The organism is Citrobacter sp. RHBSTW-00887, from assembly GCF_013728095.1.
Classification (GTDB): Bacteria; Pseudomonadota; Gammaproteobacteria; order Enterobacterales; family Enterobacteriaceae; genus Citrobacter; species Citrobacter braakii.
The window spans coordinates 686,708-743,053 of the sequence record NZ_CP056267.1; the positions used below are offsets into that span (position 1 = coordinate 686,708).

A 56,346-nucleotide genomic window follows, 5' to 3' on the forward strand; every position below is an offset into this window, starting at 1 on the left:
TTAGTCGCGGCGTAGAGGGCGGGATCCGCGTTTATCGTTAACGTTCTGCCTGATAAGCGAAGCGCCATCAGGCAGTAAATACCTGAGAAGCGCTCCTTGTTACATCTTAGCCCAGCTCACTCTCCGCTAGCGCTTTAAACACCATCGCTACGGCGTGCGCGCCGGGGTCCATGTTTCCGAGCAGGCTTTCGCTGCTCAGATACGATGCGCGACCCGCATTGGCTTTGCTCGACAAACAGGTTCGTTCGGCTCCCGCTTGCGCGGCGTCGAATGCGGCCTGCAGATTTTTCGGCTGTGTGAGCAGCGAAGTCAGGGCCGGTTGCAGCGCATCAATCATCGTGCGATCGCCTTCGTCTGCGCCGCCGTAGAACTTCATCTGCGCCAGCCCCGTATTTAGCGCTTCGACAACGTTAGCGCCCTGTTCCAGTTTCTGCCCGGCGGCGGTAAAGAAGATTGACATCAGCACACCGCTGGAACCGCCCATCACCACGGTCAGACGTTCGCCAATCAGCGCGAACAGCGTGGCAAGGTTATCCAGCGGCAGCTGCTGGCGATGCAGCAGGCTGGCAATTTCACGCGCGCCGGCGGCAAAGGTCGAACCGGTATCGCCATCGCCGACTTTGGCGTCCAGCGCATTCAGATGAGTCTCCAGATCGGAAAGGGTTGCGGTGACCAGCTCCACAATCCCGGCCACCAGGGCGTTTGCCGAAGGCTGGAATTCCACGCGGGCGCTACGCTGAGATGACGCTACGCAGCTGATTTCACGCGGTGGGACCGGCGTCGGCCAGTTGCTGGTTTCCACTTCGGTGAGCAGTGCTTTTTCGATGCTCTCTTCCAGCACGATGGCCGTCAGTGAGAAGCCTTTCATATCCAGCGCGGTGACCAGCGAGGCCGGGCCAATTAGCCAGTCGATACGCGAGTGCAGCGGGCTGCTGGCGAGTTCGCGGGTGATGATGGCCATTTCGGCCACGGAAACGCCGCCAAGATTATTAATCATCACCGCCAGACGACCGGTTTCAGGCAGGGCGGCCAGCAGTTTATCCACCATCAGGTTCACCACTTGCGCACTGTTTTGGGTGTCGATAACCGATGCGCCTGGTTCGCCGTGAATGCCCATACCCAGCTCCGCATGACCCGGATGATGACGAGGGGCTGCGTCGGTTTCTTGCGGCAGATGACAGCTGGAAAGGGCTACGCCCAGGCTAAAGGTGTTGCTGGCTGCGTACTGCGCTTCACGCAGGACGGTGGCGAGGTTATAGCCGCGTTCGGCAAAATAGCCTGCGATTTTATGCACCAGGATAGTTCCCGCAATGCCACGTGGGTGTTTGTTATCCGGCAGGGAGATGTCGTCGCCGACAATCAGCATTTCAACGTTATAGCCAAGGCGACGCGCCTTCTCGGCGGCGAGACCGAAATTAAGACGGTCACCGGTGTAGTTTTTCACAATCAACAAACAGCCAGCCTCACCGGTCACCGCCTGAATCGCGGTCAGTACAGCATCCACGCTCGGGGAGGCGAAAACGTCGCCGCAGACCGCAGCGGTTAGCATGCCTTTACCGATAAACCCAACGTGCGCGGGTTCGTGTCCCGAACCGCCGCCGGAAATGACCGCTACGTTATTTTTATTAAGGTCACGACGGACCACGATGCGAATGGCCGGATCGCTTTCCAGACGCGCCAGGTTATTCCATGGGCTGGCGATAATCGCCCCGTCGATGACGTCGCTCACGAGATGGGTGCGTTGGTTAAAAAAGAATTGAGACATAACGGCTCCTCGAGGTTGAGTGAAAGACAAACCCCCGAATGTAGGATCATGGTGCGGAGGCAATGAAGAGATTCTGGCGAAGTCAGCGTGGAAAAAAACAACGCTAAAATGAGTTTCATTACGGAACGCTGACGCTGTTTTTTGTTCCGAAATGAAACTTAAAAAAGCGGGGAATGATCATAATGCGAGCTCGCTCGACTTTTTTCTCCTGCGATCAGCGCCGCTCATACGGCGCAGCCAGCCTTTTTTTTGCCGGTTTTAATGCAACTGCATGAGTAAAAGAGGAACTGAGCTTCGTGTTTGCCGGAGATTTGGGGGTAAATGAACGGATCGGGATCGCAAACCTTATCATTTTTGTGGATAAGCGTTCCAGAATGGAACGTGCGTCGTTTTTATCTGTTTCATATCAGAACAAAATGACGAAAGATTTTTTTGTTCACACCTCGCCATACAGTTATTGCATCGCTCCGGTACCTCCTGTTTTTGCCGACAGCAACAGGCCAAACAGGTTAACGCCAGGGCTCACCATGTAAAAACATGTACTTATTTGAGGATGAAAGGAATGCTAAAAGTTATTCAATCTCCAGCCAAATATCTCCAGGGCCCTGACGCTTCCACCTTATTTGGTCAATACGCTAAAAATCTGGCGGACAGCTTTTTCGTGATTGCGGATGACTTCGTGATGAAGCTGGCGGGAGAGAAGGTACTCAATGGCCTGCACAGCCACGACATTAGCTGCCACGCGGAACGCTTCAACGGTGAATGCAGCCATATTGAAATTAATCGCCTGATTGCCATTCTGAAACAGCACGGTTGCCGCGGCGTGGTTGGGATTGGCGGCGGGAAAACGTTGGATACCGCCAAAGCGATTGGTTACTACCAGAAGCTACCGGTGGTGGTGATCCCGACTATCGCCTCTACCGATGCGCCAACCAGCGCGCTGTCCGTTATCTATACCGAAGCCGGTGAGTTTGAAGAGTATCTGATCTACCCGAAAAACCCGGATATGGTGGTGATGGACACCGCAATCATTGCCAAAGCGCCGGTACGCCTGCTGGTGGCCGGGATGGGCGATGCGCTCTCAACCTGGTTTGAAGCGAAAGCCTGTTATGACGCCAGAGCGACCAGCATGGCGGGCGGACAGTCCACCGTAGCGGCGTTGAGCCTGGCGCGCCTGTGCTATGATACCCTGCTGGCGGAAGGCGAAAAGGCACGCTTTGCCGCGCAGGCTGGCGTGGTGACTGATGCGCTGGAGCGTATTGTCGAAGCGAACACTTACCTCAGCGGCATCGGCTTTGAAAGCAGCGGTCTTGCAGGGGCGCATGCTATCCACAACGGTTTTACGATTCTGGAAGAGTGTCACCATTTGTACCACGGTGAAAAAGTCGCCTTTGGCACGCTGGCGCAGCTGGTGCTGCAAAACAGCCCGATGGAAGAGATCGAAACCGTGCTGAATTTCTGTCAGAAAGTAGGCCTGCCGGTAACGTTAGCGGAAATGGGCGTGAAAGACGACATTGACGGCAAGATCATGGCCGTGGCCAAAGCGACCTGCGCGGAAGGTGAAACCATCCACAATATGCCGTTCCCGGTGACGCCTGAGAGCGTACATGCCGCGATTCTGACGGCAGACCTGCTGGGACAGCAGTGGCTGGCGCGTTAATCAGTCGTCGGCAAGTTTTTATCCGGCATCTTCTCCCCCCTCTGACAGTCTCTGCCGGAGGGGTTGTCTATGGTAAAACAGCGGAAAGGGATATGACGACGCACACTCAGGACATTGGGAAGGAAGTCTCTTCTGTCATTGCCCAGTCATGGCATCGTTGCAGCAAGTTTATGCAGCGGGAAACCTGGCAGGCGCCGCATCAGGCGCAGGGCCTGACCTTTGAGTCGATCTGTCGTCGCAAAACTGCGCTGCTGACGATTGCTCAGGCCGCGCTGGAAGATGCCTGGGAGTTTATGGACGGCCGTCCGTGCGCGTTGCTAATTCTGGATGAATCAGCCTGTATTCTCAGCCGTTGCGGCGATCCGCAGACGGTGGAGCAACTGGCGGAGCTCGGTTTTCGCGACGGCAGCTACTGTGCAGAAAGCATTATTGGCAGTTGCGCGTTGTCGCTGGCGACGATGCCGGGGCAGCCGACAAAAACCTCTGGCGATCAACACTTTAAACAGGCGTTGCATCCGTGGTCGTTCTGCTCTACGCCAGTATTCGATAACCATGGTCGACTGTTTGGCTCCATCTCGCTGTGCTGTCTGGTAGAGCATGAGTGCGTTTCTGATTTATCCCTGACGCTGGCGATTGCCAGAGAAGTCGGCAACTCATTGCTGACTGACAGCCTGCTGGCTGAATCCAACCGCCATCTGAACCAGATGTACGGGCTGCTGGAGAGTATGGATGATGGCGTGATGGCCTGGAACGAACAGGGCGTATTGCAGTTCCTCAATGCGCGCGCGGCGCTGCTTTTGCATCTCGACGCGCAGGCCAGCCAGGGGAAGAATATTAACGACCTGCTCAATCTCCCCATGCTGCTGCGTCGGGCGATCAAACATGCCCGCGGCCTGAATCATGTCGAAGTCACCTTTGAAAGCCAGCACCAGTTTGTTGATGCCGTCATCACCCTGAAACCGATTGTTGAAGAGCAGGGCAACAGCTTTATCCTGCTGCTGCATCCGGTGGAGCAAATGCGTCAACTGATGACCAGCCAGCTCGGCAAGGTGAGCCACACCTTTGAGCAGATGTCGACAGACGATCCAGAAACCCGACGTTTGATCCACTTTGGTCGTCAGGCGGCGAGGGGAAGTTTCCCGATCCTGCTGTGCGGGGAAGAGGGCGTCGGTAAAGAGCTATTGAGTCAGGCCATTCACAATGAAAGCGAACGCGCCAGCGGGCCGTATATCGCCGTGAACTGCCAGCTGTATGCCAACAGCGTACTGGGGCAGGATTTTATGGGCAGTGCGCCCACTGATGATGAAAACGGGCGGCTGAGCCGTCTTGAACTGGCGAACGGCGGCACGCTGTTTCTGGAAAAAATTGAATATCTGGCGCCGGAGTTACAATCCGCGCTGCTGCAGGTGATCAAGCAGGGCGTTTTAACCCGCCTGGATGCCCGGCGGCTGATTCCGGTGGATGTCAAAGTGATCGCCACCACCACGGTTGATCTCGCGAATCTGGTGGAGCAAAACCGCTTTAGCCGTCAGTTGTATTACGCGCTGCACTCTTTTGAGATCGTTATCCCGCCGCTGAGGGCGCGGCGTAACAGTATTCCATCGCTGATTTATACGCGGTTGAATAGCCTGAAAAAACGCTTTTCATCCAGCCTGAAGATCGACGACGACGCGTTGGCACAACTGGTGGCCTATTCGTGGCCGGGTAATGATTTTGAGCTGAACAGCATTATTGAAAATATCGCCATCAGCAGTGATAACGGCCATATTCGGCTGAGCAATCTGCCGGATTATCTGTTTGCCGAACGCCCTGGTCTGGAGACGGCATCTTCACTGCTGCCCGCCAGCCTGACCTTTACCGCCATCGAGAAAGAGGCGATTATCCATGCCGCCCGCGTGACCAGTGGGCGTGTTCAGGAGATGTCGCAACTGCTGAATATTGGTCGCACCACCCTGTGGCGTAAGATGAAGCAGTACGACATCGATGCCAGCCAGTTTAAGCGCAAACATCTGGAGTAGTTTCTTCGATTCTGGCCATCGAGAACAGCGCATCCGACAGCCGGTTGATATAACGCCTGGCCTCATCGCGTAACGTCAGCGTTCTGCCCATCGCGATGAGGATCCGCTCCAGCCGACGCGTCAGGGTTCGCGCAACGTGCAGTTGTGCCGATGCCTGATTTTTCCCCGGAATAACAAACTCTTTGAGCGGGCCGCTTTGCGCCATATTGCGGTCAATAAGCTGCTCCAGCGCCTGAATATCCTCTTCGCCAATACGCTGTTTTAAGCGTGTGAGTCCTTTCTGATCGCTGGCGAGTTCCGCCCCCAGTACGAACAGCATCTTCTGCATAGCGTGCAATTCCTGGCGTAGCTCGGCCTGGCGCGTGCTGGCATAGCAGACGCCAAGCTGGGAAATCAGTTCATCCACCGTGCCGTAGGCCTCAACGCGGATGTCGTCTTTATCGATACGACTGCCGCCAAACAGCGCGGTCGTGCCGTTATCGCCGGTTCGGGTATAGATGCGGTACATTTATTTTATCTCGCTGAAGGGAAGAACTTTAACCAGTTGACCGGCATTGGCGCCGAGCGTGCGGATCTGTGCTGTCCCGGCGCGGGTATGCCCGCAGACCAGCGCCCGATCCTCGGGCAACTGGGCATGGGTTAAGGCAATATCTCCGGTGGCGTTGAGACCGAGACCCACGCGCAGCGCCGAACTTTTGGCCGCCAGTTTGCCGAGCGCCAGCGCGCAGTCATGATCGTCGCAACAGATTGCCCGGCAGGGAACGCCTTGCTCTTCCAGCCCCCAACACAGCTCATCAAGCACGCGAGTACCCTGCCAGCATGAGTGATAAAACAGGTGTACGCCCGGTGATGAAAGTGACATTGCGCCCCCTGCGTTATCAGAATGCCTGACGGAAGATCTCGGCAATTTCTTTCTCGTTCCCTTTGCGCGGGTTGGAGAAGGCGTTGCCGTCCTTCAGCGCCATTTCCGCCATATACGGGAAATCGGCTTCTTTGACGCCCAGATCGCGCAGATGCTGCGGAATACCGATGTCGGCGGAGAGGCGGGCAATAGCATGAATGGCCAGCTCGGCGGCATCCATGGTAGAGAGTCCGTTAGTGTTTTCGCCCATAAACTCTGCGATGTCGGCAAATTTTTCCGGGTTAGCGATCAGGTTATAGCGCGCTACGTGCGGCAGCAGTACGGCATTCGCCACGCCGTGCGGCATGTCGTAAAGACCGCCAAGCTGATGCGCCATCGCGTGAACGTAGCCGAGGTTGGCGTTGTTGAAGGCCATACCCGCCAGCAGGGAGGCGTAGGCCATGTTCTCGCGAGCTTTCAGGTTGCTGCCCAGCGCCACGGCCTGGCGCAAGTTACGGGCGATCAGGCGGATCGCCTGGATAGCGGCAGCGTCGGTGACCGGGTTGGCATCTTTGGAAATGTAGGCTTCCACGGCGTGGGTCAGGGCGTCCATCCCGGTGGCCGCAGTCAGTGGAGCTGGTTTGCCGAGCATCAGCAGCGGATCGTTAATAGAGACCGACGGCAGGTTGCGCCAGCTGACAATCACAAACTTCACTTTGGTTTTGGTATTGGTCAGCACGCAGTGGCGGGTGACTTCGCTGGCGGTCCCGGCAGTGGTATTCACCGCAACGATCGGCGGCAGCGGGTTGGTCAGGGTTTCAATCCCGGCATAGCTGTAGAGATCCCCTTCGTGAGTCGCGGCGATACCGATGCCTTTACCGCAGTCATGCGGGCTACCGCCGCCAACGGTAACGATGATGTCGCAATGCTCTTTCCGAAAGACCTCCAGGCCGTCGCGCACGTTGGTGTCTTTGGGGTTTGGCTCAACGCCGTCAAAAACCACGACGTCAATACCGGCTTCACGCAGATGTGTGAGGGTTTTATCTACCGCGCCGTCTTTAATCGCCCGCAGACCTTTATCAGTGACCAGCAGCGCTTTTTTACCGCCCAACAGTTTACAGCGTTCGCCGACCACGGAAATAGCATTGGGGCCAAAGAAGTTCACATTTGGCACCAGGTAATCAAACATACGATAGCTCATAATATACCTTCTTAGATTTAAATTATAATTCAGAGAAACAATTCAATGCGGTTTCTGCTAATAATCTGTCTTGTTCGACGGTACCGCCACTTACGCCAACGGCACCGATTAATTTGCCGTTTAATATGACAGGAAAACCGCCGCCAAAAATAACAATTCGTTGTTGATTGGTGAGCTGCAAGCCATATAGAGAGGCACCTGGTTGTACCGCATCGGTAATTTCATGGGTACCCTGTCGCAGGCAGCAGGCGGTATAAGCTTTATTAAGAGAGATATCACAGCTGGTGACAAACGCGTCGTCCATACGTTGCATTAGCAGCGTGTTCCCGCCGTGATCCACCACGGAAAACACCACCGGAACGTTGATTTCAAGCGCTTTAGCCTCGACGGCCTGCGCCATTTTCTTTGCAGCCGCCAGCGTAATGGTGGCGATTTGTTGGCTCTTATTCACAGTCTCTCCTGAAAAGGTTGTAGGGCTGAGGTCACGAAAATATCGCGCAACAGCTATTTTTATCATTGGCTTTATCTTATTTTCTCGCCCCGAGTTATTAAGTCAATAGGGTGGGGATTTCAAAAATATTACCTTCAGTTTCCTGTTGTGGCGTTTATTGATAATGATCATTTAACCTCGTCACAATTCACGGCGAATATTCCTGAGCCGCGTTTCAATATGAAACGATGGTTTTTTATTACGTACCAAATTGGAACGAAATTAATTTTATTTTTTTATTGTCCTGCTCATTTAGAGTTCGGCTATTGCTGATGAAAGGCGAATGCCGGGTGTTGTGTCCCCGGCAATACGGCCCGGCGTCCCTATTTTTTATCTTTTGAGTCCATAAACTATGAGAAGATCAAAACGATTCGAAGTGCTTGCCCAGCGGCCTGTAAATCAGGATGGGCTAATTGGCGAATGGCCTGAAGAGGGGCTGATCGCAATGGAAAGCCCTTACGATCCGGCTTCGTCGGTGAAGGTGGAAAATGGTCGTATTGTTGAGCTGGACGGCAAGAGCCGCGCCGAGTTCGACATGATTGACCGGTTCATTGCCGATTACGCGATTAACGTGCCCGAGGCCGAGCGCGCCATGCAGCTCGACGCGCTGGAGATCGCCAGAATGCTGGTGGATATCCACGTCAGTCGGGAAGAGATCATTGCCATTACGACTGCCATCACCCCGGCGAAAGCGGTGGAGGTGATGGCGCAAATGAACGTGGTGGAGATGATGATGGCGCTGCAAAAAATGCGCGCCAGACGCACCCCCTCCAATCAGTGCCACGTGACCAACCTGAAAGATAACCCGGTACAGATTGCTGCCGACGCTGCTGAAGCGGGGATCCGTGGCTTTTCCGAACAGGAAACAACGGTCGGGATCGCCCGCTATGCGCCGTTTAACGCCCTGGCGCTGCTGGTGGGGTCCCAATGCGGTCGCCCCGGCGTGCTGACGCAATGCTCCGTTGAAGAGGCCACGGAGCTGGAGCTGGGAATGCGCGGGCTAACCAGCTACGCCGAAACGGTGTCGGTATATGGCACGGAGTCGGTGTTTACCGATGGCGATGATACGCCGTGGTCAAAAGCGTTTCTTGCCTCGGCTTATGCTTCTCGTGGCCTGAAGATGCGCTACACCTCCGGCACCGGCTCGGAAGCGCTGATGGGCTATTCCGAAAGTAAATCGATGCTTTATCTGGAGTCGCGTTGCATTTTTATCACCAAAGGCGCGGGCGTACAGGGCTTACAAAACGGTGCGGTCAGCTGTATCGGCATGACCGGCGCTGTGCCGTCGGGGATTCGCGCGGTGCTGGCGGAAAACCTGATTGCCTCGATGCTCGACCTTGAAGTGGCCTCCGCCAATGACCAGACCTTTTCCCACTCCGATATTCGTCGTACTGCTCGCACCCTGATGCAGATGCTGCCGGGCACCGACTTTATCTTCTCCGGCTATAGCGCGGTACCGAACTACGACAACATGTTTGCCGGGTCGAACTTCGACGCTGAAGACTTCGATGATTACAACATTCTGCAACGCGATCTGATGGTTGACGGGGGCCTGCGTCCGGTCACGGAAGAGGAGACAATCGCCATCCGCAATAAGGCCGCGCGCGCCATTCAGGCGGTGTTCCGCGAACTGGGTCTGCCGCTGATTAGCGATGAAGAGGTGGACGCCGCCACTTACGCTCACGGCAGCAAAGATATGCCCGCGCGCAATGTGGTGGAAGATTTGGCTGCCGTGGAAGAGATGATGAAACGCAATATCACCGGGCTGGATATCGTCGGCGCGTTGAGTTCCAGCGGCTTCGAAGACATCGCCAGTAATATCCTCAACATGCTGAGGCAGCGTGTTACTGGTGATTACCTGCAAACGTCGGCCATTCTGGATCGTCAGTTCGACGTCGTCAGCGCCGTTAATGACATCAACGATTATCAGGGACCCGGCACCGGCTATCGCATCTCTGCCGAACGTTGGGCGGAAATTAAAAATATTGCGGGCGTGGTTCAGCCCGGCTCGATCGAATAAGGCGGTACACAGTGGAATGCACAACTGAACGTAAGCCGGTTTTCACCTTGCAGGTGAGCGAAGGCGAGGCGGCTAAAGCGGACGAACGCGTGGATGAAGTCGTGATAGGCGTCGGCCCGGCCTTTGATAAGTATCAGCACAAAACACTGATTGATATGTCGCACAAAGCGATTTTGAAAGAGCTGGTTGCCGGCATTGAAGAAGAGGGGCTGCATGCACGGGTGGTGAGGATTCTGCGCACTTCTGATGTTTCATTTATGGCATGGGATGCGGCAAATCTCAGCGGTTCTGGCATCGGGATTGGTATCCAGTCGAAAGGAACCACGGTGATTCATCAGCGCGATCTGCTGCCTCTGAGCAACCTTGAGCTGTTCTCTCAGGCTCCGCTGCTGACGCTGGAAACCTATCGCCAGATTGGTAAAAACGCCGCGCGCTATGCACGTAAAGAGTCGCCTTCGCCAGTGCCAGTGGTTAATGACCAGATGGTACGCCCCAAATTTATGGCCAAGGCCGCGCTGTTTCATATCAAAGAAACCAAACACGTGGTGCAGGATGCTGCGCCTGTCACGCTGCATATTGCACTTGTAAGGGAATGACCATGAACGACAACATCATGACCGCGCAGGATTATCCATTAGCAACCCGCTGCCCTGAGAAAATCCAGACTCCTACCGGCAAACCGCTAACCGAGATTACCCTTGAGAATGTGCTGGCGGGCCGCGTAGGTCCGCAGGATGTGCGTATTTCTCAGCAAACGCTGGAGTACCAGGCGCAGATTGCCGAACAGATGCAGCGTCACGCCGTGGCGCGTAATTTCCGTCGTGCGGCGGAGCTTATAGCAATCCCGGATGCCCGTATTCTAGAAATTTACAACGCGCTGCGGCCGTTTCGTTCTTCGTTCGCCGAGCTTCAGGCCATTGCCGATGAACTGGAACATACCTGGCATGCCACGGTGAACGCCGGGTTTGTCCGCGAGTCGGCAGAGGTGTATCTGCAGAGAAATAAGCTGCGTAAAGGCAGCCAGTGACGGAGGTTGTATGCCGTTAATTGCAGGGATTGATATCGGCAACGCCACCACCGAAGTGGCGTTGGCGCAGCATGGCCGGTTTATCTCCAGCGGGATTGTCGCTACGACCGGTATGAAAGGCACACGGGACAATATTACCGGGGTGGTGGCCTCCCTGCAGCAGGCGCTGAATAACACCCCGTGGTCGCTTCAGGACGTGGCGAAAATCTGCATCAACGAGGCGGCACCGGTGATTGGCGATGTGGCGATGGAAACCATCACTGAAACCATCATTACCGAATCAACAATGATTGGGCATAACCCGCAAACGCCCGGCGGCGTTGGCGTGGGAATGGGAACCACCATCGCCGTGGAGAAGCTGGCGGCGTTGAGTGAAGATCGGTTTATCCAGGGCTGGATCCCGCTGGTCGGTGAGGAGAGGGATTTCCTCGAGGCGGTTTGGTTTATCAATGAGGCGCTGGATCGCGGTGTCAACGTGGTGGCGGCGATCCTGAAAAAAGATGATGGCGTGCTGGTGAACAATCGCCTGCGTCGAACAATGCCGGTGGTAGATGAAGTCACCCTGCTGGAGAAGGTGCCGGAAGGTGTGCTGGCGGCGGTGGAAGTGGCAGCCCCAGGACAGGTGGTGCGTGTGCTGTCGAATCCTTACGGCATCGCGACCTTTTTTACCCTGACGCCCGAGGAAACGCAAACTATCGTCCCCATCGCCAGAGCGCTAATTGGCAACCGTTCCGCCGTGGTGCTGAAAACCCCGCAGGGTGATGTGCGCTCAAGGGTGATCCCGGCGGGTAAGATCTTTATCCGCGGCGAAAAGCGCGGCGGTGAAGCCGACGTAGCGCAAGGCGCACAGGCCATTATGCAGGCGATGAGCACCTGTGCGCCCGTGTGCGATATTCGTGGTGAAGCAGGTACGCATGCAGGCGGCATGCTGGAGCGGGTGCGTAAGGTTATGGCCTCGCTGACCGGTCACGACATGAACGCGGTGTATATTCAGGATCTGTTGGCGGTGGATACGTTTATTCCGCGCAAGGTGCAGGGCGGTATTGCCGGGGAGTGTTCAATGGAGAACGCCGTTGGCATTGCGGCGATGGTGAAATCCGATCGCTTACAGATGCAGGCCATCGCCAGTGAGCTGAGCGCCCGGTTAAACATCCCGGTTGAAGTCGGCGGCGTGGAGGCCAACATGGCTGTTGCCGGTGCGTTAACAACGCCCGGATGTGCTGCACCGCTGGCGATCCTCGATTTAGGCGCAGGCTCTACCGATGCCGCCATTATCAATAGCGATGGCGTTGTGAAAGCGGTCCATCTGGCTGGCGCGGGGAATATGGTCAGCCTGTTGATTCAAACCGAGCTGGGCTTAAGCGATCCGTTTCTGGCGGAGGAAATTAAAAAATACCCGCTGGCAAAAGTGGAGAGCCTGTTCAGCATTCGCCACGAGAACGGCGCGGTGGAGTTTTTTCGCGAACCGCTCAGTCCGTCAGTGTTTGCCAAAGTCGTTTATCTGAAAAACGGCGAGCTGATCCCCGTAGATAACCAGACCTCGCTGGAAAAAATTCGGTTGGTGCGCCGACAGGCCAAAGAGAAAGTTTTTGTGACCAACTGCCTGCGCGCTTTACGCCAGGTATCACCCGGCGGCTCTATTCGTGATATGACTTTTGTGGTGCTGGTGGGCGGCTCCTCGCTGGATTTCGAAATCCCGCAGATGATCACCGACGCGCTGGCGCATTACGGCGTGGTTGCCGGACAGGGCAACATCCGTGGTACCGAAGGGCCGCGTAATGCGGTAGCGACCGGGCTGGTTTTGGCCGGGATAGCGAATTAATCGTGCAGAAAACAGCCGCCGCAAGCGTTTAGCTGCGGGGTAAATCAAATAAAGGTGATGTTCTCTTTGATATCCCGACGGAGTTGGGTACATAGTATAAATGTGTCTCTCACGTGGTTAATTTTAAGGATAAGAGCATGCCAACAGCAATTGAGAAAGCATTGGATTTTATTGGTGGTATGAACACTTCGGCGTCAGTACCCCATTCAATGGATGAAAGTACCGCTAAGGGAATCTTAAAGTATTTGCATGACTTAGGTGTGCCAGCAAGTCCGGAAGCTGTGATGGCACGGGGTGAGCAGGAGGGATGGAATCCCGAGTTCACGAAAAAAGTGGCCGGATGGGCAGAAAAAGTGGCCTCCGGTAACCGCATCCTTATCAAGAACCCAGAATATTTTTCAACCTATATGCAGGAGCAGCTCAAAGAGCTAGTTTGAGCTGACTATCGAATCAAACTCTAACGGACGTTTCCATCTCTGGATGGCAACGTCCAGAGGGGGACTGTGACCAGCTTGTTGCTGGACAGAGGCATCCCATAATATATCTTCAGGCCCCGCCTGCCGTATTCTTCCCGGCTCTCATTTCACATTTTGGCGCGAACAGATATTGATTTGTTCCAGCAGGAATCCTTTTGGCTCGTGCCAACATCTACGGAAGAGCCCCCAAAAAAAAAGGACCTGCGATTTCTCGCAAGTCCTTGAATCTTGGTGGCCCCTGCTGGACTTGAACCAGCGACCAAGCGATTATGAGTCGCCTGCTCTAACCACTGAGCTAAGGGGCCGTGGCGGTGGATTATAAAGTAACTCCGCGTTGCAATCCAGACATAAGCGTACGGATGCTGTTTTTATAAACAATGTATTTTCAGTCCGTTATACTTGTTCCTCTGATGTATTGATGGGAGTAATTATGGTTAAGGACATACTGGCGCCGGGGCTGCGGGTGGTGTTTTGCGGCATCAATCCGGGGTTGTCTTCCGCAGGTACAGGATTCCCCTTTGCACATCCCGCTAATCGCTTCTGGAAGGTCATCCATCAGGCGGGATTTACCGATCGCCAGCTCAAACCCGAAGAGGCACAACACTTGCTGGACTTCCGTTGCGGCGTGACTAAATTTGTCGACAGACCGACGGTGCAAGCCAATGAAGTGAAGTTACAGGAGATGCGCAACGGCGGTCGTAAGCTCATTGAGAAAATAGAAGAGTATCAGCCCGCCGGACTCGCAATCCTTGGGAAGCAGGCATTTGAGCAGGGCCTCAGCCAGCGTGGGGCGCAGTGGGGAAAACAAACGCTGACTATTGGCGCGACGCAAATATGGGTTTTGCCGAATCCCAGCGGGTTAAGTCGGATTACTCTGGATAAACTGGTGGAGGCGTATCGGGAAGTGAATGACGCCCTGGCCAGGCGGGGACTATAAAGAAAAACGCCACCTTGCGGTGGCGTTTATGCTTATGCGGCGAGATTAATCGTCGAGGAAGCTACGCAGCACTTCAGAGCGGCTCGGGTGGCGCAGTTTACGCAGCGCTTTCGCTTCGATCTGACGGATACGTTCGCGGGTAACGTCGAACTGTTTACCGACTTCTTCCAGCGTGTGGTCGGTATTCATATCGATACCGAAACGCATACGCAGAACTTTCGCTTCACGGGCGGTCAGGCCAGCCAGAACGTCGTGCGTTGCGGCACGCAGGCTCTCGGTAGTAGCAGAATCCAGCGGCAGCTCGAGGGTGGTATCCTCGATGAAATCACCCAGATGCGAATCTTCATCGTCGCCGATCGGCGTTTCCATGGAGATAGGCTCTTTAGCGATCTTCAGCACTTTACGGATCTTGTCTTCCGGCATCAGCATGCGTTCAGCCAGCTCTTCCGGCGTCGGCTCGCGGCCCATCTCTTGCAGCATCTGACGGGAGATACGGTTGAGCTTGTTGATGGTCTCAATCATATGTACCGGGATACGGATGGTACGTGCCTGATCCGCGATCGAGCGGGTGATCGCCTGACGGATCCACCAGGTTGCATAGGTAGAGAACTTGTAACCACGACGGTATTCAAACTTATCAACCGCTTTCATCAGACCGATGTTACCTTCCTGAATCAAATCCAGGAACTGCAGACCACGGTTGGTGTATTTCTTGGCGATAGAGATAACCAGACGCAAGTTCGCTTCAACCATCTCTTTTTTCGCACGGCGGGCTTTCGCTTCACCGATGGACATGCGACGGTTGATGTCTTTAACCTGCTCGATGGTCAGGCCGGTTTCTTCTTCAATCTGCTGCAGTTTCTGCAGTCCGCGGTGAACGTCATCTGCCACGTCGTGCAGTTTTTCAGACCACGGTTTGTTCATCGCGATTGCCGCGTTGAACCAGGTTTCGCTGGTTTCGTTGCCAGTGAACAGGGTGATGAAGTTTTTCTTCGGCATTTTGCACTGCTCAACGCAGAGCTTCATGATCAGACGTTCCTGAGTACGCACGCGGTCCATCATGACGCGCATGCTGTTTACCAGGTAGTCGAACTGCTTCGGCACCAGGCGGAACTGTTTGAACACTTCAGACAGCTTCTGAATTTCTTCCTGCGCGGCAGCATGGCTGCGGCCTTTTGCTTTGATGGTGTCGCGAGTGATTTCGTACTGAGTACGCAGTTCACCGAATTTATCACGCGCTAATTCAGGGTCGATGCTGTTGTCGTCATCGCTGCTGTCGTCGTCATCTTCTTCATCTTCGTCTGCATCGTCATCCATCTCTTCCTGAGAGAGCTCAGAACCGACGTGTGTCGCCGTTGGCGCCATGTCTTCTTCCGCGTTCGGATCGACAAAGCCGGTGATCAGATCGGAAAGACGCGCTTCTTCAGCTTCTACACGATCGTATTGCTCAAGCAGGTAGGTGATGGCTTCCGGGTATTCGGCAACGGAGCATTGAACCTGGTTAATCCCGTCTTCGATGCGTTTAGCGATGTCGATTTCGCCTTCACGGGTTAACAGTTCAACGGTACCCATTTCACGCATGTACATGCGGACCGGGTCAGTTGTACGACCGATTTCAGACTCAACGCTGGACAGAACCTGGGCAGCCGCTTCTTCCGCGTCTTCATCGGTGCTGTTGGAGGTTTCAGCAAGCAGCAGATCATCGGCATCAGGTGCTTCTTCCATCACCTGAATACCCATGTCATTGATCATTTGGATGATGTCTTCGATTTGATCTGAATCGACGATATCTTCCGGCAGATGGTCATTGACCTCGGCATAGGTCAGATAGCCTTGCTCCTTACCACGTTGGACAAGTAGCTTCAGCTGTGACTGCGGGTTTTGCTCCATAAGACGGTATCCACACTTAATTCGTTTGATTGGTGTTGGGCGGTAAAACCGCCAACGGCAAAACGAGGGCATACTTATATTTTGCCGCTGCCTCTCCGTGCGGCTGTCGGGGGCTTCCCGAGCGATATTCGGCAGTTAAGCCGTTAAATACTTTTGTCTTTCTGTTATTTCTTGGCCAGTTCCTGGTTCAGCGTCCAGAGTTCCCGGCGTTCTTCGCTGCTTAAACCGTGTGTGCGCTCACGAGCTATCAACTCTTCCTGGCGCAGCTCAAGCATCGAATCAAACATATGGTTGAGTGAGTCGGTGAAGGTTTTTTCTGCGATATCTTTATCTGCTATATCGTCCCACATCGACAGTTTTTCAAGGGTCGCAGCATCATTTGTGCCACGATAGTGTTCTAAAAGTTGTCCGGTGGTCAGACCTGGCTGAGCCAGACAAGTGTTGACCAGTTCTCTGAATAAGCCAAGTCCAGGCAGCTTATTGCTATCCAGTGCGCCTAACGGCGGAACCAGCGGGGCGAGACCCGGGTTCTGTACCAGCAACCCTATAAGTATACGCATGGTCGTACGTTTTAGCTGTGGAACAGGGCGGGAAGCCCCATTTTCTGCCAGTTTTGGCATTAAACGTTCAAGCTGACTGTCATCCAGAATGCCGAGCTTGTTTCCCAACTCCTGTCGCAGATAAATGCGTAACGTTTCGCCTGGTACCTGAGTAATCAGCGGTAATGCCAGCGTGCTGAGCTGTGCGCGTCCGTCTGGGGTACTCAAATCCACCTGCGGCAACAGGCTGTTAAATAAAAACGCGGAGAGTGGCAGCGCCTTCTCCATCCGGGCTTCAAAGGCCTCTTTCCCTTCTTTACGCACCAGCGTATCGGGGTCTTCGCCGTCAGGTAAAAACATAAAGCGTAGCTGGCGTCCGTCTGTCATATAGGGCAGTGCGGTTTCCAGCGCGCGCCATGCTGCGTCGCGTCCGGCACGGTCACCGTCGTAACAGCAAATTACGTTGTTCGTCGCGCGGAACAACAACTGGATGTGATCGGCGGTGGTTGACGTCCCAAGGGATGCCACAGCGTAGTTAATGCCGTATTGCGCCAGCGCCACCACATCCATATAGCCTTCTACCACTAACAGGCGCTGCGGATCGGCGTTATCCTGCTGGGCTTCATAAAGGCCATACAGCTGGCGACCTTTATGGAAAATATCGGTTTCCGGGGAGTTGAGATACTTCGGCAGGGCATCGCCCAGCACGCGTCCACCAAAACCAATGACTCGACCACGTTTGTCGCGGATGGGGAACATCACCCGTTCGCGGAAGCGATCGTAACTGCGTCCCTGATCGTTGGTGACCAACATTCCCGCATCGACCAGCGATTTACGATTCTCAGCATTGCCGCCAAACCGTTTCAGGACGTTGTCCCAGCCGGGGGGCGCAAAACCAATAGCAAAACGGGTGATCACGTCGCTACTTAATCCTCGCTTTTCCAGGTACTGGCGCGCGGGGGTAGCGGCGGGTTGCATCAAAGACTGTTGATAAAAAGTGTTCAGGCCGTCCATCAATTGATAAAGGCTTTGCCGTTGATGGCGCTCTATCTGACTAGGGCCACTGCCTGCTTCATAGGGCACTTCAAGGTTGTGCATTGCGGCCAGTTCTTCGACGGTTTCCACAAACTCGAGCTTGTCGTAGTTCATGAGAAAGTCGACGGCGTTGCCATGTGCGCCACACCCAAAGCAGTGATAAAACTGTTTCTCACCGTTTACGGTGAAAGAGGGGGTTTTTTCGTTATGGAACGGACAGCACGCGTGATAATTTTTACCCTGCTTCTTCAGCTTTACCCGCGCGTCGATGAGATCGACAATGTCGGTTCTTGCCAGCAGGTCATTTATAAATACGCGTGGAATTCGTCCAGCCATATGCCCCGTTTATTTTTTTATGACTTATATACACAAAATCATTCAAGATGCATCAAGACGGCAAGGGAGCGAATCCTCAGGAGCGTACATCAGTACGTGACTGGAGGGAACGACTGCAGCCAACGCAGAGGCAGCTTGAATGATGACGCGTATAAACGAAAACAAGCCGCGCATTCCTTCCGGAAGCACGGCCTTACAACTACAACTCTGTCTGAATTGAGAGCCTTGGCTCTCAATGGATTAGTACAGACGAGTACGGCGTGCGTTTTCGCGAGCCAGTTTCTTCGCGTGACGTTTCACAGCAGAAGCTTTAGCGCGCTTACGTTCAGTAGTCGGTTTTTCATAGAACTCACGACGACGAACTTCCGCCAGAACACCTGCTTTTTCGCATGAACGCTTGAAGCGACGCAGTGCTACGTCGAACGGCTCGTTTTCACGTACTTTAATTACCGGCATGTAACTCTCACCTTTATAAATTCGGTTTGCCGCTGGCATCAACGCCAGCTTATTTCAAAATGGTGCGGAATTTTACTGCAATTGCTGCTGCTTTGTAAAGCACCGACGCGATTTTGAAAGGGACTTTTATAAGGATAAGGAGTATACACGAGCGGAACTCCTGGGGCGAACAAAGTTTTACATCAACCCGCATTGGTCCTACACTGCGCGGTAATAGAGCGAGGTAAAACAAGTCATGCGTGTACTGGGTATTGAAACATCCTGCGATGAAACCGGCATCGCCATTTACGACGATGAAAAAGGTCTTTTAGCCAACCAATTGTATAGTCAGGTGAAATTACACGCTGACTACGGCGGCGTAGTGCCAGAACTGGCCTCGCGCGATCACGTACGTAAAACCGTACCGCTGATCCAGGCCGCGCTGAAAGAAGCGGGACTGACGGCAAAAGAGATTGATGCGGTGGCGTATACCGCAGGTCCTGGTCTGGTTGGCGCGCTGCTGGTCGGCGCAACCGTAGGACGTTCGCTGGCGTTCGCCTGGGGCGTACCGGCAATTCCTGTGCACCATATGGAAGGGCATCTGCTGGCGCCGATGCTGGAAGATAATCCCCCTGCTTTCCCGTTCGTTGCGCTGCTGGTTTCCGGCGGTCACACGCAACTGATCAGCGTCACCGGTATTGGGCAGTATGAATTGCTGGGTGAATCGATAGATGATGCCGCCGGTGAAGCGTTCGATAAAACGGCCAAGCTGCTGGGGCTGGATTATCCTGGCGGCCCAATGCTGTCAAAGCTTGCATCGCAAGGCGTTGAAAAACGCTTTGTCTTCCCGCGCCCGATGACCGACCGTCCGGGTCTGGATTTCAGTTTCTCCGGCCTGAAAACTTTCGCCGCGAATACCATTCGTAATAACGAAAATGACGATCAGACGCGTGCAGATATCGCCCGTGCGTTTGAAGATGCTGTGGTTGATACGCTGATGATCAAGTGTAAACGCGCGCTGGATCAAACCGGTTTTAAACGTCTGGTGATGGCGGGGGGCGTGAGCGCTAACCGTACGCTGCGTGCAAAACTGGCCGAGATGATGCAAAAGCGTCGTGGCGAAGTGTTTTACGCGCGTCCGGAATTTTGCACCGATAACGGGGCGATGATCGCCTACGCGGGCATGGTGCGTTTTAAAGCGGGTGCAACGGCGGATCTTGGCGTGACCGTGCGTCCTCGCTGGCCGCTGGCGGAATTACCGGCGGCATAAGCACATAATATTGTAGGCCCGGTAAGCGTAGCGCCACCGGGCAATACTCTACTCCCGCAGCATCCCTTTCTCTTCCAGAAACGCGATAATTTTTTCCAGACCCTCTCCGGATTTTAAATTACTAAACGTCCACGGACGCTCGCCGCGCATGCGTAGGGTATCGCGTTCCATCACCTCCAGCGAGGCGCCCACGTAAGGGGCCAGATCGGTTTTATTGATCACCAGAAAATCAGATTTGGTGATCCCCGGGCCACCCTTACGCGGGATCTTCTCACCTTCGGCAACGTCGATCACATAGATCGTCAGATCCGCTAATTCCGGGCTGAAGGTGGCGCTCAGGTTATCGCCGCCGCTTTCCACAAAAATCAGATCCAGATTGCCGAATTTCTCGCTCAGCGCCTCAACGGCGGCCAGATTCATCGACGCATCTTCACGGATAGCGGTGTGCGGGCAACCGCCGGTTTCCACGCCGACGATCCTGTCTGGCTCCAGGGCGCCTGCCTCGGTGAGAATGCGCTGATCTTCTTTGGTATAGATATCGTTGGTCACTACCGCAAGTTGATAGCTGCTGCGCATGGATTTGCATAACGCTTCCAGCAGCGCCGTTTTACCGGAGCCAACCGGGCCGCCAACGCCCACGCGCAGGGGATGCTTGTTATTACTCATTTTTTCTCCTCAGGAGCGGAATAATCGGGAATATTGGGTTTCATGCCGGGCAGATGCGATGGCCGCCAACGGCGTTGCGGAGCCGAGGCTGTCGTCAGGACACGCCAGCGCCTGTGCCAGACCTTGCGCATACCGATTGCAAAGCGCAATGATCAAACGCTGGGCCGCCTGCTGCCCAAATGGAACCAGTTTGACGCCAGCCATCACTGCGCTCTCAATCCAGCTGTAGCCGAGGCTTAACGCCAGCTCCGTCAGGGGGATTTTCCAGCGCACGCCCAGCCAGGCCATACCGCAGAGTTGGCTGTCGACAAAGAGCGCGCGCCACTCCCGCGAGCAATCTGCTTCCCAGTCGGTGACCAGCCGCGTAAACGCCGCGCCCCGACTGCGTTCTTCATCTCGAAGTTCGCGGGTTTCCCGACAGGCCAACAGGTAAGCGCTCCAGCGGTGTGCTGCAGCGAGATCGTCCTGCTCGCAGGCGCGATACAGTCTCGCCAGTAGCGGTAGGTCGACGGTAAAGAAGTTCTGCTCCATCTGCTGGATTTGCCAGTCAGAGAAGTCATCGGCGCTTTTCACCCAGCCGATTTCAACCGCCCACTCCAGACCCTGGGACCAGGTAAACGACCCCACCGGGAGAGCGCTGCTGGCGAGCTGCATCAGACGCAGCTGTTGGATGTTATGCATCAGTGCGCATGGGCGTGATGATGCCCGTGTGATTCACTGGCATAAGCGCCTGCTTCCGGTTCAAACGGTAGTTGAGCGAACGTCACCTCCAGGCTGAACTGGCGCAACATGGCGTCCAGCACATGATCGTGATGGTAGCGCAACTCATCCGGCAGAATTTGCAGCGGAACGTGGCGATTGCCGAGGTGATAACAGGCTTTGGCGAGCAGGAAAGGATCGGCGCAGCGCACCACGGAAACTGACTCCGGCGCGGCGATCACTTCGATCACCTCGCTGCCATCTTCGGTGGTCAGCAGATCACCACTGCGTAACAGCAAACCGCGCGGAAGCATTAGCCCGGCTTCGCGACCGTCGTTCAGCGTCACTCTGGCACGGCTTTTTACTCGAATATCAATGGGTAGCGTGACGCTTGCGGTGACGCGGTGGGCGTGGTCAAGGCGTTGGGTCAGGTAGATCATCGTCACTCCTCAAAACAGGAAATAGCGTTGCGCCATCGGCAAAACGTCTGCCGGTTCGCTGGTGATAAGTTCGCCATCAATGCGCACCTCATAAGTCTGAGCATCGACGGTAATATTGGGTTGCAGGCCGTTGTGGATCATGTCGGCCTTTTTCACCGTCCGACAGCCTTTGACGACGGCGATGGCGCTTTGCAAATTGAGCTGCTGCGGGATGTTTTGCGCGTTAGCGGCCTGCGAAATAAAGGTCAGCCGAGTACGATGCCGCGCCGCGCCAAGTGCACCGAACATCATGCGGTAATGCACCGGCTGCGGGGTGGGGATCGAGGCGTTGATATCGCCCATCGGCGCACACGCGATCATCCCGCCCTTTACGATCGTCGCTGGTTTTACGCCAAAAAAGGCTGGGGACCACAGCACCAGATCGGCCAGCTTGCCAGGCTCAACGGAGCCAACTTCGTGGGCGATGCCGTGGGTTAGCGCCGGGTTGATGGTGTATTTGGCGACGTAGCGTTTAACGCGCTGGTTGTCGTTGTCGCCTGTTTCTTCTGCCAGTGGACCACGCTGAACCTTCATGCGGTGCGCCACCTGCCAGGTGCGCAGGATCACTTCGCCCACGCGCCCCATCGCCTGTGAATCGGACGAGGTCAGGGAAAACGCGCCAATGTCATGCAGCACATCTTCGGCAGCGATCGTTTCCCGGCGAATGCGTGATTCGGCAAAGGCCACGTCTTCGGCGATATCCGGATCGAGGTGGTGGCAAACCATCAGCATGTCGAGATGCTCGTCGATGGTGTTGACGGTATAGGGCAGCGTCGGGTTAGTGGAGGAGGGCAGAATATTCGGATGCGCGCAGGCGGTGATGATATCTGGCGCATGGCCGCCGCCCGCGCCTTCGGTGTGGAAGGTATGAATGGTGCGATCGCCAATCGCCGCCAGCGTATCTTCAACGAAACCGGACTCATTGAGCGTATCGCTGTGCAGCGCCACCTGGATATCCATCTCCTCTGCTACTTCCAGGGAACAGTTGATGGCGGCTGGCGTGGCGCCCCAATCTTCATGGATTTTCAGGCCAATGGCGCCCGCGGTGATTTGCTCGCGCAGGGCGTCAGGGTTTGAGCCGTTGCCTTTACCCAGCAAACCGATGTTAACCGGCAAGGCGTCTGCCGCCTGCAGCATGCGCGCGATGTACCACGGACCCGGCGTGCAGGTGGTGGCGTTAGTTCCTGCTGCCGGGCCGGTGCCGCCGCCGATCATCGTCGTTACGCCGGAAACCAGCGCCTCCTGTGCCTGCTGTGGGCAGATCCAGTGAATATGCGTATCCACGCCGCCCGCGGTGACGATCTTGCCTTCCCCGGCGATGACTTCAGTTCCCACGCCTATCGGGATCGTGACGTCGGGCTGAATATCAGGATTACCTGCTTTGCCGATGGCGAAGATCCTGGCGTCCTTGATGCCGATATCCGCTTTCACGATCCCCCAATGATCGACGATCAGGGCGTTGGTTATCACCAGATCCACACACGCTTGCGCGCGCATTTGTCCCTGACCCATGCCGTCGCGGATCACTTTCCCGCCGCCGAATTTGACCTCTTCGCCGTAGGTGGTGAAGTCTTTTTCCACCTCAATCCACAGGTCGGTATCCGCCAGACGTACCTTATCGCCGGTGGTTGGGCCAAACATGTCGGCGTACGCCTGCCGTGAAATTTCACTCATCATTTGCCTCCAGCGCGCCCATCACTTCGTTGCGAAAACCCACGATCCTTTGTGCGCCAGCGACGCGCACCAGTTCGACTTCGCGTTTTTGTCCCGGCTCAAAACGTACCGCCGTGCCCGCAGGAATGTTTAGACGAAAGCCGCGTGCAGCCCGCCTGTCAAAGCGCAGCGCCGGGTTCACCTCGGAAAAGTGATAGTGCGATCCCACCTGGATGGGTCTGTCGCCATGGTTTTCCACCACGATCGTACAGGTTTCCCGCCCCTGATTGAGCGCGATATTGCCTTTGGCTATCTGATATTCACCAGGGATCATTGCCGCTCCTTAAACGATCGGGTTGTGGACGGTGACCAGCTTTGATCCGTCCGGAAACGTCGCTTCAACCTGAATATCTGGGATCATCTCCGGTACGCCTTCCATCACCTGATCGCGGCGCAGGATGTGACGCCCATCTTCCATCAGCGAGGCCACAGTTTGACCATCGCGTGCCCCTTCCATGATGAAAGCGCTAATTAGCGCCACCGATTCCGGATAGTTCAGCTTCAGCCCGCGGGCCAGGCGACGTTCTGCCACCAGCGCGGCGGTAAACAGCAACAGCTTGTCTTTTTCTCTGGGAGTCAGTTCCATACGGGGTCTCTTAGGTTTGCCAGATTCGCGGTAGTACGGGCGGTTTGTGTGTCAAAAGCGGGCGCAGAAATTGCCAGATGTTACGCATAACGCGCTGAACAATCAGGTTGTCGTCGGCAAGAAAGCGGATCGTCAGCAGTGAGTCGTTAAGCGTTGCCCCGGCGTAATCGCCAAGCGGCGTCAGCCGCTCGCGCGTGCCTTCCAGCATGTTTTCAGTGGCCGGATAACACAGCAACGTGCCGACCCAGGGATGGTGCGCGACGCCGCTCAGCTCCCCCTTCTGCAACTGCAAGCGCTCTATCAGCAGCGGCTGCCCATTTCGCCACACTTCCAGACGGTTTTGCAGCGAGCCGTGGCTGAAGGACTCCTGCATAACTGGTCGCCCGAGGCACAGCAGATCCCAGGCCAGCAGTCGACTCTCCGACGCCATGTGAAAGACGGACTGGATAGTGGCGTTGGCGCCAGGAAAGAGGATCGTATCCTGGGGGAGCCACTCCAGCGTGGCGTGCGGGGCGAGCGTGAAATGTTGGCGCAGCAACGCCTGCGGCCCACCGCTGCGATAAAACTTTCCCGCGCCGGGCTGGGTGATTAACGCATGACTGTTTTCGTTGAGAGTTACGGCAATGTGTAGTTCATCCCCGCCGACGATCCCCGCGGGTGGATGAAGCAAATAGAGGTGGCAGACGTCCTCTTCCGGGTAAAACGGGCGCTGAACCGTCAATGGACCATGATGACGCGCCGAGGCGAGCACCGTGTTGTGCCCAGTGCGGGTGAAATGCAGATCCAGTTCGGCCTGCCAGCCCCGTGTGAGTGTCTCGTGCGCAACCGTGTCCAGAGCGTTTCCCTTATCAGTATGAGGGTGTTTGCATACAAAAAAGTATGCCTCAGCACATCGGGAAATCGATCATATGAGAAGCTTATGGATGAAGGGGCGACAATATGCCGCCCCAATGGGGTTTTACAGTAAAACGAGGGGCATCCAGATCAGACCGGTAATCACCAGCAGCACAAGGAAAATCAGGCCAAAAATAGCACCGAGTCGCCAGTAATCTACCGTCGGCAAATAGCCGCTGCCGTAGTAGATAGGGCTAGGACCGGTGGCATACGGGGTCAGAATGCTGCCGAGACCAATGGCTGCGCCGACCATCAGGCAGAAGACCGGGAGTGGGATTTCCGGCATCGCCAGCGCGGCGGCAATCATCATCGGTGCCAGGGCGGAGGTATACGCCGTGGCGCTGGCAAAGAAGTAGCGCAGCAGATAGAACACCACAATGAGCGCCACCATCACCATCATCGGCGAATAGCCGCTCAACCCGTTTGCCAGCAGCTTGCCGAACCAGGTAATAAAACCGGTGTTATTGAGCCCGGTCGCCAGCGTTATCAGCGAGGCCAGCCAGAAAAAGACGTTCCACGCGGCTTTATTACTGACGATGTCATCCCAGCTAATGATGCGCAGTACCAGCATCAACGCCACTACGCTGTATCCGACCATCGCAGCGTCAATGTAATCGCCGCCGAAGATCCACAGCACCAGTGCGCCGACCATCAGCACCAACATTTTTTTCTCGCGTGCGCAGAGCGGTCCCATTGCTTTTAGCTCTGTATCCGCCCAGCGCGGAACCTGATCGCCGGATTTCAGTACCGGTGGATACAACACGTACGCCAGCCAGGGCACAATCAGCACCAGTAAAATACTCAGCGGCAGCATGCCTAAGAACCAGTCGCCCCAGCTCAGCGCCGTGTGGGACGCGCCTTTCATCAGGCCGATTAACAGCAGGTTCGGCGCCATCGCCGTTAAGAAAATGGCGCTGGTGACGCAGTCGGCGACAATGCCCATCCACATAATGTACGAGCCAATGGAGCGAGAACTGGCGCTATTGGGCTGCGAGTTATACAGCGGCGGCAGGTTGCGGATAATCGGGTAGATTATTCCGGCCCCGCGCGCGGAGTTGGACGGCGTGACGGGAGCGAGGATAAGTTCAGAGAACATCACCGCATAGCCGAGAAACAGCGTCCGGTGCCCCATCTTTTTCACCAGCATCAGCGCGATACGTCGACCGAGCCCGGTTTTCTCATAGCCGGTACCAAACATAAAGGCCGCGAAGATAAGCCAGATTACCGAGTTTGAAAAACCAGAGACCGCCCATGACAGCGATTTGGCGGTAAATTTAAAACCGTCCTGCGCGAGTTGCTCCGGGCTGAACAGCAGCCACGGTGAAAGGACGGCGATGATCGAAATGCCAATCATCGCCACCACCGCGCCCGGTACAGGTTCCAGAATAAGCCCCACAATCACACCGGTAAAAACGGCAAAATAGAGCCAGGTGTGGCTCTCAAGGCCGTTGGGGACGGGCAGTACAGCAATAATGGCGATGACCACCAGCGGAGCCAGGTATCGCCACCAACCAGCTAAAGGTGCCATTGTTGTATCCCTACGAAAAGGGAGAGGCGCAGCGCCTCTCCGGGAGGGTTATTTGATGTAGTGCACGTGCTCGCAGATTTCATCGACGATAGGATCGCGACGTTCAGCGAACAGCTTTTTGTTTTCGGCGATCAGGTTATTGCCGTGGGTGTCGATGGAAACGATCAGCGGGCCGAACTCTTTAACCCGACATACCCACAGGGACTCCGGCATGCCAAGTTCGGTCCAGTGTACCTCTTCGATCTCTTCAACCTGGGTTGCCGCCACGACCGCACAACCTGCCGGGAAGATTACGTGCAGCGCTTTAAACTGTTTGCAGCCTGCTTCCGTTAGCGGTCCCATGCCTCCCTTGCCGACCACCAGTTTGACGCCCGTCTGCTCGATAAAGTCTTTCTCAAACGCTTCCATACGCATGCTGGTGGTTGGGCCAACGGAGACCATCTCCCATTTTTCACCGTTCTTACGTACGATGGGCCCCGCGTGGAAAATGGCTTTGCCGTTCAGGTCATAAGGAATCGGGCGCTTCAGTTCGATCAGGCGGCGGTGACACACGTCACGGCAGGTCACCAGCGTACCGGTCAGGTAGATGACATCGCCAACGCGAATGTCGGCCAGATCTTCGGCTTTGATCGGGGTTGTGAGGATCTTTTTCATAACGCGCTCCGGGTGTGAGACAGGTTTTCGAAGGAGAGGTCAGCATGAACTAACAGTGTGCCGCGACGGTGTGCCCAGCAGCCGGTAGAAACGGCAACGCCGATAGTCGACGGATGGCGTGCGGCGGATTCGATATGCACGCCCATCACCGAGCTATTCCCGGTCAACCCTTGCGGGCCGATGCCCAGACGGTTCAGCCCTTCTTCCAGACGCAGTTCCAGTTCGGCCGCTTTTGGATTCGGATGACGTGATCCGATAGGACGTAGCACCGCTTTACGAGAAAGTACGGCGGCGGTTTCCACGGAGGTGGCAATACCTACGCCCACCAGCACCGGCGGGCAAGCGTTGACTGCTAACGTGGAGATATTTTCGAAGACAAATTTCACCACGCCCTCGTAGCCTTCAGAGGGCATTAACACTTTCGAACGTCCCGGCAGCGTACAACCGCCGCCTGCCATGTAGACTTCGATTTCCGCGTCGTCGTTATCAGGGATGATGTCCCAGGTGACCCACGGCACACCGGTACCGGTATTTTTGCCGGTATTCACTTCGTCAAAAATCTCGACCGCGTTATGGCGCAGCGGCGCTTTTACCGTGGCGTCTTCAACGGCCTGTTTCAGGATGCTTTGCAGTTCGCCCAGCAGCGGAAAACGGGAGCCGACCTTCACAAAGAACATAATCTCGCCGGTGTCCTGACAGGCCGGACGGTTCAGGTCGATAGCTTTCTGCATGTTGTCAAACATGGTGTGGTAGATGATTTTACCCATCGGCGAAGTTTCGCCTTCACGCAGCTGTTTTAATTTATCTACGACGTCGTCAGGCATGCGGGTAGAAATCATGGCGGTAAAATCGGCGACAATGTTTGTCAGCGTAGTTATCGCATTTTGGTTATTTTGATTGCTCATCTTGTTAACTCCAGTTCTTTTATTTATCTGGAAATAAATTCTCCGCCACAAACTATCACTAAAAATGTGGTTTTATATTATTTGCCACTGTGAATATCCAATTAACAGATCGTGAATGATGTTCAGATAAGCAATAAAAATTGCGCAAAGGCAGGGTTTAATACGCATGAGGGAATTACACTGCGGTTAACAACTTTACGGATATACCGATCATGCTGAACACGTATCCCCTCGCGAAAGACCTGCAGGTCCTGGTTGAAATTGTTCATAGCGGCAGCTTCAGTGCCGCCGCCGCGGCGCTCGGACAAACGCCCGCGTTTGTGACGAAACGCATTCAGATCCTTGAGTCCACGCTGGGGACGACGCTGCTAAGCCGCTCCGCGCGCGGCGTGATACTCACGGAGAGTGGTCAACGTTGTTATGAACATGCGCAGGCTATTCTTGCGGGCTATCAGCATCTGGTCGATGACGTCACGCAACTCAAAACGCGCCCGGCAGGGATGATTCGTATCGGCTGTAGCTTTGGCTTTGGGCGCAGTTATATTGCACCGGCTATTACCGAACTGATGCATAGCTATCCTGAATTACAGGTGCATTTTGAACTTTATGATCGGCAAATTGATTTGGCGCAGGATAATATCGATTTGGATATTCGTATTAATGACGAGATTCCGGATTATTATATTGCGCATTTGTTAACGAAAAATAGAAGAATATTATGTGCAGCGCCGACGTATTTACAAAAATACGGTGAGCCGACAACGCTGCAGGAATTAAGTCGTCATGATTGCCTGGTCACTAAAGAACGCGATATGACCCACGGGGTGTGGGAGCTGGATAACGGCCAGGAGAAAAAGTCGGTCAAGGTGGCGGGACATCTTTCCTCTAACAGCGGCGAGATTGTGTTGCAGTGGGCGCTACAGGGAAAAGGGATTATGCTGCGTTCCGAATGGGACCTGCAGCCGTTTCTGGCAAGCGGTGAACTGGTGCGCGTGCTGCCGGACTATGCGCAAAGCGCCAATATCTGGGCGGTTTATCAGGAGCCGCTGTACCGCAGCGTGAAGCTTCGGGTGTGCGTGGAGTTTCTGGCGACGTGGTGCCAGCACCGATTAGGCAAAACGGTAGAGGGGTATCACATTCCCCACGCCGGATAAGACGCTGTTGCGTCGCTATCCGACATTAAAATCACTCTGGGTCTCTTTCGCGTTTTTTCTTCAGCTTGGTCCAGATCTTTGGCTCCTGACGACGCCACAGACGCTGAATGTTGTCATGGTGGCGTAACAGAATTAAGCACGACAGCATGGACACCGGGAAAGTGAACTGGGGATTGAACCACCAGACGTAAAAGGGGGCGATCAGCGCGCTGACGATAGCGCCTAATGATGAATAGCCGCTTAATAAGACGGTCAGCAGCCAGGTTCCGGCCATCACACCGGTTAAATCCCAACCAATCGGCGCAATTGCGCCAAAGGCGGTGGCAACGCCTTTCCCACCTTTAAAGCCGAAGAAGACCGGCCAAATGTGACCCAGACAGGCGGCGATCGCGATCAATCCCAGCCAGAAGGGGCTAATGCCTAGCGCATAGGCACCCCAGACGGGTAACATACCTTTCAGGACGTCGAAAATCAGCACCGCGACGGCGGCTCCTTTGCCACCGATGCGCAATACGTTTGTCGCGCCCGGATTCCCAGATCCGCTGTCACGCGGGTCCGGTAATCCAGCAAGGCGGCATACCAGAATAGCACTGGAAATTGAGCCACAGAGGTACGCGAAGATAATCATTCCAGGCGCGATTGCACTCATAAGCTGTTCCGTTTTGAAAATGTCGTGTAAAACGCTACTTCTGTGGATAATACGCATATTTCGCCGGAAGTGGTATCCGGGTTAGCCAAAAAGCAGGCAGGTCGTGATGGATATTGTATTTATAGAGCAACTTTCTGTAATCACCACTATTGGTGTTTACGACTGGGAACAAACGATCGAACAACAGTTGGTGTTCGATATCGAAATGGCGTGGGACAACCGTAAATCGGCTAAAAGCGATGATGTGGCTGATTGCCTGAGCTATGCTGATATTGCTCAAACGGTTGTTAATCATGTGGAAGGCGGGCGCTTTGCGCTGGTCGAACGCGTGGCGGAAGAAGTGGCGGATCTGCTGCTTAGCCGTTTTAATTCTCCATGGGTGCGGATCAAACTCAGTAAACCTGGCGCGGTTGCCCGTGCGGCGAACGTCGGGGTTATCATTGAGCGTGGCAATAATCTGAAAGAAAATAATTAACTTAATAATATCTAAACCAAACGGGTATAAAAGGGTCTTTATGTCGGCTCGTTTTCGCCGTGGTTTCTCTATCTAGAGGTTCATTAATGAGTGATATGCACTCGCTGCTGGTGGCGGCAATTTTGGGTGTGGTCGAAGGATTGACGGAGTTTTTACCCGTTTCCAGTACCGGCCATATGATTATTGTTGGCCACTTGTTGGGTTTTGAGGGTGACACCGCAAAAACATTTGAGGTGGTAATCCAGTTGGGCTCTATCCTGGCGGTCGTGGTGATGTTCTGGCGACGCCTGTTTGGCCTGATTGGCATTCACTTCGGTAAGGTCCCACATGAAGGCACTGGCAAAGGTCGGCTGACGCTGGGCCATATCCTGTTGGGGATGGTTCCTGCCGTCGTACTGGGACTGATTTTCCACGACATCATCAAATCGCTGTTTAACCCGATCAACGTCATGTATGCGCTGGTGGTAGGGGGCGTGCTGCTGATTGCCGCAGAATGCCTGAAGCCGAAAGAGCCGCGAGCGCCGGGTCTGGATGATATGACCTATCGCCAGGCGTTTATGATTGGCTGTTTCCAGTGTCTGGCGCTGTGGCCGGGTTTTTCTCGTTCCGGGGCGACGATTTCTGGCGGTATGCTGATGGGAGTAAGCCGTTACGCGGCCTCCGAATTCTCCTTCCTGCTGGCCGTGCCGATGATGATGGGCGCAACGGCGCTGGATCTCTACAAAAGCTGGACGTTCCTCAGCGCATCAGATATTCCGATGTTTGCAGTTGGTTTCGTGACGGCGTTTATCGTGGCGTTGGTGGCGATCAAAACCTTCCTACAGCTGATTAAGCGCATCTCGTTTATTCCGTTTGCGATTTACCGCTTTATTGTGGCGGCTGCCGTTTACGTCGTGTTCTTCTGATTTTGCTAGCTTGCCGGATAGCGGCGTTAACGCTTATCCGGCAATGCACTGTCTATGCTTTTGGGCAACGTTGTTCTTTCCAGGCGGCCACCGCCGCGATCCGACGCCGGGTCAGTTCCTCGCGAATAGCCTGACCTTTGAATCCCGCCTCAACGACGTCTTTCGTTGGTACCGCCTGCGCAACCTGCCAGGCTTCACGCAACAGCCTGCCTTGCGGATAATCCGCCGCTTCAAAACCGGTTCGCCCACGCACGTCGGCCTCGCTGGTCAGGGCGATTTGCTCCACGCGCTGCGGTTTGCGCCAGGCATCGATGGAATCAAACAGCTTAACGATGGTTTTCGGCTGCAGGATCGGGAAGGTATGAATGAGGTCGTGGAACTCGGCTACCAGTTTGGCTAAATCACGGATGTCATTCGGCACGCGCAGGCGTTGGCACAGTTGCTCGACCAGCTTCACGCCAGCCGGACCGTGACCGTGGTGGCGTGGCCACAGCGCTTTTGGCGTCAATGCCTTGCCAAGATCGTGGCACAGCGTGGCGAAACGCACGTCGACCTCCGGACTTAACATGGCCGCCATCGACAGCGTCATCAGCGTGTGAATACCTGTATCAATTTCCGGATGCCATTGCGCGGGCGCGGGAACGCCAAACAGAGCATCTACTTCCGGAAACAGGACGTGCAGTGCGCCGCAGTCGCGCAGGACCTGAAAAAATACCTGTGGGTTGCGGGTGGTTAAAGCACCTTCTGTTTCTTTCCACACCCGCTCTGGCGTCAGGTGCTCCAGTTCCCCTGCGGCGTTCATATCGCGCATCAGCGTCATGGTTTCTTCAGCGATACGAAAACCGAGGTGCGCATAGCGGGCAGCAAAGCGCGCCACGCGCAGCACGCGCAATGGGTCTTCGCTAAAGGCGGGGGACACATGGCGTAGCAGACGGTTTTCCAGATCGTCGCGTCCGTTATACGGATCGATAATCTCGCCGTCGTCATCGCGGGCCATTGCGTTGATGGTCAGATCGCGACGCTGAAGATCGGCCTCCAGCGTCACATCCGGCGCGGCGTAACAGGTGAATCCGGTATACCCCGAGCCTGATTTGCGTTCGGTACGCGCCAGCGCATACTCTTCCCGGGTTTGCGGATGCAGAAACACGGGAAAATCGCGGCCTACCTGCTGGTAGCCCGCGTCGAGCATCTCTTGCGGCGTGGCGCCGACAACAACCCAATCTTTATCTTTAATCGGTAGCCCTAATAACGCATCCCGAACAGCACCACCGACCAGATAAATCTTCACGCCACTTTCCTTTTGAAATTATGATCCCTTAATCATATGTCAGTGCGGCGGAGAAGGCGATTCAGTTCATCCAGCGATCTTTACGTTTACGGCTGGGGATCATGTGTGGCAGAACCAGGCCGAGCAACAAACCAAGACCAAGCACGCCGCCGCCATACATAAACCACTGCATGATGATGGTGCGCTGTTTGTCATCAAGCTGAAGGTTGGCTGCGCTGACCTTCTTTTGCGCCACGATAAGCTCGTTCCTCAGCTTCTGGTTTTCTTGTTTCAGCCCGTCGATTACGCTGTCGCTTTGCGACACCTTTTGCTGCATATCGGCGGTGCGCTGATTCCACGTGGTGTCGATATTATTGAGCTTATCGGTCAAGGTCTTAACCTGGTTTTCCAGATCGGGAACGCGGGTACGCAGGCTCGGCGTACTGTTCAGCTCTTTCAGTGGGATCCAGGCGGTACGTCCGGTGCTGTCTTTCACCTGGGCGTAGTTAGTGTTGGCATCGGTCTGTAATAGCGTGACTTCCTCGCCGGCGTTAACCGTACCCACGAGGCGATAATTATCTCCCGGACCGCTGCGGACCCAGGTGTTCAGTTCGTCAGAAACATAGCGCTTTTCTTCGGCATGAGAGACTGCAGTGGCGCTAAGTGCGAGTAAAGTTAATCCAATCAGGCGTAATTTTGGCATCAGGCTGTCGTTATTGTCATAGAAAGTGGAACGATAGTAGTGGCATCAGTGTCTCTACGCAAAGCATTCGACATCAATCGGAATCATCTGTGTCCTTTTTGCCACCACTCGAAACTTTTACGCCCGTCAAATTGCTCGTTGCATGGCAATTTGGCGCAAAATACTATCTACTGACCATAAAGAACGAGCTTAGTTCGCAGTCAGTTTTCTCAACTGTGACATAACCCATAAGTACAAGACCATGGCCCAGGAAATCGAATTAAAATTTATCGTCAATAGTGACGCTGTAGATGCGCTACGTGAACGTCTGAATACGCTGGGGGGAGAGCATCATGCGCCCAGCCAGTTGCTGAATATCTACTACGAAACGCCCGATGCGTGGCTGCGTGGTCACGATATGGGGCTGCGTATTCGCGGTGAAAACGGTCATTACGAAATGACCATGAAAATTGCCGGACGAGTGACGGGTGGCCTGCATCAGCGGCCGGAGTTTAACGTTGCGCTGAACGCGCCAGAGTTGGATCTCTCCCTGTTCCCAACGGAAGTCTGGCCTGATGGCAAACTGCCCGCTGAACTTGCCTCTCAGGTACAGCCGCTCTTCAGCACCGATTTTTACCGTGAGAAATGGCACCTTGATATCGACGGTAGCCGCATTGAAATGGCCCTCGATCTCGGGGAAGTGAAAGCGGGCGAGTTGGCTGAACCTATCTGTGAGCTTGAACTGGAGCTGTTAAGCGGCGATACCCGTGCGGTATTGAAGCTGGCAAACCAGCTGGTATCGCAAACCGGTTTACGCCAGGGCAGCCTGAGTAAAGCGGCGCGCGGCTATCATCTGGCTCAGGGGAATGCACCGCGTGAACTCAAACCGACGCGCATTTTGAAGGTTCCGGCAAAAGCAAGTATTGAGCAAGGGCTGGAAGCGGCGCTGGAGCTGGCATTATCACAGTGGCAGTACCATGAAGAGCTGTGGGTGCGCGGCGTCAAAGGGGCGAAAGCCGAGGTGCTGGCTGCGATGGGCCTGGTGCGTCACATTCTGATGCTGTTTGGCGGTAATGTGCCGCGAAAAGCGAGTGCTCACTTACGTGATTTGCTGACCCAGTCGGAAGCGATCATTGCGTCTGACGTTTCTGCCGTTTCCGCGGTTTACAGCACGCAAACGGCGATGGCCAAGCTGGCGTTGACCGAATGGCTGGTGACCAAAGGGTGGCAGCCGTTCCTTGATGCGAAGGCGCAGGGTAAAATAGCCGACTCCTTTAAGCGTTTCTCAGATACCCATCTCTCGCGCCATGCCGCTGAACTGAAAACAGCTTTTGCTCAGCCGCTGGGCGATCAGTACGCCGCTCAACTTCCGCGCCTGACGCGCAATATTGATAGCATGCTGATGCTGGCGGGATACTACGACGAAAAGGTCGCATCGGAATGGATCGCCACCTGGCAGGGTTTACGTCACGCCATTGCGGCCAACCAATACATTGAAATTGAACACTTCCGCAACGAGGCGATTGCTTTGGAACCGTTCTGGCTGCACAGCGGAAAACGATAATCAGGGTGAGGCCGGGATGCCTGATGGCGCTGCGCTTATCAGGCCTACGCGATGGGCGGAAGCGGCATGCAGGCTGGATAAGGCAACATGCCGCTGCCCGGTACTATTCAAAGGATAATCCATAAATGAAGCAGCTCTCTTCACCGTTACAGCAGTACTGGCCGACCGTTGTTGAGCGGCTGCCAGCAGCAATATCTGAGTCCTCGCTTAGTATTCAGGCGAAGTCAGTGCTTACATTCAGTGATTTTTTTCGCGACAGCATTATTGCCCATCCCGAATGGCTGGTCGAACTGGAAAGCACGCCACCCGGGGCGGATGAATGGCAACACTATGCTGATTGGTTACAGCAAGCATTGGTCGACGTTAGCGATGAAAACACGCTGATGCGTGAGCTGCGCCTGTTTCGCCGTCGCATCATGGTGCGTATCGCCTGGGCGCAGACGCTGTCGCTGGTGACGGAAGAGAGTATCTTGCAGCAGCTAAGCCATTTGGCTGAAACGTTGATCGTCGCCGCGCGTGACTGGTTATACGCCGCCTGCTGTCGTGAATGGGGGACGCCCTGTAATCCACAAGGTGTTGCGCAACCGCTGCTGATTTTAGGCATGGGGAAACTGGGCGGCGGTGAACTGAATTTTTCCTCTGATATCGATCTGATTTTTGCCTGGCCGGAGCACGGCAGCACGCAGGGTGGACGTCGCGAGCTGGATAACGCGCAGTTCTTTACCCGTATGGGCCAGCGGCTCATCAAAGTGCTGGATCAGCCCACAATGGATGGATTTGTCTATCGGGTGGATATGCGTTTACGCCCGTTTGGCGACAGCGGCCCGCTGGTGCTGAGCTTCTCCGCGCTGGAGGATTATTACCAGGAACAAGGGCGCGACTGGGAACGCTATGCGATGGTCAAAGCCCGCATTATGGGCGATTGCGACGGTACTTACGTCAGTGAGCTTCGCGCTATGCTGCGGCCTTTTGTCTTCCGCCGCTATATTGATTTCAGCGTGATCCAGTCTCTGCGTAACATGAAAGGAATGATTGCCCGCGAAGTGCGCCGCCGTGGCCTGAAAGAAAACATTAAGTTGGGCGCGGGTGGTATTCGTGAAATCGAATTTATCGTGCAGGTCTTCCAGCTTATTCGCGGTGGGCGCGAGCCGTCATTGCAATCCCGCTCGCTGTTACCCACGCTCAGCGCCATCAATGCGTTGCACCTGCTGTCAGACACCGACGCGGAACAACTGCGCGCAGCCTATCTCTATTTACGTCGTCTGGAGAACCTGCTGCAAAGTATCAATGATGAGCAGACCCAGACGTTGCCAGGCGATGAACTGAACCGCGCGCGGCTGGCGTGGGGGATGAACGTCGATGACTGGCAGCAGCTAACCGATGTGCTGGCCAGTCATATGGACAACGTGCGCCGGGTGTTTAACGAGTTGATTGGCGATGACGAAGCAGAAACCCAGGAAGAGTCGCTCTCAGAACAGTGGCGTGAACTGTGGCAGGACGCATTACAGGAAGATGACACCACGCCGGTGCTGACGCATCTGGCGGATGACGATCGCCGGCGCGTGCTGTCTCTGATTGCCGATTTTCGCAAAGAGCTGGATAAACGCACCATTGGCCCACGCGGACGCCAGGTGCTGGATCACTTAATGCCACATCTGCTGAGCGATGTCTGTTCGCGTGACGACGCCTCAGTCCCACTGTCGCGCATCACACCGCTGCTGGTAGGCATTGTGACCCGTACGACCTATCTGGAGCTGCTGAGCGAATTCCCCGGAGCGCTTAAGCATCTGATTTCGTTATGTGCCGCTTCGCCGATGATCGCCAGCCAGCTGGCGCGGTATCCGCTGTTGCTCGATGAACTGCTGGATCCGAACACCCTGTATCAACCCACCGCCACGGATGCCTACCGTGATGAACTGCGCCAGTATTTGCTGCGCGTACCGGAAGATGACGAAGAGCAGCAGTTGGAAGCGCTGCGTCAGTTTAAGCAAACGCAGTTGCTGCGCATTGCCGCGGCAGATATCGCTGGTACGCTGCCGGTGATGAAGGTGAGCGACCACTTAACCTGGCTGGCGGAAGCTATTATTGATGCGGTAGTCCAGCAGGCGTGGATGCAGATGGTCGCTCGCTACGGGCAACCCACTCATCTTGACGAGCGCGAGGGGCGCGGTTTTGCCGTCGTCGGGTATGGCAAACTGGGCGGCTGGGAGCTGGGCTACAGTTCGGATCTTGATTTGATCTTCCTGCATGACTGTCCTATGGACGTGATGACGGATGGTGAGCGTGAGATTGACGGGCGACAGTTCTATTTGCGTCTGTCGCAGCGCATTATGCACCTTTTCAGCACCCGCACCTCATCCGGTATTTTGTATGAAGTGGATGCGCGGTTGCGTCCGTCCGGCGCGGCGGGAATGCTGGTGACATCAACCGAGGCTTTCGCTGATTACCAGCGCAACGAAGCCTGGACGTGGGAGCATCAGGCGCTGGTGCGCGCTCGAGTGGTGTACGGCGACCCGCGGTTGACCTCTCAGTTTGATGCGATTCGTCGCGATATCATGACCCTCGTCCGCGATGCGAAAACCTTGCAGACCGATGTGCGCGAAATGCGTGAGAAAATGCGGGCCCATTTGGGCAATAAGCATCGCGATCGTTTTGATATCAAAGCGGATGAAGGCGGCATCACCGACATTGAGTTTATTACGCAATACCTGGTGCTGCGCTATGCGCATGAAAAACCGAAGCTGACGCGCTGGTCGGATAACGTGCGCATTCTGGAGTTACTGGCGCAAAACGACATTATGGATGAGCAGGAAGCGCTGGCGCTTACCCGTGCTTATACGACGCTGCGTGATGAACTTCACCATCTTGCATTGCAGGAACTTCCGGGCCATGTGGCGCCGGAGCACTTCGACGCTGAACGTACGCTGGTGCGTGACAGCTGGCAGAAGTGGCTGGTTGCCGAGTGAAGTGTGCTATTATCGCGCGCAAATTTTAAGACCCTCAGAGAATCTCTCAGGAGACAGGAATGAAAGTAACGCTGCCAGAGTTTGAACGTGCAGGAGTCATGGTTGTCGGTGATGTGATGCTAGATCGCTACTGGTACGGTCCTACCAGCCGTATTTCACCTGAAGCGCCGGTTCCGGTGGTGAAGGTTGATACCATTGAAGAACGTCCCGGTGGCGCAGCAAACGTGGCGATGAACATTGCCTCTCTGGGAGCGAATTCGCGTCTGGTGGGCCTGACTGGGATTGACGACGCGGCGCGTGCGCTGAGCAAAACGCTGGCGGATGTGAACGTAAAATGTGACTTCGTTTCTGTGCCAACTCATCCGACGATCACCAAACTGCGCGTGCTTTCCCGCAACCAGCAGCTGATTCGCCTGGATTTCGAAGAAGGTTTTGAAGGCGTGGATCCGCAGCCGCTGCATGAGCGTATTAACCAGGCTCTGGGCTCCATTGGCGCTTTGGTGCTCTCCGATTATGCCAAAGGCGCGCTGGCAAGCGTGCAGCAGATGATTGCTCTGGCGCGTAAGGCTGGGGTGCCGGTGCTTATCGATCCGAAAGGGACCGATTTTGAACGCTATCGGGGCGCAACGCTGCTGACGCCGAATTTGTCTGAATTTGAAGCGGTGGCCGGTAAGTGCAAAAGCGAAGATGAACTGGTTGAGCGCGGCATGAAAGTAATTGCAGATTTCGACCTTTCTGCGCTGCTGATCACGCGTTCCGAACAGGGTATGACGCTGCTGCAACCGGGCAAATCGCCACTGCATATGCCGACGCAGGCGCAGGAAGTGTATGACGTGACGGGTGCGGGTGATACGGTGATCGGCGTGCTGGCTGCGACGCTGGCGGCGGGGAACACTCTGGAAGAGGCGTGTTATTTTGCTAATGCCGCAGCGGGTGTTGTCGTCGGTAAACTGGGGACTTCCACCGTTTCCCCGATTGAACTGGAAAACGCCGTGCGCGGTCGGGCCGACACTGGCTTTGGCGTGATGAGCGAGTCTGAGCTGAAACAGGCCGTAGCCAGCGCCCGCAAGCGCGGTGAGAAAGTGGTGATGACCAACGGCGTGTTCGACATCCTCCATGCGGGCCACGTTTCCTATCTGGCGAATGCGCGCAAGCTGGGCGATCGTCTGATCGTGGCGGTAAACAGCGATGCTTCGACCAAACGTCTGAAAGGCGAAACGCGTCCGGTCAACCCGCTGGAACAGCGCATGATCGTGCTGGGCGCGCTGGAAGCCGTCGACTGGGTGGTCTCTTTTGAAGAAGACACACCACAGCGTCTGATTGCCGGCATCCTGCCGGATCTGCTGGTAAAAGGCGGCGACTATAAGCCGGAAGATATTGCGGGCAGCAAAGAAGTGTGGGCGAACGGCGGTGAAGTGCTGGTGCTGAACTTTGAAGATGGCTGCTCAACGACCAATATCATCAAGAAGATCCAAAAAGACAGCGATAAATAACAAATGCTGGAAACGTATCGAACTTTTGGATGCGATACGTTTCTTGCTGTTGATGCTGCTGTTTTCTTCAACTTAAAGTAAAGGAATAAGGGGAGAAGGGATTTCTCCCCCTGATTTACTTTTACATGACGTTACAATCCAGCGTGCGTCACGCTGACCTTAAATCCGACCCCTCTTAGATTTCGTGGGAAACTGTGAACCAGCGCAGTGGGTTTGCGCACAATATGTACAGAATAACTTCGCATCCAGGGAAATACTGAAATTAGAAAAAGCATATGGCCTTAACAGATATTCAATAACTGGAGGGTATGCTCATGAACAGCAATATGTATTCAATGAACAATTTCGATTTCCTGGCCCGTAGTTTTGCCAGGATGCAAGCTGAGGGCCATCCCGTAGATATCCAGGCGATAACTGGGAATATGGATGAAGAACATCGTAGCTGGTTTTGCAAACGCTATGCGCTGTACTGCCAGCAAGCGACGGAGGCCAGGAAGCTAGAACTGGAACACTAACAGAAAAAACGGGCCTTGCGGCCCGTTGTCGTTTTTACTCTTGCGGATCGACTGACGGGATCGCGGGAGCAGGTTTAACTTCCGCCGTTTTTTCACGCGATTCCAGCTCCGTCAGACGTTGCTCAAGCAGCGCCAGCTTTTCACGGGTACGCAGCAAAACCTGAGTCTGTACATCAAACTCTTCACGGCTTACCAGATCCAGACGGGTCAGCTGTGACTGCAGCGTTTGACGAATTTTCTTCTCGACGTCTTCGCCAAACTCGCGGATCCCTTTCGGCATCGACTCGTGAACCTGACGAGCAATCTGCTCAATTTTTTTCGGGTCAATCATTGTGGTTTCCCTGAACTGGTACGTGTTGTTGCCTATTGTAGTGCGAACTGGCACAGGCATAAACCAGAATTGTGTGAAGCTAAGACGAGCAAAGGCGTTGATGAAGGTAATCAATAGCGTTATAGTTAACCCGCTTATTCTCAGGGCGGGGCGAAATTCCCCACCGGCGGTAAATCAACTCAGGTTGAAAGCCCGCGAGCGCTTTGGGTGCAAACTCAAAGGTCAGCAGATCCGGTGTAATTCCGGGGCCGACGGTTAGAGTCCGGATGGGAGAGAGTAACGATCCAGTCGGGCATGGACCCGCTCACGTTATTTTTTTGCCGCTTAGACGGTACTCCTAAGACTGCCCTGATTCTGGTAACCATAATTTTAGTGAGGTTTTTTTACCATGAATCAGACGCTACTTTCCTCTTTTGGTACGCCTTTCGAACGTGTTGAACTTGCGCTGTCTGCGCTGCGTGAAGGACGCGGTGTGATGGTGCTTGACGACGAAGATCGTGAAAACGAAGGCGATATGATTTTCCCGGCAGAAACCATGACCGTTGAACAGATGGCTCTGACCATCCGTCACGGCAGCGGTATTGTATGCCTGTGCATCACTGAAGACCGACGCAAACAGCTCGATCTGCCAATGATGGTGGAAAATAACACCAGCGCTTACGGTACCGGTTTTACCGTGACCATTGAAGCCGCAGAAGGCGTGACCACCGGCGTTTCCGCTGCGGACCGTGTTACTACGGTGCGTGCGGCAATTCAGGATTGCGCTAAACCTTCCGATCTTAACCGTCCGGGGCACGTTTTCCCGCTGCGTGCTCAGGCAGGTGGCGTGTTGACCCGCGGTGGTCACACTGAAGCAACCATCGACCTGATGACGCTGGCAGGGTTTAAACCGGCAGGCGTGCTGTGCGAACTGACCAATGACGATGGCACCATGGCGCGTGCGCCAGAATGTATCGAATTTGCCGGCAAGCATAATATGGCGGTAGTTACTATCGAAGACCTGGTGGCTTACCGTCAGGCGCATGAGCGCAAAGCCAGCTAATCGCAAATTACCACGTTAGTCGCGGTAAGCATAAAAAACCGAAGCCATCTTCCAGGCTTCGGTTTTTTTGTTTCTTGCTCTGATTATTTGGTTCTCACCCGCTTTAATGCCCATGCGCCGCTCATAATGACGAGCAACAGTAAGCACAAACTAAAGGCCAACAAACAGGCCTGCGCCATGTTCATAAAATGCCAAGGCGGGATCAGATACCAGCCTTCTGACTGCTGGTACAGATCGACAAACCACTTTTGCGTACTGCTGAGCGCCACGCCGTCGGGAACAATGGGAGCGTCATAGCCGCAATCTCCTGTGGGTTTAAACCACTCCGGTGCCCAGTTGGCCAGAGGCAAATTGAAAGGGAATGTCGGATCGGTGGAACATCCCTGTACGCCAAACAGCGAATCCGGGTCCGGATTATGTACAGCATAATGAATGCTGTTAAGTTTGATGGAGAACTTAATGCCCAGGATGCTGCCGTAAAATGCCGCGATACAACCGATGAGCTTCAGAACAACATTTTTGGGGTTGATTGCCGCAATCAATCCGCCAAAAACCATCACCAGCATGGCAAAACGAATGTAGACACATTGCTCGCAGGGTGCCATGTAGAGATAGATTTGGAAGAACGAGTGCGCCAGAATAATCAATCCACCCATTGCGCAAGCCATCAACAGCCACAGAAAGCGCTGTTCCTGCCATCTCACCAGGGTATCAACCGGTGTATTACATAAGTCTCGCCACGATCCTTTTATGAAAGCCATAGCCGGGTCCCTGTTTATTTTTTCGCGAGCTCTCTGACAAGCTCAGCCATGGAATCAATAGATTTGATATTTTTGGTGTAGATCAGGTATTTACCATTGACGACGTAAGCCGGAACGCCCTGAATTTTGGCGACATCATATGCTGCTTTCCATTTCTCCAGCGTTTGCTGGACGGCAGGATCCTTCAATGCCGCGTCAAAATCAGCCTGGCTCATGCCCGCTGCATCCAACCCTGTTTTGATGAATGAGGCGGGATCTTTACCCTCTGACCAGCGCTCTTTCTTATCGTGGTAGGCGGCGTAATAAGCGAACTTGGCTTTTTTAAACTGTGATTTGGCGTCAAACAATGAAATACCTGCAGCCATGTCCCTGGCAATCATTACGGCAAAGATTTCACTGGCCTGCTTACCGTATTCCCCTTTGGTTTCCAGATGAAACGGAGTGAAAGTAACGACATCGGCGACTTTGTCTGACACGGGCCCTGTCACGGCTTTATCATATTTGTAGCAAAATGGGCAGGCGTAACTGAATACTTTGATCAACGTCTTATCAGCATTGGGAATTGGTTTTTCCAGAACCATATAATCAGTGCCTTCAGTAAACGCTGATGCTGCAAACGGTGAGGCAAGCGCGGCGGTTAATACCACACTTTTAAATAATGAAGTGATCCATTTAGATGACATAATTAATCCTTAATCTAACGTAATTATTTAAACATTTGGCGTGGATGAACCAGCAATGCACGGTAGTGAGTTTGATTTGGCTTATCGGACAGGACATTAATTTCGACTTTGACTTCTTTTGTTTTGTAGTCAATTTCGTTGATTTTGCCGATGGTTGGTTGTCCAACGTCAAATAAATTAATCGAACCACCAAAGCCAAACATGGTGTCGCGATCCTTTTGATATTCGATAACCGAGGTGATAGGGCTATAAAAATCGTAACCGCGCTCTTTTCCGTACTCCCAAATTTGCTGAACGGTCCCTTTTTTCTCGTCAATTTTATATTCGACGAAACGGGAGTATTTCATCGTTGGTAACGCTGGTTGTTCGAGTCCGCGGCCATCGCCGTTGTCAAAAATGGTAAGCGTTCCTTTGCTGGAGAGCCATGCGGTGTGTTGAGTGTAGGTAAAATCGAAATCGGTATTCTCGCACTTGCCATTTTCATCACATTTCAGTGCGGTGCCTTTATCATCAACCGGTTTTAACAGCTTGCTTGCCAGCGCCTTATTCCAGCCTTTAGACGGTGCAAGGATCCACTTCACCTGTTTATCGCGACCGATTTTGACAACCCCCTGATGGCGGGAAGAGATAATGATGGCGTCGTCTTTGGCGTCAAAGGCGATGGAGTTAACGTGCGCCCAGTTACGACCAGCACCCACGCCGAGGGCGTCACCGTAGGGGGTATCTGGCTCCAGTTTTGCCTGCTGACCGGCATGAGCGAGGTCCACGTTGACGCATACCGCGCCCGCATCCAACGCACCCAGCAGTGCATCACGCATCGGATCGAGAATTTTTGTCAGATCCCACACGTCAACAACACGACCGGATTTGTCGACTTCAATAATCTGGTCGCGGATAGTTTGTACGTGAATGCCATCTTCCTTGCGATAATCACGTTTACCCACGCGAAGCAGTACGGTGCCGTTCACCGTTTCGACGGACTCATGCGATGCGTCGAGGAATCCGCGCGGCAGCTTATGGTCGGCCAGAATCTGGCCCATCATATCGAACTCATACCAGTGCTGGCCCTGTACGGCGGTGAAGGTGCCGCGCGGTGTCTCCCGTATGCCCATCAGGTAACCGCGCTTATTGATATCCATGTCATGGCCGTCATAGAAAGTGTCCTGATCCAGCCACCAACGATATTCGCCTTCCGTATCAACGACAAAGGTAAAGGGTGCGATATCAAAGGGTAATGCGCCACCGGCCGGACCAGCATCCAGGATACCGGCATTTTTATCTTTTTCACCATGCCAGTGGAATTCTGCGCCCTGCGCGGTAAAGGTGTGGGTATTCACCAGATAGAGACGGTCTTCAAAGCCAGGTGCGACCTTTATAACGTTTGTTTGCTGTAAATCGGAAATAGAACGGTTATCCATGTAGTGATTAACGATGGCAGATGTTTGCACCACGTAATCTTCCTTGATGGCCTTGCCATTTTCTTTATATTCAACGGTGACCTTATTAGCGAACTTTTGATAAAGGCCAAAAATAGGAACCCCATCGTAGGTGGCGAGGGATTCTTTGCCGACGGTATAGGTAATTGGGACTCCTTTTTCACCTTTACCATGAACGGTGACTTTAACATCCGAAATAACGTGACTATCTAATTCAACCAGTGCGGTAAGAGGGGCGTTTCCGTATGGGTCAACGACTATCGCACCCAATTTTCCTGCGGGCTGGGCTGGTTGGAAACCTGCGGCAAATGAATTCCCTGCGGCAAAGCCAAACGTCAGTGCAAGCGTTCCGGCTAGAAGTGTTTTTCGGTACTGTGTAAACATGGATATATCTCCTTATATTATCTTTAAATATAACAGTGCTGAATATATTATGTTTTTACGATGTGAATATAATAAAATATGGTATTGCTGATGCTACTTTTATGGTGAATATATTAATATTGATGAAATGTATTATTTTGCAGGTGCTAATTTTTATTATTTTTGGGATGGTATGAGTGCGTTATTTTAAGGGCAATATTTATTATTGCGCAGTGTGATCTTGTCGACATTGTTTTATTTTTTATAACGGTGTTAACTATTTGCATAGCTGCTGGTTTATATGATCGAAATCATATATTTGTTTCTGGAATATGCCACTATATGAGTATGTCAGAATAAGGTTGTGTAAAATTTTAACGTTAAATGTTTAATGATGTTAAATTTTAAGGGTAAAAGAATGTTTATCGCCTGGTACTGGATTGTATTAATTGCACTCGTTGCAGTTGGTTATTATTGCCATATGAAGCGTTATTGTCGGGCATTTCGGCAAGACCGGGATGCATTACTCGAGGCGCGAAACAAACTCTTTCGTCGTTCTGGCGAAGATAACAGCGCGGTTAAGGAACAGGAATAGTCCTTCACGTTCTGCTATGGATGAGCGGATGCTGTAAATTAGCAGGGTGGCATCCGCCCTCTGAATTAGCCGATCCCCATGGACTGGAGGATGACAAGGCTTAACCCCATCACCGACATTCCACAAAGTACCCCATAGCTGGGATTATTATTCGGGTCGATCTCTTTTGCCAACGGCATTAGCTCATCGACGGACAGCGCCACCATAATTCCTGCGACTGCTGCCATTATTGCCGCCATCACTACCGGTGAGATCAGGCTCCCCAGAATTAACCACGCCAGTACGCCGCCCAGGATTTCCGCCATGCCCGAGATCCCGGCCCAGAATATCGCCGTCCGTTTGGAGCCCGTGGCTGCATAGACTGGACCCGCAACGGCTAATCCTTCAGGAATATTGTGTAATGCGACGGCAAGGGCAATACCAAAGCCCAGCTCGAGGTTGCTGCTGGCGGTAACAAACGTCGCTATCCCTTCCGGGAAGTTGTGCAGGCTAATGCCGAGCGTTAATAAAATCGCGGTACGTTTAATGGATCCGGGCAGAGGCCGCGTGGTTTTCTGTACCAGATCCTGAGGGTGCGCGTGCGGCAATAGGCGGTCCAGGCCAAAGTATCCCAGTAAGCCAACGATAAACATTCCGTAGCCCAATACCGGCGACATACCTTCAGCAGCCAGTGCGGCTGGGAGCATCTCCATCAGTGAGATCAGTAACATAATCCCTGCGGCGAAGCCTAACGAAAAGGCGAGCACGCGGTTGGAGGGTTTTTGCCCTAACACGCCGAGAAATGCGCCGATAAACGTGGCGGCGCCTGCCAGTAAAGTCAGAAGTAAAGGTACTGACATCGACAAATAAAACTCCTTATCAATCTGCTGTCCGGGTTGGATCGTCAAAATAACTGATGATCTTCATCATGGTTATCTGAGTTCTTCATCAGCCGAATAAGCGTATTGTGGTGGTATCAAAATGACTCCCTCAGTAAGGATATCATCATGTCTTCAACTCGTATGCCAGCATTGTTTTTGGGTCACGGTAGCCCGATGAATGTTCTGGAAGATAACGTTTATACCCGCGCCTGGCAGCAACTGGGGGAAACGTTGCCGCGCCCGAAAGCCATTGTGGTGGTCTCGGCGCATTGGTTCACTCGTGGCACGGGCGTGACGGCGATGGAAGCGCCTAAAACAATCCACGATTTTGGCGGTTTTCCGCAGGCGCTGTATGACACCCATTACCCGGCTCCTGGATCACCGGAACTGGCGCAGCATCTGGTTGACTTGCTGGCCCCAGTGCCCGTTACCTTAGACAAAGAGGCGTGGGGTTTTGACCACGGTTCATGGGGCGTGCTGATCAAGATGTACCCGCATGCGGATATTCCGATGGTGCAGCTGAGCATTGACAGTACCAAACCTGCGGCCTGGCATTTTGAAATTGGCCGCAAGCTGGCGGCACTGCGTGATGAGGGCATTATGCTGGTAGCCAGCGGTAACGTGGTGCATAACCTGCGCACTGCGCGTTGGCACGGTGAGAACACGCCATATCCGTGGGCGACCTCATTCAACGATTATGTTAAAACAAACCTGACATGGCAGGGACCGGTTGAACAGCACCCGCTGGTGAACTATCTCGATCATGAAGGGGGATCGTTATCGAACCCGACACCGGATCACTATCTGCCGCTGCTGTATGTATTAGGTGCCTGGGATGGCAAAGAGCCGGTGACTATTCCTGTTGACGGGATTGAGATGGGAAGTTTGAGTATGTTGTCGGTGCAGGTCGGATGATAAATGCCCGATGGCACTGCGCTTATCGAGCCTACAGTTCGTGCTGTAGGCCGGGTAAGACGCAGCTACCACCCGGCACTCTCAGTCATTCGACAAAAATATGCGGATAGAAACGCGAGAGATCCTGCGTGATTAACGCACGGTCTTCGCGAATGCCAATGCCAGCTGGTTGATCGTTGATTAGCCAGCTGCCGATCAACATATAGCTGTCGCCAAACTTCGGTAGCTGATGGAATTGCTGCACGATCATACCTTCTTCGCCGTACGGCCCTTCCACTGCTTCGATCGTTTTACCGTTTTCGATAATTGAAACGTTCGCGCCTTCACGTGAGAAGATCGGCTTTACGACGAATTTATCCATCTGAGGATAGTCATCTTCGGCGAAATACGCAGGCAGCAGATTCGGATGATCCGGGAACATTTCCCACAACAGCGGTAATAACGCTTTGTTGGAGATGATGCTCTTCCAGGCTGGTTCCAGCCAGCGAACGCCAGCGTCTTCCAGCTTAGTGGAGAACATTTCGCGCAGCATGAATTCCCACGGATAGAGCTTGAACAGGTTAGCAATGACCTGATCCTGCATATCCGTGAACTGACCCTTTTCACCAAGACCAATATCTTCGACATAGAGGAATTCAGTGGCGATTTCAGCTTCGGCAGCGCAATCCTGCAGATACTGGATCGTTCCGCGATCTTCCACCGTATCGCGACAACAGGTCAGATGTAGCAACTGAAAACCATACTGCTCACGCAGCTCGGCGAAACGCTCGATCAGCTTTTCCTGCAGACTGTTGAATTGATCGCTGCCTTCCGGCAGGTTGCCTGCATTGAGTTGGTCTTCCAGCCAGATCCACTGGAAAAACGCAGCTTCGTACAGAGAGGTTGGCGTATCGGCGTTGTTTTCTAACAGCTTAGGCTCGCCCGTGCCGTCCCACGCCAGATCGAGACGCGAATAGAGCGACGGCTGCTGTGTCAGCCAGGACTGGCGGACAAAGCCCCAGGTATGCTTCGGAATGCGAAACTTGGTCATCAGCTCATCGCTGGCGATGACCCTTTCCACCACTTTGAGACACATTTGATGCAGCTCTGCGGTGACCTCTTCCAGCTTTTCGACCTGAGCAAGCGTGAGCTTATAATACGCATCCTCACACCAGTACGGCTCGCCGTACATAGTGTGAAAGTTGAAACCGTATTCGGTGGCTTTATCGCGCCAGTCCGGGCGCTCAACAATACTGACTCTTTCCATGACGATCAGCCGCCCATTGAACGAGTGGTAGTACCGCTTGCGCTACGCTGCATGGTGCTCTGTTTAGCCACAGATTCGCCAAATCCACCGCGGGTTACGGTAGAGGTGGTAGCCGGTTTCGGCGCCATGGCGGTTTTCGGTACGGTCATGGTGCGACCTGGCGTTGCGGCGCCGTAGTTTTTACCGCCGGCATCCGTATATTTGCCGTATGCCGGGCTGGCCGGATTTTTCGAGCTGAACAGCGGCTGCTGAGCGCCCATACCGCCACCCATCATGCGGCCCATCATATAGCCTGCCATCAGCGGCATCCAGAAGCTGCCGCTGCTTTGATTCTGCGCCTGAGCCTGGCCTTCACCGGTCGGCGCCATGCCCGCTTGTGCAGGTGCCTGTTGGCACTGGCCTTCGCCGAATTCAGCGATACAGTCTTCGCGAGTGGCGTATTTTGGCGCGGTGCGTTCAGCTTCTTTCAGCGCATTGTTAAACGCGGTGGTACATTCGGCGCTTTTACCCGGATTAGCTGCAGAGCAGTCGTCCGCGTTCTGATAAAGCGAAACCGTTTCGTCACTCTTTTCACAGCCCGCGAGCATAAAAACAGCGGTAACTGCCAGAGCGACAGGAGTCAGGTGGCGCGCGCTCCAGCTTTTGCGGAACGAGGCGTGATGTATAGATTTTGTCCGTTTCATTTATGTCTTCCAGGACCCAGTGGTAACTCTGCTCAGAATAGAGGATGACTGGTCGAAATTGAAGCGGGAAGAGGCGAGAATGCGGAAGAAGGGGTGGATCTTTACGTTGCCTTACGTTCAGACGGGGCCGAAGCCCCGTCATCAGCATCAGTTACGGAACGGGTTGTTACCGTTGCTGCTGGTTGAACGTGCAGCCGTTGGTTGAGCCGCAGGCATATTGCCGTTGCTGTTAAAGTCATTCACAGCGGCATCTTGCTGCGGATTTTGCGGCGCTACATTATCCGGAGAAGTCGGGATCGGTTTACCCAGCGTATTGTTCAGCGCCACCAGATCCTGCTCGTTCAGCGTACCGAGCGCAGATTTGACGTTAAGCTGGTTGATAAGATAGGTATAACGCGCATTCGCCAGTTGCTGCTTGGCGTTGTACAGCGTGGTGGTGGCATCCAACACATCCACGATGGTACGGGTACCTACGGAATAGCCTGCTTCCATCGCATCTAAAGAGCTTTGGGCAGAGACAACCGCTTGTTTGTACGCGTTAATGCTACTGATGGAAGCATTAATGTTGTTGAACGAAGAACGCACGGTTTGCACCACGCTGCGGTGCGCGCTTTCCAGTTGTTCGCTCGCGCCAACAAAGTTGTACTGCGCTTGTTTCACCTGCGAGTTAACCATCCCGCCCTGGTACAGCGGCAACGAGAAGTTCAGACCGATTTTGTTCTGGCCCATGTTGCTGTCGTCATACTGGGAGGTGTTGGTTTTCGACCCGTTGTAGGAGGTGTCAGAAACGCCGGTAGAGGCGGTCAAACCCAGCGTCGGTAAGTAACCATCCTGCGCCAGACGAATCTGTTCACGCGCCAGATCCTGGCTCAAACGCGCCTGCAATAATGAGAGGTTGCGGTTTTCTGCTTCTTTCAGCAGCGCGTTCACCGCTTGCGGTTTGTTGGTTTTAAAGCCATCAACGTTCAGCGAAGCCAGTTCCGGGTAGTAGTTACCGGTCACCTGGCGCAGCTGTTCTACCGCGTTGTCCAGATTGTTACGCGCGGTCACTTCGTTCGCCAGCACGGTATCGTATTGTGAACGGGCGTTCTGTACGTCAGTGATGGCGACCAGGCCCACGTTAAAACGCTGTGTGGTCTGATCTAACTGACGATAGACCGCATCTTTCTGTGCCTGAGTGTAAGACAGCACGTCAATCGCGTTCAGTACGTTAAAATAAGCGGTAGCGGTATTCAGGATCAGCGTTTGCTGATCGGTCTGATACGTTACGTCCTGGATGCCTGCTGCTTTTTCTTGCAGCGTCAGGGCACGCCATTTAGACATGTCGAACAGCGTCTGAGTCAATTGTAATGACGCGCTGGTTGCGTTGGAGTTGACGCCATTTGCATCACGGTAGCCATTGCTGTAGGTGTAATCGGCACCTAAACCTAGTTGCGGCAGTAATGGGCTACGCGCTTCGTTAATTTTTTCGAATGCAGTATCGCGATCGGCGGCGGATTTACGCAATTCCGGGTTGCTCAGGCGTGCTTGCTGATAAACCTGCATCAGGTTTTCTGCCTGGCTCAAAGTAGTGAACCCCGACAGGCTCAGGCCGATAAGGATGGGGAGCAATTTCTTCATTTGCATTCCTTGTTGTGAAGCAGTATTTAGCGCTGATCAAATTGTAAAAATATTTGCTGATTCTAGCAGAATCCGCCACTTCAAAAAGTTGGCGTTACGTGCCATACGGCGTTAATTTGCATCAATTTAACACAAGGGCGTTCAAACATCAGTCAAACGACCTTGAAATTCACATTTTAATCACTATTGGTTTCAGGACAGCACAATGCGTAAACCAGACAACTTGCCAATGACTTTCACTAAAAATGATGTAGAAATTATTGCACGAGAAACGCTATACCGCGGTTTTTTTTCACTGGATCTTTATCGGTTCCGTCATCGCCTGTTTAACGGCGGTATGAGCGGTGAGGTAAAGCGCGAAATTTTTGAGCGCGGACACGCGGCAGTCTTGCTACCCTTTGACCCTGAGCGGGACGAAGTGGTTCTGGTCGAGCAGATCCGTATCGCAGCGTTTGATACCAGCGAAAGCCCGTGGCTCCTGGAAATGGTGGCCGGAATGATTGAAGAGGGCGAAACCGTTGAGGAAGTGGCTCGTCGTGAAGCGATGGAAGAGGCCGGGCTGGAAGTTAAACGTACCAAGCCCGTTCTGAGCTATCTGGCAAGCCCTGGCGGCACCAGTGAGCGCCTGTCTATTTTAGTTGGCGAAGTGGACGCCACGACCGCGAGCGGGATCCACGGTCTGGCTGATGAAAACGAAGATATTCGTGTTCATGTGGTGAGCCGGGAGCAGGCTTATCAATGGGTTGAAGAGGGGAAAATCGACAACGCGGCTTCTGTCATCGCCTTGCAATGGTTACAGCTGCACTATCAAGAGTTAAAAACTGAGTGGAAAAAATGAAGCGTTACACACCTGACTTCCCTGAAATGATGCGCCTGTGCGAAACCAACTATTCGCAATTGCGCCGTCTGCTGCCGCGTAATGACGCAGCCGATGAAACAGTGAGCTATCAGGTCGCAAACGCACAATATCGGTTAACGATCGTTGAATCGACCCTATACACTACGCTTGTCGCGATCGAACAAACGGCACCCGCGGTCACTTACTGGAGCCTGCCGTCATTGACAGTCCGCCTGTATCATGACGCGAGGGTGGCCGAAGTGTGTTCGAGTCAGCAGATCTTTCGCTTCAAAGCGCGGTATGATTATCCAAATAAAAAGTTGCATCAACGCGACGAAAAGCATCAAATTAATCAGTTTCTGGCCGACTGGTTACGGTACTGTTTAGCACATGGAGCGATGGCGATTCCGGTTTATTAGCGTCGTGAAACCTAAGGACACCATTTGGAAAGCCTGTTAACCCTTCCTTTGGCTGGTGAGGCCAGAGTCAGGATCTTACAAATTACAGACACTCACCTGTTTGCCGAAAAGCATGAAACGCTGCTGGGTGTAAACACCTGGGACAGCTATCAATCCGTACTGGATGCAATACATGCAGAGTCGCCTGAATACGATCTGATCGTCGCGACTGGTGATTTGGCGCAGGACCAATCCGCTGCGGCCTATCAGCATTTTGCTGAGGGCATCGCAAGCTTTCGTGCGCCCTGCGTTTGGCTACCGGGCAATCACGATTTTCAGCCGGCAATGTACAGCGCGCTACAGGACGCGGGGATCTCACCCGCTAAACGCGTCTTTATTGGTGAACAGTGGCAAATCCTGTTGCTGGACAGCCAGGTGTTCGGCGTTCCCCACGGTGAATTAAGCGAATTTCAGCTCGAATGGCTGGAACGTAAACTTGCCGATGCGCCTGAGCGCAATACTTTGCTGCTTCTGCATCATCATCCTCTGCCAGCAGGCTGTAGCTGGCTCGATCAGCATAGCCTGCGTAATGCCGCAGAGCTGGATAACGTGCTGGTGAATTATCCTCGTGCCAAGTATTTGTTGTGTGGGCATATTCATCAGGAACTGGATTTGGACTGGAACGGACGCCGCCTGCTGGCGACGCCGTCGACCTGTGTGCAGTTTAAGCCACACTGTTCCAACTTCACGTTAGATACCATCAGCCCAGGCTGGCGGACGCTGGAGCTTTTTGCTGACGGGACGTTGCAGACGCAGGTACGCCGTCTGCAGGGTAATCGGTTCCACCCTGATACCGCTTCAGAAGGCTACTGATGTCTACGCTTCTTTATCTTCACGGATTTAATAGTTCTCCTCGTTCGGCGAAGGCATGTTTGCTGAAAAACTGGCTGGCGGAGCATCATCCGCACATTGAGATGATCGTACCCCAGTTGCCACCGTATCCGGCCCAGGCCGCAGAGATGCTGGAATCGATCATTCTTGAACATGGCGGAGAGTCGCTGGGAATTGTCGGTTCCTCGCTAGGAGGCTATTACGCCACCTGGCTGTCGCAATGTTTTATGCTGCCCGCGGTGGTGGTGAACCCTGCTGTCCGACCTTATGAACTGCTGGTCGACTATCTCGGTCAAAACGAGAACCCCTACACGGGGCAGCAATATGTGCTAGAGTCACGCCATATTTACGATCTTAAAGTCATGCAGATTGACCCGCTGGAAGCGCCGGATTTGATCTGGCTGCTTCAACAAACGGGCGATGAAGTGTTGGACTACCGCCAGGCGGTGGCGTATTACGCCTCCTGCCGCCAGACAGTTATTGAGGGCGGAAACCACGCATTCACGGGCTTCGAAGATTATTTCAACCCGATTGTCGATTTCCTTGGACTGCACAGTTTCTGACGATCAATTCGAATTGCTTATTTAAACCATGACGCAAACTTATAACGCTGATGCCATTGAGGTACTCACTGGGCTTGAGCCGGTACGCCGTCGCCCGGGGATGTACACCGATACAACCCGTCCGAACCATCTTGGACAGGAAGTGATTGATAACAGTGTGGATGAAGCACTGGCGGGCCACGCAAAACGCGTGGACGTGATTTTACATGCCGACCAGTCTCTGGAAGTTATTGATGATGGCCGCGGCATGCCGGTAGACATTCACCCTGAAGAGGGTGTTCCGGCGGTAGAGCTGATCCTCTGTCGTCTGCACGCGGGCGGTAAGTTCTCCAACAAAAACTATCAGTTCTCTGGTGGTTTACATGGGGTAGGGATCTCCGTGGTCAACGCCCTGTCGAAGCGTGTGGAAGTGAACGTGCGCCGCGACGGGCAGGTGTACAACATCGCGTTTGAGAACGGCGATAAGGTGCAGGATTTACAGGTTGTCGGTACCTGCGGTAAACGCAATACCGGAACCAGCGTGCACTTCTGGCCGGATGAAAGCTTCTTTGACAGCCCGCGTTTTTCCGTTTCGCGCTTAACGCACGTACTGAAAGCCAAAGCGGTGCTGTGCCCAGGCGTTGAGATCACCTTTAAGGATGAGGTCAATAACAGTGAACAGCGCTGGTGCTACCAGGATGGCCTGAATGACTATCTGAGCGAAGCGGTGAATGGCCTGCCGACGCTGCCGGAAAAACCGTTTATCGGTAATTTCAGCGGTGAAACAGAAACCGTGGACTGGGCGCTGCTCTGGCTGCCGGAAGGCGGCGAGCTGCTGACTGAAAGCTATGTGAACCTGATCCCAACTATGCAGGGCGGTACGCACGTTAACGGCCTGCGTCAGGGTCTGCTGGATGCAATGCGCGAGTTCTGTGAATACCGCAATATTCTGCCGCGCGGCGTGAAGCTGTCGGCGGAAGATATCTGGGATCGCTGTGCTTACGTGCTGTCGGTAAAAATGCAGGATCCGCAGTTTGCCGGACAAACCAAAGAGCGCCTCTCTTCGCGGCAGTGCGCGGCATTCGTCTCTGGCGTGGTGAAAGATGCTTTCAGCCTGTGGCTGAACCAGAACGTGCAATCAGCCGAACTGCTGGCTGAGATGGCGATTTCCAGCGCCCAGCGTCGTCTGCGTGCGGCGAAAAAAGTGGTGCGTAAAAAGTTGACCAGCGGTCCGGCGTTGCCGGGGAAACTGGCGGACTGTACCGCGCAGGATCTTAATCGCACCGAACTGTTCCTCGTCGAAGGTGACTCGGCGGGCGGATCGGCTAAACAGGCGCGCGATCGTGAATATCAGGCGATCATGCCGCTGAAAGGTAAGATCCTCAACACCTGGGAAGTCTCTTCCGATGAAGTGTTGGCCTCGCAGGAAGTTCACGATATTTCGGTGGCGATCGGCATCGATCCGGACAGTGATGATCTGAGCCAGCTGCGCTACGGTAAGATCTGTATTCTGGCGGATGCGGATTCCGATGGTTTGCACATCGCCACGCTGCTGTGCGCGCTGTTTGTGAAACACTTCCGTACGCTGGTGAAACACGGTCACGTCTATGTGGCGCTGCCGCCGTTATACCGTATCGACCTCGGTAAAGAGGTGTATTACGCGCTGACGGAAGAAGAGAAAGCGGGCGTGCTGGAGCAGTTAAAACGCAAGAAAGGCAAGCCGAACGTGCAGCGCTTTAAAGGTCTGGGTGAAATGAACCCGATGCAGCTGCGTGAAACCACGCTGGATCCGAACACCCGCCGCCTGGTGCAGCTCATCATCGATGACGAAGACGATCAGCGTACCAACGCAATGATGGATATGCTGCTGGCCAAGAAGCGTTCTGAAGATCGCCGTAACTGGTTGCAGGAGAAAGGCGACCTGGCGGATCTCGAAGGGTAATTGACCGTGAATGCCTGGTGGCGCTGGGCTTACCAGGCCTGAGGATTGCAATATAAGCCGGATACGTCTGTTTATGGCGTTATCCGGCAAATCGACAATCTTAAATGCCAGACTCCAGAATACGAATACTCATGTCCAGCACGTCGCCTTTCACGGCTTCGCTATAGGCTTTCATATGCGGTGTCTGCAAATGCGCTTCAAGATGCGCAATGCTTTCCCACTGTTCAACCATCACGATTGAGTCCGGGGCTGTGGTCTGAAAACTGACGCCAGCAGCATGATCGACCATCGGCGCGTAGCCGTGGCAGCCTTCCTCTTTCAGTACGGTTGGAACGATTTTAGCGAATTGATCCAGTACCGCCTGGCGGTGATGTTGACCTGGACGTGTACGGATTTCTGCAATAACGGTAAGCATGGTTAACTCCTTCTAATTCCAGGTTACCAGTTAACCAAAAATTTCGCTCAGATGCTTGCGATATTCTGCGATATAACGCGGGACGTCCGGCATTTTAATCACGTCATTGGTGATAAAGGTCGGCAGCGCTTCCATTCCCAGGAACTGGTTTGCTTTATGGAACGGGAGATAAACGCCATCAACGCCAACGCCATGGAAGAACTGATCTTTTTCAGTGAAAGCTTCCATCGGTGCGTTCCAGGTCAGTGACAGCATGTATTTTTTGCCCTGAATCAGCCCACCGGAGCCGTATTTTTTAGACGCATCTGAACGCGTGCGACCATCGCTGGCGTACAGCGTACCGTGACCTTCGGTAAACACGTCATCAATGTATTTTTTCACGGTCCACGGCGCACCCATCCACCAGCCAGGCATTTGCCAGATAACCACATCGGCCCAGACGAAGTTCTGTACTTCATCAGAAATGTCATAGTCGCTGTCGGCGCGCACGATTTTAACATCATGCCCGAGGTCGCGCAGAAGGCCATCCGCGACCTCGGTCAGGGTGTCGTTTAACTGACCGTTGGAGTGGGCGAATTTTTTCGCACCATTGATAATCAGAATGTTGCTCATTTTGTGTCCTCAGGGAAATACGTTTGAAGACGATTTTACCCCTACCAGCGACGCGGTGAAATTAGCAAAATGTGCAAAGTCTTTTGCTATTTGAGCAATAATAACGCAATTACCAACTGACCTTCGCTTCAAAGCCACCTTGCGGAGCGTTGCCAAACGAGGCTGACATTCCATGCAATATTGCGATACGGCGGACAATCGATAGGCCAAGACCGCTGCCGGTCACGCTTTGTCCCGGTGGACGATAAAAGCGTTCCCCGATGTGCGTCAGGACCTCTGGCGCAACGCCAGAACCATTATCCTTGACGCTAAAATTCCGGGCGTTGAGCGTCACTTCCACAATGCTACCCCGGGGGCTGTAGCGGATCGCATTATCCAGTAGATTTCGTACCATCAGGCTCAGCAACAGCGGCTGTCCTGTGCGCATGATGTTGTGCGCGTTAATCTGCAAACGCACGTCGATGTGCGCCTGCTGGGCTGGATGGTAGATATCCATCACCGCGGATTGCAAAAGCTCCTCCAGCGAGATTTCCGCCACATCCTGAAGATTGTCGAGGGAGTCGAGGCGTGAAAGCGTCAATAACTGATCGACCAGCCGGGTGGCGCGTTCAATTCCC

57 protein-coding genes, 1 tRNA gene and 1 riboswitch (2 of these 59 only partly in view) are annotated in these 56,346 nt (G+C 53.9%); of the genes, 25 read left to right on the forward strand and 33 right to left on the reverse strand.

The genetic code is table 11. The features are described from left to right. Nucleotides 1–41 carry the 3' portion of a cyclopropane fatty acyl phospholipid synthase gene (cfa, locus tag HV314_RS03290; RefSeq protein WP_019077741.1) on the forward strand. Its footprint begins 1,114 nt before the window's first position, so only the last 41 of its 1,155 coding nucleotides appear in the window; the start codon falls outside the window, past its left edge; the stop codon is at nt 39–41. Between the two features lie 65 nt (nt 42–106). Here cfa and HV314_RS03295 read toward each other — a convergent pair whose 3' ends face one another. Next, nucleotides 107–1,765: a glycerone kinase gene (locus HV314_RS03295; RefSeq protein ID WP_153689993.1), complete on the reverse strand. Its 1,659-nt coding sequence runs from the start codon at nt 1,763–1,765 to the stop codon at nt 107–109. A gap of 562 nt (nt 1,766–2,327) precedes the next feature. Here HV314_RS03295 and HV314_RS03300 point away from each other — a divergent pair. Together HV314_RS03300 and dhaR are read left to right on the forward strand one after the other, a co-directional pair. Continuing rightward, entirely contained in the window at nt 2,328–3,425 is a 1,098-nt protein-coding gene (locus tag HV314_RS03300; RefSeq protein ID WP_016154586.1) for a glycerol dehydrogenase, read from the forward strand. Nucleotides 3,426–3,517: 92 nt separating this feature from the next. Continuing rightward, nucleotides 3,518–5,443, forward strand: coding sequence for a dihydroxyacetone kinase operon transcriptional regulator DhaR (gene dhaR / locus HV314_RS03305; protein ID WP_016154585.1), 1,926 nt, complete (start codon nt 3,518–3,520; stop codon nt 5,441–5,443). On the opposite strand, the gene HV314_RS03310 is transcribed toward dhaR, so the two are convergent. From HV314_RS03310 to HV314_RS03325, 4 genes are read right to left on the reverse strand one after another with little or no spacing between them, the layout of a single operon-like run. Next, nucleotides 5,421–5,951 carry a cob(I)yrinic acid a,c-diamide adenosyltransferase gene (locus HV314_RS03310; protein WP_049268728.1) on the reverse strand — a complete coding sequence of 177 codons (531 nt, stop codon included), beginning with the start codon at nt 5,949–5,951 and terminating at the stop codon, nt 5,421–5,423. The two genes, dhaR and HV314_RS03310, sit on opposite strands and share 23 nt — an antisense overlap. After that, entirely contained in the window at nt 5,952–6,305 is a 354-nt protein-coding gene (locus HV314_RS03315) for a glycerol dehydratase reactivase beta/small subunit family protein (RefSeq protein WP_181547317.1), read from the reverse strand. Nucleotides 6,306–6,321: 16 nt separating this feature from the next. Next, nucleotides 6,322–7,485: a 1,3-propanediol dehydrogenase gene (gene dhaT / locus HV314_RS03320; RefSeq protein WP_181547319.1), complete on the reverse strand. Its 1,164-nt coding sequence runs from the start codon at nt 7,483–7,485 to the stop codon at nt 6,322–6,324. 22 nt (nt 7,486–7,507) lie between these two features. Beyond that, nucleotides 7,508–7,936, reverse strand: a complete 429-nt coding sequence (locus tag HV314_RS03325; RefSeq protein WP_181547321.1) for a GlcG/HbpS family heme-binding protein — start codon at nt 7,934–7,936, stop codon at nt 7,508–7,510. A gap of 391 nt (nt 7,937–8,327) precedes the next feature. Here HV314_RS03325 and HV314_RS03330 point away from each other — a divergent pair, with 391 nt between their 5' ends. The 5 genes from HV314_RS03330 (at nt 8,328) to HV314_RS03350 (ending at nt 13,281) form a co-directional block, all read left to right on the forward strand. Then, nucleotides 8,328–9,995, forward strand: coding sequence for a propanediol/glycerol family dehydratase large subunit (locus HV314_RS03330; RefSeq protein ID WP_095715260.1), 1,668 nt, complete (start codon nt 8,328–8,330; stop codon nt 9,993–9,995). 11 nt (nt 9,996–10,006) lie between these two features. Further along, entirely contained in the window at nt 10,007–10,591 is a 585-nt protein-coding gene (locus tag HV314_RS03335) for a propanediol/glycerol family dehydratase medium subunit (protein WP_181547323.1), read from the forward strand. Nucleotides 10,592–10,593: 2 nt separating this feature from the next. Next, nucleotides 10,594–11,022: a diol dehydratase small subunit gene (locus HV314_RS03340; protein WP_047358662.1), complete on the forward strand. Its 429-nt coding sequence runs from the start codon at nt 10,594–10,596 to the stop codon at nt 11,020–11,022. Between the two features lie 10 nt (nt 11,023–11,032). Then, nucleotides 11,033–12,844 carry a diol dehydratase reactivase subunit alpha gene (locus HV314_RS03345; protein ID WP_181547325.1) on the forward strand — a complete coding sequence of 604 codons (1,812 nt, stop codon included), beginning with the start codon at nt 11,033–11,035 and terminating at the stop codon, nt 12,842–12,844. Nucleotides 12,845–12,957: 113 nt separating this feature from the next. Beyond that, nucleotides 12,958–13,281, forward strand: coding sequence for a DUF1889 family protein (locus HV314_RS03350; protein WP_071524484.1), 324 nt, complete (start codon nt 12,958–12,960; stop codon nt 13,279–13,281). 268 nt (nt 13,282–13,549) lie between these two features. Here HV314_RS03350 and HV314_RS03355 read toward each other — a convergent pair. Further along, a tRNA-Ile gene (locus tag HV314_RS03355) sits at nt 13,550–13,625 on the reverse strand. Nucleotides 13,626–13,750: 125 nt separating this feature from the next. Between HV314_RS03355 and mug the strand changes: the two genes are divergently transcribed. Then, the gene (gene mug / locus HV314_RS03360; protein WP_053388745.1) at nt 13,751–14,257 is read left to right on the forward strand and encodes a G/U mismatch-specific DNA glycosylase; all 507 of its coding nucleotides are present in this window, start codon (nt 13,751–13,753) and stop codon (nt 14,255–14,257) included. Nucleotides 14,258–14,302: 45 nt separating this feature from the next. Here mug and rpoD read toward each other — a convergent pair whose 3' ends face one another. From rpoD to rpsU, 3 genes are all read right to left on the reverse strand, one after another. After that, nucleotides 14,303–16,147, reverse strand: a complete 1,845-nt coding sequence (gene rpoD / locus HV314_RS03365; RefSeq protein ID WP_181547327.1) for an RNA polymerase sigma factor RpoD — start codon at nt 16,145–16,147, stop codon at nt 14,303–14,305. A gap of 164 nt (nt 16,148–16,311) precedes the next feature. Then, complete coding sequence (dnaG, locus tag HV314_RS03370; RefSeq protein WP_046276250.1) at nt 16,312–18,057, reverse strand: DNA primase; 1,746 nt, start codon at nt 18,055–18,057, stop codon at nt 16,312–16,314. A gap of 240 nt (nt 18,058–18,297) precedes the next feature. Next, a complete protein-coding gene (gene rpsU, locus HV314_RS03375) occupies nt 18,298–18,513 on the reverse strand; it encodes a 30S ribosomal protein S21 (protein ID WP_001144069.1) in 216 nt (71 codons plus the stop codon). Between the two features lie 235 nt (nt 18,514–18,748). Between rpsU and tsaD the strand changes: the two genes are divergently transcribed. Continuing rightward, a complete protein-coding gene (tsaD, locus tag HV314_RS03380; protein ID WP_003024694.1) occupies nt 18,749–19,762 on the forward strand; it encodes a tRNA (adenosine(37)-N6)-threonylcarbamoyltransferase complex transferase subunit TsaD in 1,014 nt (337 codons plus the stop codon). Nucleotides 19,763–19,810: 48 nt separating this feature from the next. Here the strand turns inward: tsaD and ureG are convergent, their stop codons facing one another. The 10 genes from ureG to ttdA all read right to left on the reverse strand — a co-directional run bounded on the left by ureG (nt 19,811) and on the right by ttdA (nt 27,886). Next, nucleotides 19,811–20,428, reverse strand: coding sequence for an urease accessory protein UreG (gene ureG, locus HV314_RS03385; RefSeq protein ID WP_016154547.1), 618 nt, complete (start codon nt 20,426–20,428; stop codon nt 19,811–19,813). Between the two features lie 9 nt (nt 20,429–20,437). Next, the gene (locus HV314_RS03390; RefSeq protein ID WP_181547329.1) at nt 20,438–21,109 is read right to left on the reverse strand and encodes an urease accessory protein UreF; all 672 of its coding nucleotides are present in this window, start codon (nt 21,107–21,109) and stop codon (nt 20,438–20,440) included. Beyond that, nucleotides 21,109–21,567 carry an urease accessory protein UreE gene (gene ureE / locus HV314_RS03395; RefSeq protein WP_016157501.1) on the reverse strand — a complete coding sequence of 153 codons (459 nt, stop codon included), beginning with the start codon at nt 21,565–21,567 and terminating at the stop codon, nt 21,109–21,111. Before ureE ends, HV314_RS03390 begins: the two co-directional genes overlap by 1 nt. Nucleotides 21,568–21,576: 9 nt before the next feature. Then, nucleotides 21,577–23,280, reverse strand: coding sequence for an urease subunit alpha (gene ureC / locus HV314_RS03400; RefSeq protein ID WP_019077710.1), 1,704 nt, complete (start codon nt 23,278–23,280; stop codon nt 21,577–21,579). Then, nucleotides 23,273–23,593 (reverse strand): urease subunit beta, encoded by a 321-nt coding sequence (locus tag HV314_RS03405; protein ID WP_080859507.1) that lies wholly within the window; start codon nt 23,591–23,593, stop codon nt 23,273–23,275. Before HV314_RS03405 ends, ureC begins: the two co-directional genes overlap by 8 nt. 9 nt (nt 23,594–23,602) lie before the next feature. Beyond that, nucleotides 23,603–23,905, reverse strand: a complete 303-nt coding sequence (locus HV314_RS03410) for an urease subunit gamma (RefSeq protein ID WP_019077709.1) — start codon at nt 23,903–23,905, stop codon at nt 23,603–23,605. Between the two features lie 10 nt (nt 23,906–23,915). Beyond that, complete coding sequence (locus HV314_RS03415) at nt 23,916–24,740, reverse strand: urease accessory protein UreD (RefSeq protein WP_203457716.1); 825 nt, start codon at nt 24,738–24,740, stop codon at nt 23,916–23,918. Between the two features lie 123 nt (nt 24,741–24,863). Then, entirely contained in the window at nt 24,864–26,327 is a 1,464-nt protein-coding gene (locus HV314_RS03420) for an anion permease (RefSeq protein WP_181547333.1), read from the reverse strand. A gap of 48 nt (nt 26,328–26,375) precedes the next feature. Beyond that, complete coding sequence (gene ttdB, locus HV314_RS03425) at nt 26,376–26,981, reverse strand: L(+)-tartrate dehydratase subunit beta (protein ID WP_016154539.1); 606 nt, start codon at nt 26,979–26,981, stop codon at nt 26,376–26,378. Then, nucleotides 26,978–27,886, reverse strand: coding sequence for a L(+)-tartrate dehydratase subunit alpha (gene ttdA / locus HV314_RS03430; protein ID WP_016154538.1), 909 nt, complete (start codon nt 27,884–27,886; stop codon nt 26,978–26,980). Before ttdA ends, ttdB begins: the two co-directional genes overlap by 4 nt. A 212-nt stretch (nt 27,887–28,098) precedes the next feature. Here ttdA and ttdR point away from each other — a divergent pair, with 212 nt between their 5' ends. Then, nucleotides 28,099–29,040, forward strand: a complete 942-nt coding sequence (gene ttdR, locus HV314_RS03435) for an L-tartrate utilization transcriptional activator TtdR (protein WP_181547335.1) — start codon at nt 28,099–28,101, stop codon at nt 29,038–29,040. Between the two features lie 31 nt (nt 29,041–29,071). Here the strand turns inward: ttdR and plsY are convergent, their stop codons facing one another. Then, entirely contained in the window at nt 29,072–29,689 is a 618-nt protein-coding gene (gene plsY, locus HV314_RS03440) for a glycerol-3-phosphate 1-O-acyltransferase PlsY (protein WP_016154536.1), read from the reverse strand. A 106-nt stretch (nt 29,690–29,795) separates the two neighbouring features. Here plsY and folB point away from each other — a divergent pair, with 106 nt between their 5' ends. Beyond that, nucleotides 29,796–30,164 carry a bifunctional dihydroneopterin aldolase/7,8-dihydroneopterin epimerase gene (gene folB / locus HV314_RS03445; protein ID WP_003828442.1) on the forward strand — a complete coding sequence of 123 codons (369 nt, stop codon included), beginning with the start codon at nt 29,796–29,798 and terminating at the stop codon, nt 30,162–30,164. A gap of 86 nt (nt 30,165–30,250) precedes the next feature. Continuing rightward, entirely contained in the window at nt 30,251–31,069 is an 819-nt protein-coding gene (gene bacA, locus HV314_RS03450) for an undecaprenyl-diphosphate phosphatase (RefSeq protein WP_016154535.1), read from the forward strand. 52 nt (nt 31,070–31,121) lie between these two features. Here bacA and HV314_RS03455 read toward each other — a convergent pair whose 3' ends face one another. Together HV314_RS03455 and HV314_RS03460 are read right to left on the reverse strand one after the other, a co-directional pair. Further along, entirely contained in the window at nt 31,122–32,357 is a 1,236-nt protein-coding gene (locus tag HV314_RS03455; protein WP_047414044.1) for a multifunctional CCA addition/repair protein, read from the reverse strand. 61 nt (nt 32,358–32,418) lie between these two features. Next, nucleotides 32,419–33,039 carry a TIGR04211 family SH3 domain-containing protein gene (locus HV314_RS03460; protein WP_016154533.1) on the reverse strand — a complete coding sequence of 207 codons (621 nt, stop codon included), beginning with the start codon at nt 33,037–33,039 and terminating at the stop codon, nt 32,419–32,421. 241 nt (nt 33,040–33,280) lie between these two features. Between HV314_RS03460 and HV314_RS03465 the strand changes: the two genes are divergently transcribed. From HV314_RS03465 to glgS, 4 genes are all read left to right on the forward strand, one after another. Then, entirely contained in the window at nt 33,281–34,582 is a 1,302-nt protein-coding gene (locus tag HV314_RS03465) for a CYTH domain-containing protein (protein WP_181547336.1), read from the forward strand. 125 nt (nt 34,583–34,707) lie between these two features. After that, the gene (gene glnE / locus HV314_RS03470) at nt 34,708–37,548 is read left to right on the forward strand and encodes a bifunctional [glutamate--ammonia ligase]-adenylyl-L-tyrosine phosphorylase/[glutamate--ammonia-ligase] adenylyltransferase (protein ID WP_181547338.1); all 2,841 of its coding nucleotides are present in this window, start codon (nt 34,708–34,710) and stop codon (nt 37,546–37,548) included. 59 nt (nt 37,549–37,607) lie between these two features. Next, nucleotides 37,608–39,041 carry a bifunctional D-glycero-beta-D-manno-heptose-7-phosphate kinase/D-glycero-beta-D-manno-heptose 1-phosphate adenylyltransferase HldE gene (hldE, locus tag HV314_RS03475; protein ID WP_016154530.1) on the forward strand — a complete coding sequence of 478 codons (1,434 nt, stop codon included), beginning with the start codon at nt 37,608–37,610 and terminating at the stop codon, nt 39,039–39,041. A 308-nt stretch (nt 39,042–39,349) separates the two neighbouring features. After that, nucleotides 39,350–39,556 (forward strand): cell surface composition regulator GlgS, encoded by a 207-nt coding sequence (gene glgS / locus HV314_RS03480; RefSeq protein WP_019077704.1) that lies wholly within the window; start codon nt 39,350–39,352, stop codon nt 39,554–39,556. A 34-nt stretch (nt 39,557–39,590) separates the two neighbouring features. Here glgS and ubiK read toward each other — a convergent pair whose 3' ends face one another. Continuing rightward, entirely contained in the window at nt 39,591–39,887 is a 297-nt protein-coding gene (gene ubiK / locus HV314_RS03485) for a ubiquinone biosynthesis accessory factor UbiK (protein WP_003024618.1), read from the reverse strand. Nucleotides 39,888–40,019: 132 nt separating this feature from the next. Further along, nucleotides 40,020–40,169, forward strand: a riboswitch (FMN riboswitch). 106 nt (nt 40,170–40,275) lie between these two features. Here ubiK and ribB point away from each other — a divergent pair. Continuing rightward, complete coding sequence (gene ribB, locus HV314_RS03490; RefSeq protein WP_181547340.1) at nt 40,276–40,929, forward strand: 3,4-dihydroxy-2-butanone-4-phosphate synthase; 654 nt, start codon at nt 40,276–40,278, stop codon at nt 40,927–40,929. Nucleotides 40,930–41,012: 83 nt separating this feature from the next. On the opposite strand, the gene dsbI is transcribed toward ribB, so the two are convergent. From dsbI to HV314_RS03505, 3 genes are read right to left on the reverse strand one after another with little or no spacing between them, the layout of a single operon-like run. Beyond that, on the reverse strand, nt 41,013–41,690 hold the full coding sequence (gene dsbI, locus HV314_RS03495) for a protein-disulfide oxidoreductase DsbI (protein WP_047414041.1): 678 nt from the start codon (nt 41,688–41,690) through the stop codon (nt 41,013–41,015). Between the two features lie 14 nt (nt 41,691–41,704). Next, entirely contained in the window at nt 41,705–42,373 is a 669-nt protein-coding gene (locus HV314_RS03500) for a thiol:disulfide interchange protein DsbA/DsbL (RefSeq protein WP_019077701.1), read from the reverse strand. A gap of 23 nt (nt 42,374–42,396) precedes the next feature. Continuing rightward, complete coding sequence (locus HV314_RS03505; protein WP_181547342.1) at nt 42,397–44,193, reverse strand: aryl-sulfate sulfotransferase; 1,797 nt, start codon at nt 44,191–44,193, stop codon at nt 42,397–42,399. Nucleotides 44,194–44,590: 397 nt separating this feature from the next. Here HV314_RS03505 and HV314_RS03510 point away from each other — a divergent pair, with 397 nt between their 5' ends. Further along, nucleotides 44,591–44,767 carry a hypothetical protein gene (locus HV314_RS03510; protein ID WP_016154525.1) on the forward strand — a complete coding sequence of 59 codons (177 nt, stop codon included), beginning with the start codon at nt 44,591–44,593 and terminating at the stop codon, nt 44,765–44,767. Between the two features lie 65 nt (nt 44,768–44,832). Here HV314_RS03510 and zupT read toward each other — a convergent pair whose 3' ends face one another. After that, nucleotides 44,833–45,606 carry a zinc transporter ZupT gene (gene zupT / locus HV314_RS03515; protein ID WP_016157488.1) on the reverse strand — a complete coding sequence of 258 codons (774 nt, stop codon included), beginning with the start codon at nt 45,604–45,606 and terminating at the stop codon, nt 44,833–44,835. 147 nt (nt 45,607–45,753) lie between these two features. Here zupT and ygiD point away from each other — a divergent pair, with 147 nt between their 5' ends. After that, a complete protein-coding gene (gene ygiD, locus HV314_RS03520; protein WP_181547344.1) occupies nt 45,754–46,542 on the forward strand; it encodes a 4,5-DOPA dioxygenase extradiol in 789 nt (262 codons plus the stop codon). Between the two features lie 85 nt (nt 46,543–46,627). Here ygiD and HV314_RS03525 read toward each other — a convergent pair whose 3' ends face one another. From HV314_RS03525 to tolC, 3 genes are all read right to left on the reverse strand, one after another. After that, a complete protein-coding gene (locus HV314_RS03525) occupies nt 46,628–47,788 on the reverse strand; it encodes a glutathionylspermidine synthase family protein (RefSeq protein WP_019077698.1) in 1,161 nt (386 codons plus the stop codon). Between the two features lie 5 nt (nt 47,789–47,793). Beyond that, nucleotides 47,794–48,471: a DUF1190 family protein gene (locus HV314_RS03530; protein WP_016154521.1), complete on the reverse strand. Its 678-nt coding sequence runs from the start codon at nt 48,469–48,471 to the stop codon at nt 47,794–47,796. Nucleotides 48,472–48,618: 147 nt separating this feature from the next. Beyond that, nucleotides 48,619–50,097 carry an outer membrane channel protein TolC gene (gene tolC, locus HV314_RS03535; protein WP_181547346.1) on the reverse strand — a complete coding sequence of 493 codons (1,479 nt, stop codon included), beginning with the start codon at nt 50,095–50,097 and terminating at the stop codon, nt 48,619–48,621. A gap of 199 nt (nt 50,098–50,296) precedes the next feature. Between tolC and nudF the strand changes: the two genes are divergently transcribed. The 5 genes from nudF to parE are packed head-to-tail and all read left to right on the forward strand — an operon-like array spanning nt 50,297 to nt 54,702. Continuing rightward, nucleotides 50,297–50,929, forward strand: coding sequence for an ADP-ribose diphosphatase (gene nudF, locus HV314_RS03540; protein ID WP_019077696.1), 633 nt, complete (start codon nt 50,297–50,299; stop codon nt 50,927–50,929). Then, entirely contained in the window at nt 50,926–51,348 is a 423-nt protein-coding gene (locus HV314_RS03545) for a DUF1249 family protein (RefSeq protein WP_181547348.1), read from the forward strand. Before nudF ends, HV314_RS03545 begins: the two co-directional genes overlap by 4 nt. Before the next feature lie 24 nt (nt 51,349–51,372). Next, nucleotides 51,373–52,200 carry a 3',5'-cyclic-AMP phosphodiesterase gene (cpdA, locus tag HV314_RS03550; protein ID WP_016154517.1) on the forward strand — a complete coding sequence of 276 codons (828 nt, stop codon included), beginning with the start codon at nt 51,373–51,375 and terminating at the stop codon, nt 52,198–52,200. Next, nucleotides 52,200–52,781 carry an esterase YqiA gene (yqiA, locus tag HV314_RS03555; RefSeq protein ID WP_019077695.1) on the forward strand — a complete coding sequence of 194 codons (582 nt, stop codon included), beginning with the start codon at nt 52,200–52,202 and terminating at the stop codon, nt 52,779–52,781. Before cpdA ends, yqiA begins: the two co-directional genes overlap by 1 nt. A gap of 28 nt (nt 52,782–52,809) precedes the next feature. Further along, nucleotides 52,810–54,702 (forward strand): DNA topoisomerase IV subunit B, encoded by a 1,893-nt coding sequence (gene parE, locus HV314_RS03560; protein ID WP_003024571.1) that lies wholly within the window; start codon nt 52,810–52,812, stop codon nt 54,700–54,702. A gap of 100 nt (nt 54,703–54,802) precedes the next feature. Here parE and HV314_RS03565 read toward each other — a convergent pair whose 3' ends face one another. The 3 genes from HV314_RS03565 to qseC all read right to left on the reverse strand — a co-directional run. Then, a complete protein-coding gene (locus HV314_RS03565) occupies nt 54,803–55,117 on the reverse strand; it encodes a putative quinol monooxygenase (RefSeq protein ID WP_016154515.1) in 315 nt (104 codons plus the stop codon). Nucleotides 55,118–55,147: 30 nt separating this feature from the next. Beyond that, the gene (locus HV314_RS03570) at nt 55,148–55,729 is read right to left on the reverse strand and encodes an NAD(P)H-dependent oxidoreductase (protein ID WP_016154514.1); all 582 of its coding nucleotides are present in this window, start codon (nt 55,727–55,729) and stop codon (nt 55,148–55,150) included. Between the two features lie 109 nt (nt 55,730–55,838). Further along, nucleotides 55,839–56,346, reverse strand: the final stretch of a protein-coding gene (gene qseC / locus HV314_RS03575; RefSeq protein WP_181547350.1) for a quorum sensing histidine kinase QseC. Its footprint extends 842 nt past the window's final position; 508 of the gene's 1,350 nt are visible here — the last part of the coding sequence; its start codon lies off the right edge, out of view; the stop codon is at nt 55,839–55,841.

Coding starts and splice junctions, on each gene's coding strand:
- ttdB (WP_016154539.1), bottom strand. CDS start 26,981: ATGAAAAAGATCCTCACAACCCCGATCAAAGCCGAAGATCTGGCCGAC.
- HV314_RS03525 (WP_019077698.1), bottom strand. CDS start 47,788: ATGGAAAGAGTCAGTATTGTTGAGCGCCCGGACTGGCGCGATAAAGCC.
- HV314_RS03545 (WP_181547348.1), top strand. CDS start 50,926: ATGAAGCGTTACACACCTGACTTCCCTGAAATGATGCGCCTGTGCGAA.
- HV314_RS03420 (WP_181547333.1), bottom strand. CDS start 26,327: ATGGCACCTTTAGCTGGTTGGTGGCGATACCTGGCTCCGCTGGTGGTC.
- HV314_RS03460 (WP_016154533.1), bottom strand. CDS start 33,039: ATGCCAAAATTACGCCTGATTGGATTAACTTTACTCGCACTTAGCGCC.
- tolC (WP_181547346.1), bottom strand. CDS start 50,097: ATGCAAATGAAGAAATTGCTCCCCATCCTTATCGGCCTGAGCCTGTCG.
- HV314_RS03465 (WP_181547336.1), top strand. CDS start 33,281: ATGGCCCAGGAAATCGAATTAAAATTTATCGTCAATAGTGACGCTGTA.
- parE (WP_003024571.1), top strand. CDS start 52,810: ATGACGCAAACTTATAACGCTGATGCCATTGAGGTACTCACTGGGCTT.
- rpoD (WP_181547327.1), bottom strand. CDS start 16,147: ATGGAGCAAAACCCGCAGTCACAGCTGAAGCTACTTGTCCAACGTGGT.
- bacA (WP_016154535.1), top strand. CDS start 30,251: ATGAGTGATATGCACTCGCTGCTGGTGGCGGCAATTTTGGGTGTGGTC.
- ribB (WP_181547340.1), top strand. CDS start 40,276: ATGAATCAGACGCTACTTTCCTCTTTTGGTACGCCTTTCGAACGTGTT.
- dhaR (WP_016154585.1), top strand. CDS start 3,518: ATGACGACGCACACTCAGGACATTGGGAAGGAAGTCTCTTCTGTCATT.
- HV314_RS03570 (WP_016154514.1), bottom strand. CDS start 55,729: ATGAGCAACATTCTGATTATCAATGGTGCGAAAAAATTCGCCCACTCC.
- HV314_RS03530 (WP_016154521.1), bottom strand. CDS start 48,471: ATGAAACGGACAAAATCTATACATCACGCCTCGTTCCGCAAAAGCTGG.
- ygiD (WP_181547344.1), top strand. CDS start 45,754: ATGTCTTCAACTCGTATGCCAGCATTGTTTTTGGGTCACGGTAGCCCG.
- dhaT (WP_181547319.1), bottom strand. CDS start 7,485: ATGAGCTATCGTATGTTTGATTACCTGGTGCCAAATGTGAACTTCTTT.
- HV314_RS03295 (WP_153689993.1), bottom strand. CDS start 1,765: ATGTCTCAATTCTTTTTTAACCAACGCACCCATCTCGTGAGCGACGTC.
- HV314_RS03345 (WP_181547325.1), top strand. CDS start 11,033: ATGCCGTTAATTGCAGGGATTGATATCGGCAACGCCACCACCGAAGTG.
- ureC (WP_019077710.1), bottom strand. CDS start 23,280: ATGAGTGAAATTTCACGGCAGGCGTACGCCGACATGTTTGGCCCAACC.
- HV314_RS03315 (WP_181547317.1), bottom strand. CDS start 6,305: ATGTCACTTTCATCACCGGGCGTACACCTGTTTTATCACTCATGCTGG.
- tsaD (WP_003024694.1), top strand. CDS start 18,749: ATGCGTGTACTGGGTATTGAAACATCCTGCGATGAAACCGGCATCGCC.
- dnaG (WP_046276250.1), bottom strand. CDS start 18,057: ATGGCTGGACGAATTCCACGCGTATTTATAAATGACCTGCTGGCAAGA.
- HV314_RS03300 (WP_016154586.1), top strand. CDS start 2,328: ATGCTAAAAGTTATTCAATCTCCAGCCAAATATCTCCAGGGCCCTGAC.
- HV314_RS03505 (WP_181547342.1), bottom strand. CDS start 44,193: ATGTTTACACAGTACCGAAAAACACTTCTAGCCGGAACGCTTGCACTG.
- yqiA (WP_019077695.1), top strand. CDS start 52,200: ATGTCTACGCTTCTTTATCTTCACGGATTTAATAGTTCTCCTCGTTCG.
- HV314_RS03330 (WP_095715260.1), top strand. CDS start 8,328: ATGAGAAGATCAAAACGATTCGAAGTGCTTGCCCAGCGGCCTGTAAAT.
- HV314_RS03500 (WP_019077701.1), bottom strand. CDS start 42,373: ATGTCATCTAAATGGATCACTTCATTATTTAAAAGTGTGGTATTAACC.
- hldE (WP_016154530.1), top strand. CDS start 37,608: ATGAAAGTAACGCTGCCAGAGTTTGAACGTGCAGGAGTCATGGTTGTC.
- HV314_RS03410 (WP_019077709.1), bottom strand. CDS start 23,905: ATGGAACTGACTCCCAGAGAAAAAGACAAGCTGTTGCTGTTTACCGCC.
- HV314_RS03405 (WP_080859507.1), bottom strand. CDS start 23,593: ATGATCCCTGGTGAATATCAGATAGCCAAAGGCAATATCGCGCTCAAT.
- rpsU (WP_001144069.1), bottom strand. CDS start 18,513: ATGCCGGTAATTAAAGTACGTGAAAACGAGCCGTTCGACGTAGCACTG.
- dsbI (WP_047414041.1), bottom strand. CDS start 41,690: ATGGCTTTCATAAAAGGATCGTGGCGAGACTTATGTAATACACCGGTT.
- zupT (WP_016157488.1), bottom strand. CDS start 45,606: ATGTCAGTACCTTTACTTCTGACTTTACTGGCAGGCGCCGCCACGTTT.
- ureG (WP_016154547.1), bottom strand. CDS start 20,428: ATGAGTAATAACAAGCATCCCCTGCGCGTGGGCGTTGGCGGCCCGGTT.
- HV314_RS03340 (WP_047358662.1), top strand. CDS start 10,594: ATGAACGACAACATCATGACCGCGCAGGATTATCCATTAGCAACCCGC.
- HV314_RS03565 (WP_016154515.1), bottom strand. CDS start 55,117: ATGCTTACCGTTATTGCAGAAATCCGTACACGTCCAGGTCAACATCAC.
- plsY (WP_016154536.1), bottom strand. CDS start 29,689: ATGAGTGCAATCGCGCCTGGAATGATTATCTTCGCGTACCTCTGTGGC.
- glnE (WP_181547338.1), top strand. CDS start 34,708: ATGAAGCAGCTCTCTTCACCGTTACAGCAGTACTGGCCGACCGTTGTT.
- glgS (WP_019077704.1), top strand. CDS start 39,350: ATGCTCATGAACAGCAATATGTATTCAATGAACAATTTCGATTTCCTG.
- HV314_RS03310 (WP_049268728.1), bottom strand. CDS start 5,951: ATGTACCGCATCTATACCCGAACCGGCGATAACGGCACGACCGCGCTG.
- ureE (WP_016157501.1), bottom strand. CDS start 21,567: ATGATCTACCTGACCCAACGCCTTGACCACGCCCACCGCGTCACCGCA.
- ttdR (WP_181547335.1), top strand. CDS start 28,099: ATGCTGAACACGTATCCCCTCGCGAAAGACCTGCAGGTCCTGGTTGAA.
- mug (WP_053388745.1), top strand. CDS start 13,751: ATGGTTAAGGACATACTGGCGCCGGGGCTGCGGGTGGTGTTTTGCGGC.
- nudF (WP_019077696.1), top strand. CDS start 50,297: ATGCGTAAACCAGACAACTTGCCAATGACTTTCACTAAAAATGATGTA.
- folB (WP_003828442.1), top strand. CDS start 29,796: ATGGATATTGTATTTATAGAGCAACTTTCTGTAATCACCACTATTGGT.
- ubiK (WP_003024618.1), bottom strand. CDS start 39,887: ATGATTGACCCGAAAAAAATTGAGCAGATTGCTCGTCAGGTTCACGAG.
- HV314_RS03390 (WP_181547329.1), bottom strand. CDS start 21,109: ATGCATAACATCCAACAGCTGCGTCTGATGCAGCTCGCCAGCAGCGCT.
- HV314_RS03510 (WP_016154525.1), top strand. CDS start 44,591: ATGTTTATCGCCTGGTACTGGATTGTATTAATTGCACTCGTTGCAGTT.
- ttdA (WP_016154538.1), bottom strand. CDS start 27,886: ATGAGCAATCAAAATAACCAAAATGCGATAACTACGCTGACAAACATT.